This window comes from Pseudomonas sp. IPO3749, assembly GCF_013386605.1.
Taxonomy (GTDB): domain Bacteria; phylum Pseudomonadota; class Gammaproteobacteria; order Pseudomonadales; family Pseudomonadaceae; genus Aquipseudomonas; species Aquipseudomonas azotoformans_A.
This window is the reverse complement of record NZ_JACARN010000053.1, coordinates 1-55294: the sequence shown is the minus strand read 5'-3', so window position 1 is coordinate 55294 and position 55294 is coordinate 1. Positions and strand designations below refer to the sequence as shown.

Below are 55294 nucleotides of genomic sequence, written 5' to 3'. Positions count from 1 at the left end.
AATAGTCCCACTCCCGCACATTGCACGGGAGTGTTTCAGCCGTTTATCACTGCACCTTGAATCGACCCATCAACGCGATCACCCGGCCATTCGCCTCCAGCAGGCTTTGGGTATTGGTTTCAGTGGCATGGCCGCTCTGTACCAGCTCTTCGACCATTTGTCGGATCTGCACCATGCTGCGGTTGATCTCCTCGGTCACCGCGCTCTGCTGCTCGGCCGCTGTGGCGATCTGGGTGCTGAGGTTGTTGATATGGCTGACCGAACCGGCCATTTCATCCAGGCCGGTGTTTACCCGTGCCGTGGCATCCGCCGCCGACTGGCAACTGGCCTGGGTGTTTTCCATGGCGGCCACCGAGGAACTGACGCCAGCGGTCAAACGCGTGAGCATGTCGTTGATCTGCGAGGTGCTGGCCTGTGTGCGTGCCGCCAGCGCCCGCACTTCATCGGCCACCACCGCAAAGCCCCGGCCTTGCTCGCCGGCACGTGCGGCTTCAATTGCCGCGTTGAGCGCGAGCAGGTTGGTCTGGCCGGCAATCGCACCGATTACGCCAAGGGTTTCGGTGATGCGTGCGGCGTCCTGGCGCATGTTTTCCACACTGTGGGTGGCGCTGGACACTTCGCCGATCAAAGCGCTGACGCTGGTGGATGCCTCACCCACCACCACGCGGGAGCGGTCGGCATGCTCATTGGCGCGCTGGGTGAATGCGGCGGTTTCGGCGGCGTTTTGCGCCACGGTGTCGGCGGTGGAGCTCATTTCGGTGATGGCGGTGACCGTCTGATCGGTCTCGGAGGCATGCCGCACCAGGATCTGGTTGGTGTGCGCCGAGGTCCGCTGCAGTTGCTCCAGGCTCGACGACATGGCGCCAGTGGCCTGGGTCACTTCACCGATCATGTTCTGCAGGTAGACAATAAAACGGTTCACCGAATGACCAATCGCGCCCAGCTCGTCTTCGGCACGGATGGTGATGCGTCGCGTCAGGTCGGCATCGCCGGCAGACAGCGCGTCGGTATTGGTTTTCAGCGACTTCATGCGCTGCACCAGTTGGCGGATCGCATACACCGCGAGTAGCACCAGCAGCAACACCATGGGGATTTGCAGCAGGGCCAGGGTGCCGAGTACGTCATCGCGTTGCGCGGTGATCAGCGAGGTGGGCAGGGCGGTGGCGAGGAACCACGGTGTGCCTGCGATCGGACGCATATAGAAGGTGCTGGCCACGCCCTGGTTGTCGAATTCGCTGCGTTGCAGCGCTTGGTCTCGATTAACCAGGGCCTTGCTGACCTGGGCGGCAAACGCCGAGGTACCGGTGAGTTCGCTGATGTTTTTCAACACCACCGGGCCGCTGATCCGCGAACTGTTGCTGATGATCTTGCCATCGCCCTCGACGATCAGCATTTGGCCACCGATGTCTTTTTCTTTGCTGGCCACCAGGTCATTGAAGAAACCCAGGGTCACATCAATGGTGGCAACGCCATAGGGCACGCCATCGCGCTGGATCGCCATGGCGCAGTTGGTGCGCGGCTCCTGGCTGGCGTCGTCCTTGTAAGCGGCGGCCCAAGCGCATTGACCACGCGGGGAGGCCAGGCCGCCTTTGTACCAGCTCTGGTCGTAATAATTGGGGGCGGGGTCGCTGTTCCAGAAGGTATTGACTGCCAGTTTGCCCGAGGCATCGCGGTGCCAGAACGTACTGTGCTTGTTGCGCCCCGGTGTGCGCTGGTTGGGCAACGGCCAGATCCCGCCGCCGAAGACTTTCAGCTCGCCATACTGGTCGACCAGGCCAGGCAGGACCTTGTCGATGGCATCGCTGTCGAGCAACGGGACGGTCTGGGTGATGCTGCGTTGCTGGGACTGAACCTTGTTCAGCTCGCCCTGGATCTGTTCTGCCACCTCGGCGATGCGGTTGAGCACCACCTGTTCTTCGGTGTGACGCAACGTGGGCGCGACCAACTGGCCGATACCCACTACGGTCAACACAAATAACACCAGGACGAACAGCACCAGGAACAGGGTATAGCGGGCTTGGATGGAGCGCAGTGGGGGCATGGGGTCGTCCTTACGAAGCGTTTATGACCGACGTGGCTTTGTTAGAGCTTCGTCGGGATATCGGCTTGGCGAGGAGGAGCTTTAGGTACGATCGTACAAGAAAAGAAGCGCCCGTTGAAGGCGCTCCTTGGCTTAGATATCCAGCATGGCCATGACCGCTTCCGGGTAACGCAGGCCGGCGGTTGCTTCGACGGGGAAGATCGCTTCCAGCGCCGCTAATTCCGCCGGGTTGAGGTGGATCGCGAGGGCGGCCACATTCTCTTCCAAGTACTTGCGCTGCTTGGTGCCAGGAATCGGAATGATGAAGCTACCTTGCGCCAACACCCAGGCCAGTGCGAGTTGCCCGGCGCTCACGCCTTTGTCGGCGGCCAGTGCTTGCACTTGCTTCACCAGTTCCAGGTTTTTGCCGAAGTTCTCCCCCTGGAAACGCGGGCTGAAGCGGCGGTAGTCATCGGCACTGAAATCATCCGGGCTTTGCAGGGCGCCGGTCAGGAACCCTCGCCCCAGCGGGCTATAAGGCACAAAGGCAATGCCTAGGCGCTGGCAGGCGGCAAGGCAGCCGTTGTGTTCTTGATCACGGCTCCACAGCGAATATTCGCTTTGCAAGGCGCTGATCGGATGCACCTTGTGGGCACGCTCCAGGGTGGCGGCGGACGCTTCGCTCAGGCCCAGGTAACGCACCTTGCCCTGTTGCACCAACTCGGCCATGGCGCCGACGGTTTCTTCGATGGCAACCTGCGGGTCGATACGATGCTGGTAATACAGGTCCAGGGTGTCCACACCAAGGCGTTGCAGCGTGCCGTCAATCGCCTTGCGGATGTAGTCGGGGCGCCCGTTGACGCCACGCAGCGCCGGGTTGGCCGGGTCGCGCACGATGCCGAACTTGCTGGCCAGGAACACCTGGTCGCGTTTGCCGGCAATGGCTTTGCCGATCAGTGCTTCATTGCTGTGCGGGCCGTAGATGTCGGCGGTATCCAGGAAGTTGATACCGAGTTCCAGCGCGCGGTGCAGGGTCGCAGTGGCTTCCCGGGTGTCGCTGCCGGGCGTGTAGAAATCGCTCATACCCATGCAGCCGAGGCCGATGGCGGAGACGAGTGGGCCGTTGTTACCGAGTGGACGAGTGTGCATGGGGAGAGCTCCTGCTTGGGAAGGCCTGCATTGTCACGCTCGACAAAATCGGGATAAACCGGCTAAAAGCACTAACACTATTCGGCATTTCTAAATAATCAGCTCAAGGAGCCGGCGTTTGGACCGTTTCAATGCGATGCGCGTGTTCACCCGGATCGTCGAACTGCGGGGCTTTGCCAAGGCCGCCGACAGCCTGCAACTGCCCCGCGCCTCGGTGACCGTACTGATCAAGCAGTTGGAGGCGCACCTTGGCGTGCAACTGTTGCAACGCACCACGCGGCAGGTCAGCCCTACATTGGATGGCGCTGCGTATTACCAGCGCTGCGTGCAATTGCTGTCGGACCTTGAGGAAACTGAAGCGGTTTTTTCCGCCAGTCGGCAGAACCCACGCGGCACGTTGAGCATTGATATGCCGTCGGGCATCGGCCGTTTTCTGGTGATACCCGCACTGCCCACGTTCACCGCACTGTATCCACAGATTGAATTGGAAATCGGCTTGAATGACCGGCCGGTTGACCTGATCCGTGAAGGCGTCGATTGTGTGCTGCGCGGTGGCCTCGCGCTGGATGATTCGCTGGTGGCGCGGCCGCTGGCGATGATGGATCAAATCACCCTGGCCAGCCCCGCTTACCTTGAGCGTATGGGGGTACCCGAAACGCTCGACGACTTGGCCCACCATCAGATGGTCGAATACGTCTCGGCCGCCAGCGGCAAACGGTTTGGCTTGGAGTTTCTACTCGCCTCCCAGTTGCGTACGCTCAACCTGCCAAAGGTGGTCGCGGTCAACAGCGCCGACGGCTACTTCTGCGCTTGCGAAGCGGGCTATGGGTTGATCCAGGCGCCGTACTATCACGCCAGGCAGCGACTGGCCCAAGGCACGCTGGTGGAAGTGCTGCCCCGGTTTGGGGTGCCGTCCATGGCCTTGACGGCGCTGTATCCTCCGCACCGCCAACTGTCCCAGCGCGTACGCGTGTTTGTGGACTGGCTGGTCGAACTCTGCGCCGCTCCCGGCACCGGTTTGCGCCGCTAAGCCTGTGCCTTGCGATAGGCCCCAGGTTGTTGCCCCGTCACCTTGTGAAACGCCCGGGTAAACGCCGCCACCGACTGATAACCCACGGCCAGCGCAACATCCGCCACCGTCTGGTCCTGCTTGAACAACTGGCAGGCATGGCGCATGCGCATCATCAGCAGCACCTGGCCCGGTGACTGTCCACACAGTTCATTGAACCGTTTGAAAAACGCCGAACGCGACAACCCGGTGCAGGCGGCCATGCTTTCCAGGGTCCAGGCATCGGCCGGGTGCGCGATCAACTGTTCCAGCAAACCGGCAAACGCCGGCTGCCGACCCAGTGCCGCCAGGCCGCCGAGTTCGCTGTTGTCCAGCACCTGTTGGCGCAGTACATACAGAAACAGCAGGTGGCAAAGCCGTTCAAGCAAGGCCGAAGAGGGCGCTGGCAAGCGCTGGCATTCTTGCAGGATCAGTTCGAACAGGTTGCGCGCGGCCGTCAGCGAGGGATCGCCCGCCCGCAGGATGATCCACGCGGGCAGGGTGTCGACAATCATCGCCGACAGACCGGACTGGAAGTGAAAGAACCCACACACCAGGCCGACGCCATCGTGGGCGGCACTGTCCAGGGGCACCATGGGCACGCGCGAGCATTCCTGCGCACCCACCGCCGTGGGCTCTCCGGAGAGGCGATATTCCAGGTCGCGCAGCAGGAACACCGCATCGCCGTTGTCCAGCCGATAGGCCGTGGCGTCACCGTCGATATGCAGCCAGCACTGGCCCTGCACGATCAGGTGGAAACTCGCGCTCGCCAGGCCATGGGTGCTCGCATGCCAGTCGCCGCAATAACGACCCACATGGAACAGGCTGGTGTCGAGTTCGAGGCTGTCTAATAACCAATCGACAAGTGCACTGGACGAATTCATCTAATGGAAAGACTCAAGAGCAAGTAATCGCTACTTTAGACTATTGAGGCGATTTTTTATAACCAACAGACTGGATACACGAACTCATCAGGAGACTCCTCCATGTCCCGTCTACCCTTGCTCACCCCTGAAACCGCGCCGGACGCGGCCAAGCCTTTGCTGGAAAACGCGCTGAAAGGCTCGGGTTTCATTCCCAATCTGCTCGCGGTGCTGGCCAATGCGCCCGCCGCGTTGGAAACCTACATCACGGTTTCCGCTTGGAACGCCAAATCTGAACTGGGCCTGGCCGACCGCGAAGTGGTGCAACTGATTGCCGCCACCACTCACGGTTGCGATTTCTGCGTGGCCGGCCACACCGCCGTCGCGCGTAACAAAGCCAAGCTGCCGGAAAGCGTCATCGAAGCCCTGCGTCAGCGTGGCGAGCTGCCCGATGCCCGTTATGAAACCCTGGCGGCCTTCACCCGTGAAGTGATCGCCACCCGGGGTGATGTGAGCGATGCGGGCTATGACGCATTCCGCGCCGCCGGTTACACCGAAGGCCAGGCCCTGGAGGTGATTCTGGGCGTCAGCCTGGCAACCTTGTGCAACTTCGCTAACGTGTTTGCTCGTACTCCACTGAACCCGGAGCTGGCGCAATACCGTTGGGAAAAGCCCGCAAGTTGAAGTTGGCCCACCTGCTGTAAAGGAGAAACAGGAATGCTTGACCCCATCTTGAGCCGTTGGCTCGACATCCAGGCGCAAGCCTTGGACGTGGGCAGTTGCGATCCACAGGAAGTGCTGCCACGGCTGGCAGAGGCCAACGTATTACGCATCGGCGTGCCGACTCACCTGGGCGGCCTGGGCGGTGATGTGGCGGGCGCCGTAGAGGCCATCGCCAACGTTGCCAGCCATTCCCTGGCGGCGGCCTTCGTGTGCTGGGGCCAGCGCTCGTTTATCGAGTATCTGCTGCAGAGTCCCAATGCGCGGCTGCGTGAACAGCTGCTGCCCGATTTGCTTGGCGGCAAGCTGGCGGGGGCGACGGGGCTGTCCAACGCGATGAAGTTCTTGTCGGGCATCGAGGCGCTGCAGATCAGCGCCGAACCGTCCAACGACGGCTGGACCCTCAACGGCCGCCTGCACTGGGTGACCAACCTGCGCAGGAACGGTTTCGTGGCGGCGGCGGCCATTGAGCAGGCGGGCGGTGGTGCGCCGTTTATCCTGGCGATTCCGGACTCGGTGGCGGGTTTGCAGCGTTCTCGCGACCTGGAATTGCTCGGTTTGCAGTCAAGCAATACGGCGGCCCTGGATCTGGAACGCGTGGAGCTGAGTCGCGACTGGCTGCTGCACGAAGACGCGCGCACATTCCTGCCGGCGGTGCGCCCGGCGTTCCTGGGCTTGCAGTGCGGGATGTCCATCGGGTTGGCGCGTCGTTCCCTGGCGGAAGTCGCCAACCACCTGGGCGCGACCCGCACGGTGCTGCGCGAAGAGTTGGAAACCCTGCGCGTGACCCTGGATCATTTGGTCAACGACTTGAAAAGTGGCCTGTTGGCAGGGCGTTTTGCCGCCGAACCGGTGCCGTTGTTCAAGCTGCGCATCGCCCTGGCGGAGACCGCCGCCAGCGCCGTGCAGCTGGAGTTGCAGGCCAGCGGCGGCAAGGCTTATCTCACCGCCCACGGCAGTGGTTTTGCACGGCGTTGGCGTGAATCGGCGTTTGTGCCGATCGTGACACCAAGCCTGGTGCAATTGCGTACCGAACTGCAGCGTCAGGCCAACCTATGACAGCGGCCGTATTGAGTGCCCAGGGGATTTGCCTGGGCTATGCCAGCGGGCTGGTGTTGCAGCACTTCGACCTGCACTTGCAACCCGGTGAAGTGGTGTCGATCCTTGGCCCCAGCGGCGTGGGAAAGTCCAGCCTGTTGCGCGTCCTCGCCGGTTTGCAGGCACCGCAGGGCGGCAGTGTGCGCGTGCTGGGCGAGCCCTTGAACGGTCCTCATCCACGCGTGGCGGTAGCCTTCCAGGACCCGAGCCTGTTGCCCTGGCTGAGCCTGGAAAAGAACGTTGCCTTCGGCCTGGATTTCGCCCGGCAACCCCATCTGAGCGCTGACGAGCGCCGTCAGCGCGTCGATCATGCCATCGCCGCCGTCGGCCTGGAGCATGCGCGGCAGCACTTCCCGGCGCAGTTGTCCGGCGGCATGGCCCAGCGCACCGCGTTGGCCCGCTGCCTGGCGCGCCAGCCCCAGGTGCTGCTGCTGGATGAACCCTTCGGCGCCCTGGACGAAGTGACCCGCGCCGACATGCAGCACCTGTTGCTCAAGGTCAACCGCGAGCAAGGTTCGGCGGCGGTGCTGATCACCCATGACATTGACGAAGCGCTGCTGCTGTCCGACCGCATCCTGCTACTGGGGAATCGCCCGGCGCGGACGTTGGGCGAATGGCTGATCGACCTGCCGCAACCCCGCGAAGAACAGGTGGAAGCCATCGGCGCGCTGCGTATCGAGATCCTTAAAACCCTACGGCAGGCGAGCCGCCCTCAATCCAACCCCCTTGATCTGCTGGAGCCTGCCCATGTGCCTGGATGACCTGACCCATTCGCGCCGCGACTTTCTCAAACTTTCCGCCGTACTCAGCGCCGCCGGTGCCTTGCCGCTGCTCAGCAGTTTGCAAGCCCGCGCCGCCAGCGAGCCGGATGCGCCGGTACGCATCGGCTACCTGCCGATCACCGACGCCACGCCACTGCTGGTGGCGCACAACAATGGCCTGTTCGAAGCCGAAGGCATAAAGGCCGAACGCCCGGTGCTGCTGCGCAGTTGGGCGCAGGTGATCGAGGCGTTTATCTCGGGCCAGGTCAATGTGATTCACCTGTTGTCACCGATGACCGTATGGGCTCGTTATGGAAGCAAAGTGCCGGCCAAGGTGGTGGCGTGGAACCATGTGGGCGGTTCCGGCCTGACCGTGGCGCCGGGCATCACCGATGTGAAGCAACTGGGCGGCAAATCAGTGGCGATTCCGTTCTGGTACTCGATTCATAACGTGGTGGTGCAGCAACTGTTCCGCGACAACGGCCTCACGCCGGTGGCACGGGCGGCGGGCAGTGCGATTGCGGCCGATGAGGTCAACCTGATCGTGTTGCCGCCTTCGGACATGCCACCGGCCCTGGCCAGCCAGCGCATCGACGGTTATATCGTCGCCGAGCCGTTCAATGCCCTGGCGGAAAACCTCAAGGTCGGCCGCGTGCAGCGCTTTACCGGCGACGTGTGGCGCAACCACGCGTGCTGCGTGGTGTTCATGCACGAACACGACCTGGCCAACCGCCCGGAGTGGTCGCAGAAGGTGGTGAACGCCATCGTCAAGGCGCAAGTCTGGACCCGCGACAACCGTGAAGAGGCAGTGAAATTGCTGTCCAAGGACGGCCCGAATCGCTACACCCCGCATGCCGAGCCGGTATTGAGCAAAGTACTCGCACCCGCCGCCGCCGACCGAGCCGCCTACCTGGCAGACGGTGCGATCCAGCACGGGAATTGGGATGAGCACCGCATCGACTTCCAGCCGTATCCATTCCCCAGCTACACCGAGGAACTGGTGCGTCGCCTGAAAGACACCTTGATCGAGGGTGACAAGAAATTCCTCGCTGACCTCGACCCGGCGTTCGTCGCCAAAGACTTGGTGGATGACCGCTTCGTGCGCAACGCCATCGAGGCCGTGGGCGGCATGAAGACCTTTGGCTTGCCGGACGGCTATGCGCGGCATGAGGAGATCAGCGTTTGAACAACCGTGAAATCCCGGGCTGGTTGCTTGGGTTGAGTGGCTTGGCGGGGTTGCTGTTGCTCTGGTGGCTGGGGGTGAAGGTGTTTGGCGCGACGGATGGGTTGTCTGCGCGTTTTTCCCTGGCCGCCACCTTCAGTAGCTTGTGGGAGTTGCTGGGGCGTGGTGAGCTGTATCTGCATATTGCGGTGAGCCTGAAGCGCATCTTTGTCGGGTTGTTCCTGGCCTTGTTGGTCGGCGTTCCGTTGGGGTTGCTGGTGGGCCGTTCGCGCACGCTGGAAGCGGCGACCACGCCGGCCTTTCAGTTCCTGCGCATGATCTCGCCGCTGTCGTGGATGCCCATTGTGGTGATGCTGATGGGGGTAGGCGACCAGCCAATCTATTTCCTGCTGGCATTTGCCGCCGTGTGGCCGATCATGCTCAACACCGCTGCCGGCGTGCGCCAGTTGGACCCGCGCTGGTTGCAGTTGAGCAGCAGCCTGAGTGCGACGCGCTGGGAGACCTTGCGCCGGGTGATCATTCCCGGCGTAGTCGGGCATGTGCTGACCGGCGTGCGTTTGGCCATCGGCATTTTGTGGATCGTGCTGGTGCCGTGCGAAATGCTCGGGGTCAGTGCCGGGCTGGGCTATTACATCCTCGACACCCGTGATCGGCTGGCCTATTCGGAGCTGATGGCGATGGTGTTGCTGATCGGGTTGCTGGGCTTTGCGCTGGACGCGTTGGCGCGCTGGCTGCACCAGCGTTGGGTGCACGCCGGCTGATTGGTCGAGCCAAAGTTTTTCATCGCCTGTAACATGAGCGCCTGTCGGACCTGTTCGCCCTTGCGCGCAGGGCAGGTTCGACGCTTTATTTTTCAGGTTCGGGAACCCGTCATGACACAAAAGCAACGTTTGAAATATTCGATTCTGATTGCCCTGGCCGTACTGGCGACGATGTTTGGCCTGTCCTACTTGCAGAACACCGGGGTTATCAGTGAGAAGACGTTCCAGACCATCGCCATTGCCGTCGCAGTGGTCGTGGTGGTGATCAACGGCATCATGCGCCGCAAGGTCAAGCTCTAAGGCCGATCAGGCGCGACCTTCGAGCACCTTGGCAGCCTCTTCATGGAGGCTGTAGCTTTTATCTGCATTGAGGGTGATCACGCCCTCGCTGCACAGGCGCTTGAGCACCTCGCGCACGCTGAGAAACGACAACGGAATGCCCAGCTCCAGCAGATGGCTGTGCACACCGCGTACCCCGAGGGTGCGCTGGTTGTCGGCGGCAGTGAGCAGGGCGTCGATGACCTTCAGCCGGATCAGGCTGGTGCGCAAGCCAAAACACTTGAGCAGGTGGCGGATACGCTGGTTGCCTTGCTGTTCGGGCGTTTTGCCGAACGCTTGTGCGCCGTTGCCGAAACTGGCCTCGGCAGCCGGTGAATGTCCATCCGTGGGCACTTGCGGGTTGTACATGCAAAAACTCCTTATCAGAGCCTGATCAGGAAAAAAATGAGCGCTCTTGGTTAATAAGACGAACGAGCGAGCAAAATCATGAAGTGCCGGATGTAGAAATTTTGTCGGTATCGGTTTTGTCACATCCGCGCCGCCTTAAATAAACGTGACGTCGCGCTAAATTATTCCTGGTGGTTTGCGTTCTTACGGTGGGGTTATTACCCCTTGTGAGGCGGTTAAATCTGACGGTGGAGTGTGCGTGATTATTTCCAATGGGTTGTCCAGGGTAGGTGTGGCGGGCGTGTTGCTGGGGTTGAGCCTGGCCGCCTCGGCGCGGGAACCGGTGACGCAAGCGTCGGCGGATATCCGGCGCACCAGTTACGGCGTACCGCACATCCGCGCCAACGATGAACGTGGCCTGGGCTTTGGCATCGGCTACGCCTACGCCCAGGACAACCTGTGCCTGCTTGCCAATGAAGTGGTCACGGTGAATGGCGAGCGCGCCAAGTTCTTCGGCCCCGAGCAGGCGACCCTGGAAGAACGCAACAACCTGGCCAGTGATGTGTTTTTCACGTGGCTGAATACGCCGGAGTCGGTCGCCGCGTTCTGGAAGGCGCAAAGCCCGCAGATCCAGCAACGTATCCAAGGTTATGTGGCCGGCTACAACCGTTACCTGAAAGAGCAGGGCGCTCCGGCGCAGTGCCAGGCGGCGTGGGTGCGGCCATTGGTGGCTGAAGACTTGGTCAAGTTGACTCGTAGGTTATTGGTCGAAGGCGGTGTCGGCCAATTCGCTGAAGCCTTGGTGGGTGCGACGCCGCCCCAAGCCACGGCCAGTGTACCGACCGACTCGAAAGCTTTTGAACTGGCCGCCGCCAATCAGCAGCGCTTCGCCTTCGATCGCGGCAGTAACGCCGTGGCGGTCGGCCGTGACCGCTCCTTCAACGGACGCGGCATGTTGCTGGCCAACCCGCACTTCCCGTGGGTGGGCGGCATGCGTTTTTATGAGATGCACCTGACCATCCCCGGCCAGTTGGATGTGATGGGCGCGGCGCTGCCGGGCCTGCCGGTGATCAACATCGGTTTCAACCAGCATGTGGCGTGGACCCACACCGTGGACACGTCCAAGCACTTCACCCTGTACCGCCTGACCCTCGACCCGAAGGATTCCACGCGCTACCTGCTCGATGGCAAATCCGTCGCCCTGGATAAAACCACGGTGACGGTGCAAATCAAACAAGCCGATGGCAGCCTCAAGGGCCAGTCGCACACCGTCTATAGCTCGCAATTCGGCCCGGTGGTGCAATGGCCGGGCAAGCTCGACTGGGACAACCGCTACGCCTTCAGCCTGCGTGACGCCAACCTGGGCAACGACCGTGTGCTGCAACAGTGGTACGCGATGAACCGCGCGGGCAGCCTCGATCAACTGAAAACCTCGGTGCACACCCTGCAAGGTATCCCGTGGGTCAACACCCTGGCCGCCGATGACCAAGGCCAGAGCCTGTATATGAACCAGTCGGTGGTGCCCAACGTCAGCGCGGCCAAACTCGCGCAATGCAGCGACCCCCGTGCAGGCCTGCAGATGATCATGCTCGACGGCGCCCACAGCGCCTGCGCCTGGGACATTGACCCGCGCGCAGCCCAGTCCGGCATTTTTCCGGCCGAGCAACTGCCGCAACTGCAACGCACCGACTACGTGCAGCACTCCAACGACTCGGCCTGGCTGGCCAACCCCAAGGCGCCGCTCACCGGCTTCTCCCCAGTGATCAGCCAGGACCATATCGGCCTTGGCCCGCGCGCGCGTTTTGCCTTGCAACGCCTGCAATCCCTGGACAAATCGATCAGCGTCTCCGACCTGCAAAACATGGTGATGGACAACGAGGTGTACCTGGCGGGCCAAGTCATGCCCGACCTGCTCGCATTCTGCGCCAAACACCTCGGCGCCGACGCCACCGCGCTGCAGCCCCTGTGCACCGACTTGAAAAACTGGGACCAGCGCGCCAACCTCGACAGCGGCATCGGCCTGGTGCATTTCATCAACCTGGTGCAACACCTGCAGCAAATCCCTGACGCCTGGCGCGTCGCCTTCGACCCGGCCCAGCCGCTCACCACGCCACGCGGCCTGGCCATCGAACGCGCGGACGTCGCCAAAGCCCTGCGCGACGCCATGCTGGCGTCCACCGCCGACGTCGCCAAACTCGGCCTCATCGCCAACAGCACCTGGGGTGACCTCCAAGTCTCCGGCCAAACCCCGATCCACGGCGGCCCGCAAGAGCTGGGAATCTACAACGCCATGCAAACCGTGCCCCGCGCTGACGGCAAGCGCGAAGTCGTGAGCGGCACCAGCTACCTGCAAATCGTCACCTTCGACGACCAGGGGCCCCATGCCCAAGGCGTACTCGCGTTCTCCGAGTCCAGCAACCCAGCGTCCAGACACGCCAAGGACCAGACCCAAGCCTTCTCCCAGAAAAAACTGAGCCCGCTGCCCTTCACCGAAGCGCAAATCAAGGCCGACCCGCAGTACCAACAACTCCTCATCAAGGAGTAGGGCAGCCCCGCAACCCCTTGATGCCAATACGAAATATTTTTGAAATCAAGGGGTTGCACGCTTTGGCAAATACGTACATAATGGCGCCCATCGAACGCAACGAAGCATTAAAAACTTCAATGTATTCAATGAGTTAGAGTAGAGGCAGGGTTTTATAGCCCACTCAAGTTTTTACGCGGTGAGTGTCAGCAGCCAGGGCATTGATCGTTTGAGGCCGAGTAGCAAAATGGTTATGCAGCGGATTGCAAATCCGCCTACGCCGGTTCGATTCCGACCTCGGCCTCCACTCTTAGAAACCCCGTAGATTAACGTCTACGGGGTTTTTTATTGGCTTTGAAAAAGTTTTGGAAGTCTGGCGCGTTAGGAGTTGACTCTGAAACGCCTTGCCATTGCGTAAGGCTTGCTGCCGTTCGTCCAGTACATCGCACTCGCTGACCACTGCCTGATCCCATGTTTAAGCGCCGATATCCCGAGCGTAAGAACGGAGAGCCAGCATGGAAATCAATGAAAATGCCCCTGGGAATATTTCTCAGCAGGATGTAACCCGCGGCACCGACAATGAGACAGGGCACGATCCGAAGCGCGATGAGGAGAGTGTTCCGTTGCCGCCGGACGATGACGCGCCTCTTGAAGAGGACATGTCGGATGTAGACGCTGCTGATTCAGTGGCGAGCGAGCATCCCGACAACTGAACATTTGTAATTCCATGAGCCCGACCGCTGCGTCGGGCTTATAGGACCTGAGACCTGACGATCCTCTGGCCTTTGACCTCACCTGCATACGCCCGTAACTTCTCCTGCTGCGCCGCCAGCAACGCGCAAATCTTCATCAATGCCACCGCCTCATCCGGCGTCCTGCCGCTGGCCGCCAACGTAGTCAGCTCCACCACCGACCACCCAATCACCGCCGCCGCATCTTCCAGGTCGTAGAACAATTCCTGCTGCGCCGTCCTGGGCCCGTCGACGCCTTTTATCAACTCATCCATTTAGGCTCCTCGCCGCTTGAGTTCAAGCCCCATCACATCCATTCCAATTTCAGCCAGGTCCGTCTTGAACGGAGTTTCTCCAATCCACTTGAACCCAGACGCCTCATAAAACCGTCGTGCATCGTGATTGGACTTGAGCACCGTCAGCCACAGCGAGCGTTCACCACGCTCTACAGCCTGGTCGCAAATGAACTGCATAAATCGCTTCCCATACCCGCGCCCGGCGGCGGATTTTAGAAAGTAGATCTTGCGCAGTTCTGCGCCAACTTCACCCGTTACAGGCGCCGGCGCCGACCAGTTGACCTTTGCCAGGCCGACGACTTGCGCGTCGTCAGCTGACGCGAGTAGCCATAGAGGGCTGTCGGATGCTTCGAGCGATTGGCGCAGCGCTTCGTGGGAAAAGTCCCGATCCAGGAACGCCTGCAATCCGCCGGGCGACCAGATCTGCGCAAAGTGTTCTCGATAGGTGGTGCAGCCGACTTCGCGCAGGGCTTCAAGATCGGCTGGGGTCGCTGGATAGATACGGAGCATGGTGGTTCTCGTGTCAGTCGGTTGCCAGGCGGTGATCATGCGACATTTGCGCTTAAGGAATGAGGCTGTCGTCGAAATCTTCACGTTCGATGGTTGTATAAGCTTGCTCGCGAATCCCGCCTTCGGAATAGGTACAAAGCCGCCGTGTGGCTTTTTTTCCCTGCGGACGCACGACCACTCCCTCGCTCATCTCGGGGTCGTTGGGTTCTCCGGGGGTAAAGTTGGTGCGCACCATACGGTCGAAAACGGCGTAGGTTACCCCATGATTGGTAAAGCGCAGATGGGCTTCGCCTCCACCGGAGTAGGCCGTGGAACTGAGCCAGAAGTGACCCTTCGGTGGGCTCGGTTTTTCGGGGTAGCTCAACTCGATTTTGCCGGGCGTACCAAATCGGTATTGCACATAGCCGGTTGTCGCTGAGAAATCGCGCGATGCGCAAACCGAGATCATTTTCGGCCCGGAGTCGCAGCCGAACAACAGTGTTTCTTGCGTCTTGCACAGATAGTTCTGTTCCGACGTCCCCGCAAGCGCATCGAGCGCAATGGCACCCATCGTCAGGAAGCAAATGCCCTTTAGCATCGTGACGTTAATCCCCATGAGTTATCCCGTTTTTTCAATGGAGCCGTTATCAGTATTTATTCTGGTTAAAGGCTTGATGACGCAGTGTGTGTTCCCAGCCAAGCGTGTGCAAATGTCTCACTTGCCCCCAGTCACATCAAGAAAGGTCCCGGTAATAAACGACGCCTCTTTACCTGCCAGTCACAGTATGGCCCGCGCCACTTCTTCGGGCTCGCCACCCCGGCCCATCGGGATGCTGTCCTTGACGCGGTCCACGCGACCCGGTTCTCCGCCGCTGGCGTGCATTTCGGTGTAGATATGCCCTGGGCGAACGCAGTTGACGCGGATGCCTTCGCGCGCGACTTCCTTGGAGAGACCGATGGTGAAGGTTTCCAGTGCTCCCTTCGACGCTGCATAGTCGACATACTCGTTCGGGCTCCCCAATCGCGCGGCGCCCGATGAGACGTTGATCACGCTGCCGCCGTTGCCATTGTGTCGAAACGACATGCGCTTCACGGCTTGCTGCGCGCAGAGCATCGGGCCGAGCGCATTGATCGCGAAGATGCGTTGCATGCGGGAAAAGTCGAGGTCTTCAAAGCGCGATTGACGTGCAATGATCGCGGCGTTGTTGACCAGAACGTCGATGCGGCCAAACGTCTCGTCGAGGGTGTTGAACAGGTGCGCGACCTGTTCCGGGTCGGCACTGTCGGCGCGCAGGGCCAAGGCGCGTCGTCCCATTGCTTGTACCTCAGCCACCACGCCGAGTGCGGCGGCCTCGTTGTTGATGTAGCTGATGGCGACGTCATAGCCTTGCGCCGCCGCGAGCCGGGCCGTTGCCGCGCCCACGCCTCGGCTTCCACCGGTGATCAGAATCAGAGGGGGTGAAGTATCGTTAGCCATGTCTTGAACCTTTTTATGAAGGAGATGAATTCAGCCAATCAACATTGTGCCGGTGGCAATGACCGCGCACGTCAAGACCTTGCGCACGCTCAGCGATTCGCCCAGGAAGAAGTAACCGATCAAGGCCGCAAAGACCACGCTGGTTTCGCGCAAGGCCGAAACCACTCCCATGGGCGATTCAGACATGGCGTAAATGACGATGCCATAGGCCAGCAGGGAGACCAGCCCACCCAGTAAAGCTGTGATGAAACCCGGACGCGGCGCTAATAGACTTCGCGTGCCGCGCAGACTGATGTAAACCAATGGCATCAGTATGCCCCAGAGGGCGCACATCCAGGCGGTATAGGCCAGCGGTGCGCCGGAGAGACGCGCGCCTATGCCGTCGGTCACGCTGTAGGCCGCAATGAATACCCCCGTACCCAAGGCGTAAGGCAAGCTGGGCACCGCGAGCCTGCGCTGTCTGAAGGCCAGTGAAATAATGCCGCCCGACACCAGCGCAATGCCGAATAAGGCGCTGGTGCCCACGGTCTCGCCAGCAAACGCCAAGGCGAACAATGTGATCAGAATGGGCGAGGAGCCACGGGCAATCGGGTAGGTTTGCCCGAGGTCACCGACTTTGTAGCTGCGCACCAAAAACAGGTTGTAGCCAACGTGCAAGACGCCCGAGAGCACCGCGTAAGGCCAACTGGCGGAAGCCGGCGCCGGGAGGTATAGCGCAACGCCGCTGCTGACAATGGCCACCGCCAGGCACATCACGGTCATTGACCAAAGCCGGTCGCTGCCGACACGCAACAGCGCGTTCCAGCTGGCGTGCAAGAGGGCGGCGAAGAGGACGAGTAATACGATAGGAAAGGACATACGCCATGTTAAGCACCCCGGCGGCTGGACAACAGCGAAGTCCCTTCATCCTGGTATGAGCCATTGCTCATGGTACTAACGATACTGTTGTTGGGCCTGGGTCGACTGCGCCATCAACCAGTTACGAAAGCTGACGATATGGGGCTGTGTTTCTATTCCTTTGGGGCAGACAAAGTAATAGGCGACCGGTGAGGCGAACGGCACATCGAACAACCTGATCAGGCTGCCGTCGTTGATCTCGGCCTCAACGTGGCCGCTACGGGCCAAGGCAATACCCTGGCCCAGCAAGGCGGCTTCTATGGTTATGTTGGTGTCAGCAAACCTGACACTTTCCTTGAACGGCGAAACGCCCACGCCGACGTGCTCGAACCAGGCCTCCCATTTGGGCACCAGGTCTGCGCCGTCGCGTGTCAGGAGTGGGTAACGCAACAATTCGGCGGGCTCGTGCGGGGTGCCAAAGCGCTTGAGCAGGTCAGGGCTGGCGACAGGGAAAATCTGTTCCCTGAGCATGAACTCCGAATGTAAGGCGGGGTAATGACCGTTGCCCAGGCGAATCGCGACATCTGAATCCGTGCTGGAAAACGTGATCGCCTTGTCGCTGGTCTCCAGGGTAATCAGAATCTGCGGATGCTGTTGCGACAAGCCTGGCAACCTGGGCAGCAGCCATTTCAATGCAAAAGAGTAGGTGGTGCTGACTTTGAGGCGGACCCTGCCTTTTTGCTCCCTGAGGTCGGTCAACGTGGCGTCCAGGTTCATGAAAAACTCGCGCACGATGGGCGCCAGTGCCGCCCCGGCCGGGGTCAATTGCAGCGACTTGCCGCGCTGGAAGAGCTGTAAACCCCACAGGTCTTCAAGGTGCTTGAGTTGATGGCTGACGGCGCTTTGGGTCACATGCAGCTCTTGCGACGCGGAAGTGAAGGTCGTGTGTCGGGTCGCGACTTCGAACGCGCGAAGCGTGGCAGTAGGGGGTAGATCTCTCATTGGTGGGTCCCGGCGAGCCTTCCGGCAATCAGTTTCCATGAGTGGAGGCTCATGCTAGTCCAATGGCGTGCTCTCATCAAAGCCTGGAAGCCTGGCGTTGTGAATTGTTGTGAAGCACGGATTACTGGCCCATTGCCCATGCTAACGTCCGCTTCGGGCTGTCGTCAGCACGACGATTGCATTCGTTCCACCAGGGGAGCAGCGCCGATGTCTACTACCGTAACGCCCGCCGGCAGCGGGGCAAATACACCTAAAGCATCACCTTCGGTGTTCGACGACAAGTTGAACATTGCCAAGTCCAGCAAGGTCATTGCCGACTACATGCGCCAGACCGGCAAGTCGGCCATCACCAAGCAGGAACTGACCCAACTGGCCAACAACGCCTCTGGCAAAGTGCCGGCCGAGGTCTCTGATGCGGCCAAGTACATGGAGCGTCACCCCGATGTGTTCACCGCCATTGAAACCCACGACGTACCCGGCGCCGATAACCTCTCGGGCGTGTGGAACTTCGACTGGGCGGCCAATGGCGGGCTGAAAGGCACCGCCACCGATGCCATTGCCAAGATGCAGGATACGTTTGATTTTGCGATTGCCAAATCGGCGCAAATCACTGAAATCAGCACCGGCAAAAAAGCCGAACTGGATTCGACCAAGCAGCGCCCGCAAAACTGACGACGCCTTGTACCGCGGGGCTTACAAACCCTACCATCAGGTTACACGATAGCCGTGACGCACTTGAGTTGGCGCTGTCTTACCCTGCGAGAAGTCAATCTCGTCAAGTAAGAGAGTGTGGTCATGAAGTTAAGTTATCTAACCAAGGCAGCGGTGGTTATCGCGCTGTTGTCGACCCTGTCAGGCTGCTGGATGTTCATGCCACCGGGAGGTGGTGGTGGCGGTGGTCACGGTGGCGGGCATGGTCAGGGCGGTGGGCCAGGCGGCGGCCCGCGCTAACGGGCAGATGTGAGAGGCAAGCCATGCGCAATGGCTTGCCTCTTTTTTTGCCCGTGACAAATGCCAGGCAAAGAAAAGCCCGCGTGGGGAGCGCGGGCTAAAAAGGATGTTCATTAGGAGCTGTAGTCACCCTAGGCGCTCGTCTGTGAAAGCTTTGTGAAAATCGTGGCAAAAAAGTGTATGCCTCAATCGCACCTTGGCTGTACGGGGCAGGGCGGCGCATTACCCTCTACTGTCGCTGGCATACCTCTGCGTTTGGATGCCGCATCATGTTCATGTCTACCAGCCTGTTATCAGCCTTCGTGCTGTTCGCCTTCGTGTCCTCGATCACGCCAGGACCCAATAACACCATGTTGCTCGCTTCGGGCGTGAACTTCGGGTTCCGCCGGTCGATGCCCCATGCGCTGGGGATCAGCATCGGCTTCATGCTGCTGGTGATTTCAGTGGGACTGGGGCTGGGCGAGGTGTTCAAGGTGTTTCCGTGGGCCTATACGGTGCTGCGCTACGTGGGCGCAGCCTATTTGTTGTACCTGGCGTGGAAGATTGCGACGGCGGGCGGCATGTCCGACAGCCCTGATGAGCAGGGCAAGCCCATGACCTTCCTCGGCGCGGCGGCGTTCCAGTGGGTGAACCCCAAGGCCTGGATCATGGCGCTGGGTGCAATCACCACCTACACGCCGGCCGAAGGTTACGTCACCAATGTGCTGGTGATTGCGCTGGTGTTCGCGGTGGTCAACCTGCCCAGCGTCTGTGTGTGGGTCGGATGCGGCAGCGGCTTGCGCAATGTGTTGCGTGAGCCGCGCTGGTTGCGGCTGTTCAACGGGTCGATGGCGGCGTTGCTGGTGCTGTCGTTGTACCCGATGCTGTTCGCCGGCTGACTGTCAGACTGGCGAGATGGTCGCCAGCAGGCCGATGCCGATGGTCAACACCAAAAAGCCGAACAGGAAAAGTGCCATCTTGGTCATAAGGCCTCCAGAGGGAAGGGAGTAGGGGTGGCGCTATTGTCCGCCCAGGCGGCGTTTCGATACAGACGCAGATAGCAAAGAAAAAACCGTATCAGATGCGACTGACCCTGTTTAGCCGGGGGCTTTGCTCGCTTGTGGTTATTTCAAGATCAGGGCCTGAGACAGCCGACGCATTTGCCCCTAAGATGGCGCCCATTGCATCAACAATAAGAGTGGGCCAACCCTCGATGGAAAGACGTCAATTCAGCGGCGGCATGAAAGGCAAGAACCTGCGCTACCTCAACGAAACCTCGCAGCCGGCGGCGGTCACCCGCGTCGGCTTCCTGTTGCTCGAACACTTTTCCCTGCCCGCATTCACCCAGACTCTCGACACGTTCGTTACCGCCAATCTGCTGCGTCCCGATCTGTTTGCCGCGCGCACGTTCGGCTGTGACGATGGCGAAGTCATCAGCGACCTTGGCCTGGTGATCCGCCCGGATGCACGCCTGGACGTGGCAGCGCTGCAAGACCTGGAACTGCTGGTGATCTGCGGCGGCTTTCGCACGGAACTCAAGGCCAGCGAAGACTTCATCCACCTGCTGCGCACCGCCGCCGAACAGGGTATCAGCCTCGCCGGCCTGTGGAACGGCGCCTGGTTCCTGGGCCGTGCGGGGCTGTTGCAAGGCTATAGGTGCGCAATCCACCCGGAACATCGCCCGGCGCTGGCAGAAGTGTCCAAGGCTACCCACGTCACCAGCGAACCCTACGTGATCGACCGCGACCGCCTGACGGCCTCAAGTCCGTCCGGTGCCTTCCACATGGCGCTGGACTGGATCAAGGGCCTGCATGACAAGGCACTGGTCGAAGGGATCGAAGACATCCTGGCCTTTGAAGAGTCGCGCTATCGGCGCATCAAACCCACCGAAAACGTCAGCGTCAGCGCGCCCCTGCGTGAAGTGGTGAAGCTGATGGACGCCAACCTGGAGGAGCCCCTGGAGCTGGACCAACTCGCCGTCTACGCCGGCCGTTCCCGTCGCCAGTTGGAGCGTTTGTTCAAGGAACAACTGGGCACCACGCCGCAGCGCTACTACATGGAACTGCGCGTGACTGAAGCGCGACGGCTGTTGCAGCACACCGAGCTTTCACAGGTGGAGGTGCTGGTGGCGTGTGGGTTTGTGTCGCCGAGCCATTTCAGCAAGTGCTATAGCTCGTATTTCGGCTATCGCCCCTCGAAGGAGAAGCGCTTGGTCAAGTAAAACCCGCCGCTTGTTGTGGTGAGCAGGGCAAGCCTGCTCACTACAAGGGATCTCAGAATCGGTCCAGGCGATAAGGCGTCAGTAACTGCGCTTGATCCTTCGCCAACGCCCCAACCCACTCCGCCGTCACCGCCGCCTGCGTCAACCCCAAATGCTGATGCCCAAACGCGAGCATCACCTTCCCATCACACACCCGGTCAATCACGGGCAGTGAATCCGGCAACGACGGCCGGAACCCCATCCACGGCGTTGCACCTTCTGCACTCAGGTCCTCGCGAAACAACCCCTTGCTCAACCGATGCAACTGCCAGGCGCGCTCCATATTCGCCGGGCGATCGAGGCCGGCGAATTCCACCGTGCCGGCCAGGCGCAGGCCATCGGTCATGGGGGTCATGATGAATTTTCGTTCCAGGGAAGTGACGGCAAACGGCAGGCGATGGTGCTCATGGGGCAGCATCAGGTGGTAGCCGCGCTCCGTGTCCAGCGGGACTTTCTCGCCGGTCAGGGCTGCGGTCAGTTTGGCCGAGTGGGCGCCGCAGGCGATCAGCACCTGGCGCGCGGACAGCGGTCCCTGGTCAGTGGTGAGTGACACGCCCTGTGCGTCGACGCGGCCATCCAGCACGTGGCGTTTAAGAAACTGCACGCCGCTGGCCTTGGCCGCACATACCAGTTCGCAGACCACGTGGTAGGGATCCAGGAAGTGCCCGGTGCCGGGAAAAAACAGCCCGCCCTGAATGTTGTCGCTCAACTGCGGTGCAGCCTGGCGTATGGCATCGTCGGACCAGAACGCCACCGGCACCTGCTGCTGTTGCATGCGCTGCTGCAAGGCATTGAGCGCTTCCCGTGATTCCGTACGCTCAAATACCAGCAGCGAACCATCCTCACGCAACAACTCCGGCTGCCCGATGCTGTGCAGCAGGCGCTGCCACGCACCCAGGCTACCTTCATTGAGCGTACGGATACCCGCGACCGTGCGCTGATAACTCGCCGGGCGCAGGTTCAGCAGCAAACGCGCGAACCAGGGTAGGGCGTGCGGCAGGTATTTCCAATCCAGGCGCAGCGGGCCCATGGGGTCCAGCAGCATGCCGGGCAAGCGCTTGAGGATCGACAGGTCGGCAATGGGGAACACCTGTTCGGTCGCCAAGTGCCCGGCGTTGCCATAGGACGCGCCCATGCCGGGTTCCTGCGGGTCGACTACCCGCACTTGCTGGCCCTGACGCGCCAGTTGCAGCGCGCAGGCGACGCCGATAATGCCGGCGCCGACCACGACGATATCCGCATCGGACATGGCCTACGCCTCCCTCTGGCCATCGAGCAGGCGCCGCAGCAGCAACGGGTTGCCGTGCTGGAGTGCAGCAGGCAACAGCGCATCGGGGAAGTCCTGATAACACACCGGTCGCAAAAACCGTTGGATCGCCGCCGTGCCCACCGAGGTGCTGCGCGAGTCTGACGTGGCGGGGAAGGGGCCGCCATGCACCATGGCATCACAGACTTCCACACCCGTCGGCCAGCCGTTGACCAGCAAGCGACCGGCCTTGCGCTCAAGCACCGGCAGCAGGGCCTTGGCGCTTGGCAGATCGTCGTCATCCATCTGCAGGGTCGCGGTCAGTTGGCCTTCCAGGTGTTCGGACACCTGGTGCACCTCTTCGTTATTGGCGCATACGACGATCAATGAAGCGGCGCCGAAGACTTCGGCTTGCAGGTGTTCATTGGCTAAAAAATCCTTGGCCTGAGTCACGAACAGGTGGGCTTGGCCTCTGTTGGGGCCTTCTGCTGGCAACCCTTTTGCCGCCACCTTGGCGTGTTCTGTCAGTGCGGCCACGCCTGCATCGAAGGCACTGAAAATGCCGGGGGTCAGCATGGTCTGCGCTGCACAGTTGGGCAGCATTTCACTGGCCGTGCCGATAAAGCGATCCAACGCAGGCCCTTGTACCGCGATCACCAAGCCAGGGTTGGTGCAAAACTGCCCGGCACCCTGAGTCAGCGACGCCACAAAGCCTTTCGCCAACGCTTCACCGCGTGTGGTGAGTGCGGCTGGGAACAGATACACCGGATTGATCGAACTCATCTCCGCATACACCGGAATCGGCTCGGGCCGGGCCTGCGCCGCTTGGGTCAACGCCACGCCACCGCTGCGCGAGCCGGTGAAACCAACCGCCTTGATGCGCGGATCGGTGACCAACGCAATCCCCACCTCGCGTCCCGAACCGTACAACAGCGAAAACACGCCTTCGGGCAAGCCACACGCCTTGACCGCCAGCGCCACCGCCCGGCCCACCAGTTCGCTGGTGCCCGGATGCGCGGCATGGGCCTTCACCACTACCGGGCAACCGGCGGCCAGCGCGGAGGCGGTATCGCCGCCGGCTACGGAAAACGCCAGGGGAAAGTTGCTCGCACCAAACACGGCCACCGGGCCCAGCGCGATATGGCGCTGGCGCAGGTCTGGACGAGGCAGTGGCTGGCGTTGCGGCTGTGCAGGGTCCACCCGCACATCCAGCCATTCCCCGGCGCGTACGGTGCGAGTAAAGGTGCGCAGTTGGCCGCAGGTGCGCCCGCGTTCGCCTTGGATGCGCGCGTGGGGCAGGCCGGTTTCGGCAACGGCACGTTCGATCAGCTCATCACCCAGGGCTTCGATCTGCGTGGCGATGGCTTCAAGAAAGCTGGCACGCGCCTCCAGCGACGTTTCGCGGTACTTATCAAACGCCGCCCACGCCAAGGCACACGCCTGGGCCACCTGTTCGCCGTCGCCGCCTGGATAGGCCGGTTCCATGGGGGTATCGGTGGCGGGATTGATCGCCCGGATCGCCTCGCGGTTTCCGGAAATGAGTTGCTGACCGATCAGCATTTTGCCCGTCAGAGTCATGGGGTCGTCCTGCTAGAAAAGGGGTTGGCCGCTGCGAGAACCGCAGCGGCGCGCAAGGGGGTCAGGCGACGTTCTGTTCCGCCGACCAGTTGGCGTACCACTGGCGGAACAGTGCGTACTGGTTCTCGGCATAACGGCGCTGGGCGTCGCTGAGCACATCCGTTTCATTGAAGTGCAGGGCGTAGCCTTTGTCACCGTTAAGTACCATCAAGTGCTTGTAATACAGCACCAGGTCGCAGCCTTCGTCGAAGGACGACAGCACTGCCAGCGCGGTTTCCAGCTCACGGGCCTGGCGACGGGCCTTGGCATCGCCCTTGGCTGCTTTTTTGCTCAAGGCCACCAGTTGCAGCACTTCGCGAGGCAGGGCGTTGCCGATGCCGGTGATGGCGCCGGTGGCGTTGCAATTGACGAAACCGTGCACCACCTGGGTGTCCACGCCGACCATTAAGGTCACGTTCTCGTCCTGGGAGGTGATGTGTTCGGCGGCGTAGCGCAGGTCGGCACCGCCGCCGAATTCCTTGAAGCCAATCAGGTTCGGGTGTTCGCGGCGCAGTTCGAAGAACAGGTCGGCGCGGGTGGCGAAGCCGTAGTAGGGGCTGTTGTAGATCACCGCTGGCAGGTTTGGCGCAGCCTTGAGGATGGCCGAGAAGTGCGCCTTCTGTGCGGTAGCGGAGGCACCACGGGACAGTACGCGCGGAATCACCATCAGGCCATGGGCGCCGACTTTGGCGGCGTGGGCGGCATGGGCCACGGCTTCACGGCTGTTGACCGCACCGGTGCCGACGATGGTCGGTACACCGGCCGCCACCAGGCGTGCCACGCCTTCCTGGCGTTCGGCCTCGGTGAGCAACGGCCAGTCGCCCATGGAGCCGCAGTACACCACGGCGCTCATGCCGATATCGATCAATTCCCGGCCCTTGGTGACCAGGGCGTCGAAGTCCGGTTTGCGCTCGGCGGTGCACGGGGTCATCAGGGCGGGGATGCAGCCGGTGAAGATGTTGTCGCTCATTGTTCTAACTCCTTGGAACGTTCAGTACAAACAGGGAAGGGCTTAGATGCCCCAGGCAAACGGGTCGCGTTCGTCGATCAGTAAGGTGCTGTCGGCGGTCATGTAGGCGCTGCCGGTGATGAAGGGCCGCACGCGCTCGCCGTCCCATTCATAGCGGCCTTCGAATTGGCTGCCGGTGATGCTGGCTTGGGTCCAGATTTCACCGGGCTTGAGTTTTTCATCGGCGGCCAGGCAGGCCAGCTTGGCGCTGGTGCCGGTGCCGCAGGGTGAGCGGTCGTAGGCCTTGCCGGGGCACATCACGAAGTTGCGGCTGTCGGCAAGGTCGTCATCGGCGAACAGTTCGATGTGGTCGATCAGCGCGCCATCCGCACCGTGAATGCCTTGATCCTCCAGGGCCTTGAGCATCGCCCAGGTGTAGTCGGTAAGCGCATCCACGTTGTCCATCTGCAAGCGTTGGCCATGGTCCGACACCAGGAAAAACCAGTTGCCGCCCCAGGCGATATCGCCGTAGACCACGCCATGCCCTGGCACCTCCACTGGCACCTGTTTGCGCAGGCGGTAGGCGGGCACATTGCACAGCGTCACGCTGCCGTCTGTGTGCAGCGTGGCCTCCACTGGACCGACAGGCGTGTCGATGGCGTGCACGCCGGGCTGGATACGCCCCAAGTGGTGCAGCGACGCGACCAGGCCGATGGTGCCGTGGCCGCACATGCCGAGGTAACCGGCGTTGTTGAAGAAGATCACGCCGCAGATCGCGCCTGGCGTCACGGGTTCGCAATACAGTGCGCCGACCAATACATCGTTGCCGCGCGGCTCCAGCAGGCAGGCGCGGCGCCATTGATCATGCTCGGTGCGCAGGTTGTGCAGTTGATCGGCAATCGTGGCGCCGCTCAGCGCCGGGAAACCGCTCATGACCAGGCGCGTCGGTTCGCCGCCGGTGTGGGAGTCGATCACATGCAGTCGCTTCATAAAAGGCTCCTGAATCAGTAAGTCGCGGGTGTCAGCGGGGCGTGAGGTTCATCGACGGCTTCGCTTTCATCGGCTTCGTGTTCCAGCCGTACCAGGTGAGCCGGTACGCCAGTGGCGGCGCCCCAGTAGTAAATGCCAAGTGCGCAAACGGCGACGACAATGGTGTCTAGCGGGTGGCTGATCACGCCGATGCCGCCAAAACTGCCAAGCTTGGACAGCAGGATGGTCACCGCGTAGAAGCCGATCAGCCAGGCAGACGAGCGCACTTGTTGTTTGATATTGAGGTGCGCAGTCGGCACCCAGCGTGCGCATAGCAGGTACACCACAAACATCAGGATCTGCAGGCCGAGCAGCCAGGACACCGTGCTCCAGCCGGACCAGTACACGATCAGCGCGGCGATGATGAACGACAACGGACCCAGCACCGCCATGCCCTTGACCCTGAACGGCCGCGCCATCTGCGGGGCATTGCGACGTAGCGCGGCAACAGTCACTGGGGCAACGGCGTAGCTGAGGATCAGCGCCGCAGACACCACATTGATCAGTGCTTCCCAGGACGGAAACGGCAGGGTCCAGAACACCGACAAACCAAAGGTCAGCCACAGCGCCGGGCGTGGAATGCCGGACTTTTCATCGATACGCGTGAAAATCTTGAAGAACGTGCCGGTCTGCGCCCAGCCATACACCACGCGAGGGGTGGCGTTCATGTAGATATTGCCGCAGCCACTGGGCGAGATCACCGCGTCGGCGACCACCAGGTAGGCCAACCAACCCACGCCCAGCGCCAGGGCGATATCCCGATAAGGCAGCGCCAGTTCCTTGCTGATCCCGGCCCAGCCATTGGCGAGCATTTCCGTGGGCACGCCACCGAGGAAGGCGGTTTGCAGCAGCACGTAGATGGCGGTCGACAACAACACCGAAAGGATCAAGGCAATCGGGATCGTGCGCTGCGGGTTCTTCACTTCACTGGCCACCGAGATGATCGGCGTCAGCCCCAGGTAAGCAAAAATCACCCCACCGGCCGACACCGCCATCTCGATGCCCGACAGCCCGAACGGCGCAAAACCCTGCACCTCAAAGTTCGCCGGTTTGAAGAAGGTGAACAGCACACCAATCACCAGCAACGGCACGATGAACTTGAAGACGCTGACCAGGTTATTGGCGATGGCGAAGGTCTTCACGCTGCGGTAATTGAGCACGAAGAACAGGCACAGCAGGGCGAATTGCACCAGCCAGCCGAGGGTGGTCGGGTCGCTGGAACCGGCCTTGGTCAGCTCCGGAAACCACGCCGCGGCGTACTGCCGCGAAGCGACCACTTCAATGGCCACCAGGCTGGAAAACGCGATCAGCGTGATGAAACCCATCAGGTAGCCCAACAGCGGGCCGTGGGAATAAACCGGGTAGCGCACCACGCCGCCGGCACGCGGTAATGCCGCGCCCAATTCGCAGTACACAATGCCCAACAGCAGCACCGCGAAACCGCCGATGAGCCAGGAAATAATGCCCGCTGGGCCTGCTATTGCGGATACGTGACTGGCTGCGAACAACCAGCCCGAACCAAAGATGGCACCCAACCCGATAAAGGTCAGGTCCATCAGGGAAAGCTGTTTCTTGAACTTGCCTTGAGCTGACATAGCGTCGCCTTCTTGTGAGTTATTGGATAGGCATGCAGTGGCCATACAGTGAACTCATGAAGGGCGGCGCGATTGATGTTTTTTGCCGGCATCGATGACGAAATCAGCACAGTTTTAGTGGCTCGACAGGGCGCTGGGCATCGGGCAATCTGCTACCCGTCCAGGCAACCAGCGGGGATCAACCGTCATGCTGCAGAACGCGTTTGCGACCCTTTGCCAAGGGAGCAACCCCCAAGACATCGAGCAGTTAGTGGGCAGTGTCGCGCAGCTATTGCCGATGCTGGACGTGATCCCCAATGCCGCGATTTTCATCAAGGACACCCAGGCCCGCTATGTGCTCGCCAACCGCACCCTGGTGCAGCGCTGCGGCCTCAAGCAGCTGCAACCGCTGTTGGGCAAGACCAGCGCCGAAGTCTTCCCCGCGCAATTGGGGCCGGGCTACACCGAACAGGATCGGCGCGTGCTGGAACAGGGCTTTGTGCTGGAAGACCAGCTGGAACTGCACCTGTACGGCACCCGCGAACCCGGCTGGTGCCTGACCCACAAGTGGCCGCTGTACAGCCACACGGGGGCGATCATCGGCCTGGCGGGTATCTCGGTCGACCTGCAAACCGCCAGCGAAAGCCACCCGGCGTACCAGCGCCTGGCCGCCGTGGACGCGCACATCCGCGCACACTTCAACCGCCGCGTGACCCTGGGTGAATTGACCCGGATCGCCGGCATTTCGGTGGCGCAGCTGGAGCGCTACTGCAAGCGCGTGTTCCACCTGACGCCACGGCAGATGATCCAGAAAGTGCGTCTGGAGCAGGCGCACCGGCTGTTGCACACTGACCTGCCGATCACCGAAGTGGCGCTGCAATGCGGGTACACCGACCACAGTGCGTTTACCCGCCAGTTCAAGGCGTCGACCGGGTTTACGCCGAGGCAGTATCGGCAGTTGGCGTAGTCGCCCACATTGCAATGCAACGAATCGCCCCGGTTGTGGCTCCTATGCTTACGAGCAACCTTTGGACGACAACAGGGATCAGGCATATGACGGCGGCTGAAAACAACCATGTGAACTGGCTGGTGGAACAATCGATGCTGCACGCTGCACGCCAGCGCGCCAAGCTCTATTCGGGCCAGGGCCGGTTGTGGCAGCAGCCGTACGCGCAGACGCGGCCCCGTGATGCTTCGGCCCTCTCGTCCGTGTGGTTTACCGCGTATCCGGCGTCGATCGTGACCCGCGAGGGCGGCACGGTGTTGGAGGCGCTGGGGGATGAGGCGCTGTGGCAGGCGTTGTCGAAGATCGGCATCCAGGGCATCCACAATGGCCCGTTGAAGAAGTCCGGCGGCCTGAAGGGCACGCAGCACACACCGACCATCGACGGTAATTTCGACCGCATCAGCTTCGAGATCGACCCACAGTTGGGCACCGAGGCGCAGTTGCAGGCGTTGACGCGCATGGCGGCGGCGCACAATGCGGTGATCATCGACGATGTGATCCCGTCCCACACCGGCAAGGGCGCGGACTTTCGCTTGGCCGAGATGGCCTACGAAGACTATCCCGGCCTGTATCACATGGTGGAGATTCGCGAGGAGGACTGGGCGCTGCTGCCCGACGTCGCTGAGGGCCGTGACGCGCAAAACCTCAGCCCCGTCCAGGTCGATGCGTTGCGTGACAAACACTACATCGTCGGCCAGTTGCAGCGGGTGATCTTCTTCGAACCCGGCGTCAAGGAAACCGACTGGAGCGCGACAGACGTGGTGCTCGGTGTGGATGGCAAACCGCGTCGCTGGGTGTACCTGCATTACTTCAAGGAAGGCCAGCCATCGCTGAATTGGCTGGACCCGACCTTTGCCGCGCAGCAGATGATCATCGGTGACGCACTGCACGCCATCGATGTGATGGGCGCGAAGATCCTGCGCCTGGACGCCAACGGTTTTCTCGGTGTGGAGCGCAAGCTGGACGGCACGGCCTGGTCCGAGAGCCATCCGCTGTCGATCACCGGCAACCAGTTGCTCGGCGGCGCGATTCGCAAGGCCGGCGGTTTCAGCTTCCAGGAGTTGAACCTCACCGTGGATGACATCGCTTCCATGTCCCATGGCGGCGCTGACCTGTCCTATGACTTCATCACCCGCCCGGCGTACCAGCATGCACTGCTGTTGGGCGACGCCGAGTTCCTGCGCCTGATGTTGCGTGAAATGCACCGCCAAGGCATCGACCCCGGTTCGCTGATCCATGCGTTGCAGAACCACGATGAGCTGACGCTGGAGTTGGTGCACTTCTGGACGTTGCACGCCCATGACACCTTCCTGTACCAGGGGCAGACCTTTCCCGGCAACATCCTGCGCGAGCACATTCGCGAGCAGATGTACGAGCGCCTGGCCGGTGAGCATGCACCGTATAACCTCAAGTTCGTGACCAATGGCGTGTCGTGCACCACGGCCAGCATCATCACGGCGGCGCTGGGCATTCGTGATCTGGAGGCGATCACCGAAGCTGACACCCGGCAGATCCGCCAGATCCATTTGCTGCTGGTGATGTACAACGCCATGCAGCCTGGGGTGTTTGCCCTGTCGGGCTGGGACCTGGTGGGCGCGCTGCCGCTGGCGGCCGAAGAGGTCGAGCACTTGATGCAGGATGGCGATACGCGCTGGATTCATCGCGGCGCGTATGACCTGGTGGATTTGAACCCGGACGCTGAGCTTTCGGCTGGCCAGATGCCACGCTCGAAAAGCCTTTACGGCAGCTTGAACAGCCAGTTGCAGGACCCTGAGTCCTTCGCTTCCCAACTGCAGAAAATCCTCGCGGTGCGCCGCGCCTATGACATCGCCGCCAGCCGCCAGATTCTGGTGCCGGAGGTTGAAAACTCGGCGCTGCTGGTAATGGTCCATGAATTGCCGGCCGGCAAAGGCACGCAAATCACTGCGCTGAATTTTGGTGCCACGCCGATCACTGAAACCCTGCATTTATCCGATATTGCTGCCGGGATGGTGGTGGACATCATCAATGAGCGTGTGGAGGGCGACCTGACGGCGGAGGGGGAATTCACCATTACCCTGGATGCGTATGAGGGGTTGGCGTTGCGGGTGGTGAGTAGTTCACCACAGTAACTTTACCCACCACAAAAGATCGCAACTTGTTTCGGAGTTTCCTTACGTTGCCCGCATAAAGTCGCATGTTAGTGTCCTGCTCACTACTTGCCTCTTACTTGTGTGGCGACTCAAAGGAACAGGAATGCGATCTCCGTCGGTATCCAGTGAAGAACATTCAGCTGCACAACTTCCGCGTGCAGGGTTAGTGGTCAGCCTCGCCACTCGGCAAGAAGAAATACGTGAGGTGCAACGCCTGCGTTATCGTGTATTTACCGAAACGTTCAAATTGTCTGGACTTGCGAATTCTGAGGCGTTGAATGCTGACGAGTTTGATGACTACTGCGACCACTTGCTGGTCCGCGACGCCAAGACTGCAGCTGTGGTGGGCACCTACCGCCTGATGGGCCCGGCCGCTGCACAACGCATGGGGCACTACTACTCGGAGAGGGAGTTTGATCTGAGTGGGCTGGCGTCATTGCGCGCCAGGACCGTTGAAGCCGGGCATGCCTGTGTCCACCCCGAATACCGCAGCGGCAGCGTGATCATGCTGTTGTGGTCAGGCCTTGCGAGGTACATGGAGAGCCAGGGCTGCGACCATTTGATGGGCTGCGCGAGCGTGAGCCTGTCCGATGGTGGTCATGATGCGGCGGCGTTGTATCGCGGTTTTACCGCAGAAAATCGAGCGCCTGCCGACTATCGCGTAACGCCCCATATCCCTTTTCCCTTGGATGAGTTCGCGCCCGGACATGTGCCGCGCGTCCCCCCCTTGCTCAAAGGTTATTTACGCAGTGGTGGCTGGGTCTGTGGTGCACCGGCGTGGGATAAGGAATTCAATGTGGCGGACTTCTTTATGTTATTGCCGCTGTCGAAGTTGGACAGCCGTTATGCGCGACATTACTTAAAGCCTAAACAATAACAAGGGTTCGTTTATTATGTTTCTAAGTGATGAAAGAGATGCCGCTTTAGCCTATATTCCTGAGCTGGTGCCTGTTCTTGAAGCGGCCTCGCTGATTGAACTTGAACGTGGCGAGTCTAAACAACTGGCCAGGTTATTAAAAACAGTGGGCGCTCCAGGGCTTTCCATCGCCAAGGAACTTGGTGGCGGCGGGATCAGCGCAGTCAACCTGGCTCAGGTACACACTTGGGTCGGCGCCCATTGCCCCTCATTGGCGGTGATGATGACCATGCACCATCACACGGTGGCCGGCATGATGGCGGCAAGTCGTTTCTTTCCCGATATCCAGGGAATGCTCGGCGTGGTCGCTCGCGACAACCTGTTGGTCGCCTCGGGTTTTGCCGAGGGGCGGGCGCACGCCAATATCCTGGAGTCCACGCTGTCCGTAGAAAAAACAGACGCAGGTTATTGGGTGAGTGGCAGCAAGAAGCCGTGCACGATGACCCATCACTTTGACGCGATCACCTTTGGCGTCAACTACGTCGACCCGCAAGGCCAGACCCATATAGGCATCGGCCTGGGGTTGGCGGGTGATCCGAATATCCAGCGGAAAAAGTTCTGGTCGGTGCCGCATCTACAGGCCGCCGACAGCCATGAAGTGATCTTCGACAAGCTGTTGGTGCCAGAGGCGATGATGTATTTCAGCAAGGCCGTGGATAACCAGTTGGACGATGTGCACCAGGGCACGGGTGAGCACTTGTTTGCGATCTGGTTCCAACTGCTTGCGTCGGCGTCCTACCTGGGCATGGCGTCTGCGTTGGCGTCGAGGGCATTGGCGTGCAACAAAGGCTCGCAGGATGATCGCGCCATGCTGCTGATTGATCTGCAGGGCGCCACGATGGCGATACGCGGCCTGGCGGTTGCCATCGACCAGAACCGGTTCCTGCGCGCGGATCTGGCGCGCGCGCAAGCCACGCGGTTTGCGGTGCAAGAGGCGATCAACCGCATCAGTACCCGCGCCTTCGAAATCCTCGGCGGCATGGCGTTCATGTCCTCCGAGGAAGTCGCTTACCTGTTGGTGGCCACGCGGGTACTGGCGTTTCACCCCACTTCACGGCTCGCCAGTGTGCCGTTCCTGTGTGATCAGCTCAGTTAGTAGAGCTGCGGCACGATGAGTTCCGGTGGTGTCGGGCTGCGGGAGTAGTCTTCCTGGCGCACGCGCTGCGGCAGTTCGATCACCGGCAGCTCGACTTCTTCATACGGCATCTGCCCGAGCAGGTGGTGGATACAGTTGAGCCGGGCTTTCTTCTTGTCATCCGCCTGCACCACCCACCACGGCGCTTCGGCGATGTGGGTGCGCTCGAGCATGATTTCCTTGGCCTTGGTATAGGCCTCCCAGCGCCGACGCGACTCCAGGTCCATGGGGCTGAGCTTCCATTGCTTGAGCGGGTCGTGAATACGGCTAAGAAAGCGCAGGTGTTGTTCCTGGTCGGAAATGGAAAACCAGTACTTGATCAACTGAATGCCGGAGCGGGCGAGCATGCGCTCGAACTCCGGCACGGTGCGGAAGAACTCTTCGTACTGGTCCGCGTTGCAGAACCCCATGACCTGCTCGACGCCGGCGCGGTTGTACCAGCTGCGATCAAACAGCACGATTTCGCCGGCGGCCGGCAGGTGCGAGACGTAGCGCTGGAAATACCACTGAGTCTGTTCACGGTCATTCGGCGCGGGCAGGGCGGCCACTCGGCAGACCCTCGGGTTCAGGCGCTGGGTGATGCGCTTGATCACACCGCCTTTGCCGGCGGCATCGCGCCCTTCGAACAGGATCACCACTTTGTGACCGGTCTTGACCACCCAGCTCTGCAATTTCACCAGCTCGCCCTGCAGGCGGAACAGTTCACTGAAGTAGATCCTGCGCGCGGCTTTTTCGGCGCTTTCACCGACGTGCTCGTCGAACAGCGCGTTGAGGTCGTGCCCGTCTTCGGATAATTCCAGTTCCAGCTCTTCGTCACTGTGATCCAGCAATTCACGATGGATGCGCTGCATCAAGGCATCTTCTATTGAGGACATGGGCGGAACTCGCGTGGTGGGGGATGGCAAAGTCTTAGTCGCATTTTGTTACTAACCAATGACATCAATTGTCGTGATTGCGGTGGGAGAGGGGGACAACCAGGCGTTTTGCCACCCCACGTTCATAAAACCGTAACAAGAATGTTGCAGAGTTCCCGGGCCCGAAATCACAAGGATTTTCCTGAATGAAACGTCTGATGAAGTCTGCTGCACTCGCCGTTGCGGTTTCTCTCAGTGCCACCTCGGTGTTTGCTGCCGAGAGCATCCGCCTCACCGGTTCCGGTGCGAGTTTCCCAGCGCCGATCTACCTCACCTGGTTCAAGGATTTCAGCAAGAAAACCGAGGGTGTCACCGTTGACTACCAATCCAAAGGTAGCGGTGCGGGTGTACAGGACTTCCTGAACAAAACCGTCGACTTCGCCGCCAGCGACTCGGCCATGAAAGACGAAGACATCGCCAAGGTGGCCGAAGGCGCGCAACTGCTGCCGATGACCGCTGGTGAAATCGTGTTGGCGTTCAACCTGCCGGGCAATCCTAAAGAACTCAAATTGCCACGCGATGTGTACTCCAACATCTTCCTGGGCAAGATCACCAAGTGGAACGATCCCAAGATCGCTGCCGCCAACCCAGGCCTGAAACTGCCTGACATGCCGATCACCGTGGTTGTGCGCGCAGACTCCAGCGGTACCACCGCTGTGTTCACCAAGCACTTGGCCGCAATCAACCCTGAGTTCCAGAAAGACCTGGGCGAAGGCAACACCGTTAACTGGCCAGCCAGCGACAAGTTCATCAAGTCGCCGAAAAACGACGGTGTAACCGCCACTGTTCGCCAGACTCCAGGCGCGATTGGCTACATCGAATACGGCTTCGCCAAACTGGCCAAGGTTGACTTTGCCCAGCTGCAGAACAAGGCCGGCAAATACGTTGTACCTAACGCCGAAAGCGGCGCCGAAGCCCTGGCTGCGGTGAAAATGCCGGAAAGCCTGGTGGCCTGGCTGCCGGATCCGGATGGCGCCAAGTCCTACCCGATCACGTCCTACACCTGGATGATCTTCCGCAAGGACAACGGCAACCCAGCCAAAGCCAAAGCCATGCGTGAAATGGTTGAGTACAGCCTGACCGAAGGTCAGAAAATCGCCGACTCGATGGGCTACATCCCATTGCCTCCATCGGTTGTCGATCAAGTTCGCAAAGCTTCCGCCAACATCCAGTAAGGCCGCCAGGCCGCTCTCGGTATGGGTTGTCAGCCATGCCGGGAGCGTTTCCCCCTTGTTCCGGAAATAGCCAATGAACACACCTTTTGTCGTACCGGTTAACCCGGATTCTGCGTGCCAGCCACCTTCTACAAAGGATTTCCTGGTTGACCGCACCTTCCGTGCACTTGCACGCATAGGCGTAGTGCTGGTGCTGGCGCTGGTTTTCGCGCTGGTCTTCGAAGTAGGACGCAAGGCACTTCCCGGCATGGAAAAGCACGGTTTTGACGTGCTATTCGGCAGTGTCTGGGACGTTAACCAAGGCAAGTACGGCATTCTGCCAGCTATTTGGGGCACGCTTTACAGCGCCCTCATCGCGTTGCTGATCGCAGGCTTTTTCGGCGTCAGCATGGCGATTTTTCTCACCCAGGATTTCCTGCCAGCAAAACTCGCGGCGGTGTTTCGCACCATCGTTGAATTGCTCGCCGCCATCCCCAGCGTGGTCTACGGCCTCTGGGGCATTTATGTGGTGATCCCGGCCATCCGCCCGCTGACTGCGTGGCTGAACACTGAACTGGGCTGGATCCCGTTTTTCGGCACGTCCCTCAGCGGGCCGGGCCTGCTGCCAGCGGCGCTGGTGCTGGCAATCATGATTTTGCCAACCATTGCCGCCGTGTCCCAGGACGCCCTCACCGGTGTGCCGATGAAAACCAAGCAAGCCGCCTACGGTATGGGCACCACTCACTGGGAAGCGATTCTCAAGGTGATGGTGCCCTCTGCCGCGACCGGCATCTTCGGTTCGCTGGTACTCGGCCTAGGTCGCGCCTTGGGTGAAACCATGGCCTTGGCCATGTTGGTGGGTAACGCGAACAACATCTCGCTTTCGTTGTTTGCGCCGGCCAACACCCTGGCCGCCTTGTTGGCGCTGAACTTCCCCGAAGCCGGCCCGAACGAGATCGAAGTGTTGATGTACGCCGCACTGGTCCTGATGTTTATCACGCTGCTGGTGAACATCATCGGTTCGATGATCATGGTCTACGCCCAGCGGGGTACCAAGTAATGACTGATCTCTCTACGCCCATCACCGCCATGCCGAGCCTGCAGCGCCGGTTCGAAGGCCGTGCCTTGCGCAGCCTGGTGCTGACCACCCTGGTGTGGTTCGGCGCGTTGTTGGCCAGCGTGCCGCTGATTTCCGTGCTCTACATGCTGATCACCCGCGGTGGCGCACGCCTGAGCCTGGAAGTGTTCACTGAACTGCCCCCCACCGGTTTCGAGACCGGCGGTGGCTTCGGTAACGCCATGGCCGGTACGTTCGTGATGGTCGGTATCGCGGCCGCCATCGCCGTGCCGGTCGGCATCCTGGCTGCGGTCTTCCTCGCTGAACTGGGTCCGGACAGCAAGTTGGCGAATGCTTCGCGCTTCGCCGCCAAGATGCTCACCGGTTTGCCGTCGATCCTGGCGGGTGTGTTTGCCTACGCCTTGGTGGTGATGACCACCGGAACCTACTCGGCCCCGGCCGGTGGTGTGGCGCTGGCGGTGCTGATGCTGCCAATCGTGGTGCTGACGGCTGAAGAGTCGATGAAGATGGTGCCCAAAATCATGAAGGACGCGGCGTACGGCATGGGCTGCACCCGCTCGCAGGTGATCTGGAAAATCGTCTTGCCCACCGGCATGCCCGCGATCCTGACCGGCGTGATGCTCGCAGTAGCACGTGCTGCCGGCGAAACCGCGCCGCTGTTGTTCACCGCGCTGTTCAGTAACTACTGGATCTACCACGACGGCAGCCTGGCGGTCATGAATCCGACGGCGTCCCTGGCCGTGTTGATTTACAACTTCTCCGGCATGCCTTTCGACAACCAGCTTGAGCTCGCCTGGGCGGCCTCGTTGGTGCTGGTAATGATCGTGCTGGTCGTGAATATCGTGAGCCGTATTTTCGGCAAGCCCAAGTACTAAGAACGGGAGCACCTGAATTTTGAACGTCTCAACTGCGCAAAAAGCCGCTCCGTTTGTCACCCAGGCGCCTGTGGTCATGGACTGCAAGCTGGACAAGATTTTCTACGGCAACTTCATGGCGGTGCGTGATAGCCATGTGCCAATCGAGAAAAACAAGATCACCGGCTTCATCGGCCCGTCCGGCTGCGGCAAATCGACTGTGCTGCGTAGCCTCAACCGCATGAACGACCTGGTGAAAGGCTTCCGTTTCGAAGGCCACGTGCATTTCCTCGGCCAGGACGTGTACGGCAAGGGCGTTGATCCCGTCGTCGTACGCCGTTACATCGGCATGGTGTTCCAGCAGCCGAACCCGTTTTCGATGAGCATCTTTGACAACGTGGCCTTTGGCCTGCGCCTGAACCGCTACAAAGGCGACTTGGGTGATCGCGTCAAGCACGCGCTGCAAGGCGCCGCGTTGTGGGATGAAGTCAAGGACAAGCTCAAGGTCAGCGGCCTGTCGCTCTCCGGCGGCCAGCAGCAACGTCTGTGTATTGCTCGCGCAATTGCCACCGAGCCGGAAGTGCTGTTGTTGGACGAACCTTGCTCGGCGCTCGACCCCATCGCCACCCGTCGTGTCGAAGAGCTGATGGTCGAGTTGAAGAAGGACTACACCATCGCACTGGTCACCCACAACATGCAGCAGGCGATCCGTGTGGCCGATACCACCGCGTTTTTCTCGGTGGACATCTCCCAGGGCACCCGCACCGGTTATCTGGTGGAAATGGGCGCCACCGCGCAGATCTTCGAAAACCCGCGTGAGCAAATGACCGGGGACTACATCAGCGGCAAATTCAGCTGACCCATGCATCGTTTTTCAGGATTGCCAATGACTGCAACACGTCGTCTTGATCTGGTCGCGATTGAACGCGCGCTGCGCAAGGTACAGGGCCGTTTTGCCCAGCTTAGCCAGGACTTTACCGAGCCACGCGACCCGCTGACAGACGAAGTGCTGCAGAATGTGCTTGAAGGTTATGCCCTGATTGACGACTATGTTGCGCGCGGTGTCGACCTGTTCGACCTCCAGCAACTGAACCTGATGCTGGAGATCAATGCCACGGTGCTCTGTGGCAAAGACCCGGTGCGCCGGCAGGAATACGGGCAGCACCTGGCGGCGACCGAAGTGCACTTTTTCAACAATGTGGAAGGTGGCATCAAGGATTTGTATAACTGGTATTGCAAGCACCATAACGAATCCGTATGGAAGCGAGCAGCCGGTGTCTACGTGCGAGTCCTGAGCAAGCCGCAGTTGTTCATTGAAGGCAATCACCGCAGTGGGTCGCTGATCGTCAGCTACCTGCTCATGCGTGAGGGGTTGCCACCGTTTGTGCTGACGCTGGACAACGCCGAGGGCTATTTCAACCCGTCCTCGGTGATACGCAACTCCGCGAAGCATGGCGTAATGGCGTTGTACGAATTGCCCAAGATCAAGAAAAAATACGCAGCGTTCCTGGAAGATAACGCTCCAGATCCAACCGAGTTTTTCCTGAGCGACACACCAGCGCCCGCCCACCAGGGGGGCCAATGATGGGAAGGTACCCAGTGCTCGACACGATCAAGCGTGTGTTCATCAAGCGTCAGCGAATCCGTATTTCGTTCGACATCGACGACACACTGGCCTGTCAGCTGCACCACAGTGCAACCGAGCACAGCCGCTTGCCGGCGTGTGTGCACCGTTGGTTGGGCGAGCCCTTGCGCTGCGGCACCCGTTCTCTGACCCGTGAGCTGCGTCGCCAGGGTTGCAGCGTTTGGGTCTACACCTCCTCAGGCCGCACACCATCCTACATCCGCCGTTGGTTGTTGCTGTATGGCATCCATGTCGACGGCGTGGTCAACAGTGTGCGACATAGCCAGGCCCTGACCGAACGTGGGCTGACGAGCACCCCGTCAAAATTCCCACCGGCTTTCGATATCGACTTGCATGTCGATGATTCCGAAGGCGTGCAGCTTGAAGGCTTCGACCACGGGTTTCGCGTGGTGGTGGTTGACCCGGAAGATGAGCAATGGGCACAACGTGTGCTGGAGGCTGTGGCACAGGTTCAGGTGCAACTGGCGCGGCAACAACCGCAGCGGCACAAGATGCCGGTGCGGGCATACCCAGGACTGACATTGAACGGATGAAACAAAAGGGGCGACTGATTGATCAGTCGCCCCTTTTGTTTACTGGGTGTTTAACGCCCCAAGAAACTCGGTATGTCGCAACACCTTCGAAAACATCGACAGCGTGAAGTTTTCGGCCGCTTTTTGCTGTTCATCGGTGAACGTTGCCGTGCAGTCGGCCAGCGTCACTACGTTGTAACCCTTCTCATAACCTGATCGAACGGTGCCTTCGACGCAGCAGTTGGTCAGGAATCCCGCCACTACCAGGTTCTGAATGCCGTTGTTGCGCAGTACCAGGTCCAGGCCGGTGGTGGCAAAGCCATCCAGCCCGCGCTTGCCTTCCACGAGGATATCGCCGGTTTCACGGCTGATTGCCTCGGTGATCTCGGCGCCCCAACTGCCGGAAAGAAAAGCAGCGCCATCGGCAACGCCCTTCAAGATTCCATAATCACGCGTCGTCAGTTCCGGGTAACCCTCAGTGAACTGGATCGGCAGGTGAATGATCTTCACGCCCAGCGCGCGTGCCTGTTGCACGGTCGTTGCGGTGTTGGCCAGCATGTCGGATTGGTGCATGACGTCTTTGACGGCGTCATGAAACACGCCACCTGCGGTGGTGAAATCGTTTTGGAACTCGATCAGGACAAGAGCGGTGGCGTTTGGGTTCATGATGAGGCTCCGAGAGGTGTCACTGGATTGATCCTTCAGAGTATATTCACTGAATCAACCCCCACAAGGACAGTGCAATGACCCGCTATTTCAAACATCCAGAGAGTGACCAGGTCGAAGAAGTCGATGCGTTCCAGGTGTTGGCCGTATTGTTTCTCGGCCCGCTCTACCTGCTCTTCTCAGGCCTTTGGCGTCATTTGCTGATCTGGGCTGTCGCAATCGGGCTGGGCTTTCTCGCAGGCCCGCCCTGGGCGGCGATTCCCATTGCCGGGCTGCCCATCATCTACTGCTTCCTGATCCGTAAGATCGTCGCCGCTGAGTATATGAAGAAGGGCTGGGTTGAAGTGCCCGACCCGGCGCTGGCGCTCAAGAAACCAGCGCCAGCGGCAGAAACTGTCGCTGAGTAGTTACCGGGAGGCAGGCTTCATCGGCCAACATCGCCTAAATCGCTATTCAAAGTGGCAATGGCCTGAGCCAATTGCATGTCAGACATCAGCGGCGCGGTATAACTTGACCGGTAGAAGCGCGACGCCTGCTCAAACTGCGCGCCACGGATCTCACCCTCTGAGCCGATAAACACAAGTGCATCACTTTTGGATGACTTGAACTGGTCGGGAATGGCAGAGGTCAAGGCCGTGGCGCCGGAGACAAGTATAAAGGGCGCTACCGAAGTGATCATGAGCGCGGCTTGAAATGGGTTGTTGTTTTCAGCCGCCGCGACTGGATTGCCGAGCAATGCCAAGGTGGCGATTACCACTCTCTTCCATGAGTCCATTCTGCGGTGCATCCATTGCGTTGGGAGGACGCCACGATAACAGAGTAGGGGGCTCATCGCGTTGGATGAGTTTGCCGGCTTTCCTCCAGATGCTTGCCTAGCTCACTGATCTAGCAAGCTTTTTTGCTGGCTCCCTGAGGTAAGAAAGCCGCCCTTCGACCTTGCATCAAAGCGACTGGATCTATATATTCCCAACCCTGCAACACGCGCTGCCGCCCGAATGGCGAAACTGGTAGACGCATGGGACTTAAAATCCCCCGCTCGTAAGGGCGTCCCGGTTCGATTCCGGGTTCGGGCACCATCATTTGGTTTCACGACATCCCAGGAAGTCGCTGAAACCCACAGAGAACCTGCCTTGTGCAGGTTTTTTTGTTTTCACGGGGCGTCTTTCCTCAGGCACTCCCGATCATCTCGCCTGCCAGGTCGGCGAGTGCACGCAGTCGGTCCATCTGTCGCATATCGTGGTGATAGCCCATCCAGATATCCCGGCCCGGTGGCGCCTCGCCGGTGTCTACTCGTTTTAGCGCGGGCAATTGATCACCCAGCGCGCGGGGCAGTACGGCAACGCCCAGTCCGAGCCCACACATCTGCGCCTGAACCGTCCGGCTGCTGCTGGTAAACACGGTTCTGGCTCGCGGATACGAGGCCTGTAACCAGAGGACGTCGGGATAATGCGCCTGTGCAGTGTTCATGGTGATCAGTCCGAGGCCTTCACCATCCGTTTGCAGCGGGAATGACGCCTGGGCACTCATGTACAGCCCGTAGCTCAGCGTAACGAGCCGTCGTTGGACGATGTCGGGCTCGGTGAACGGGACGATCCGAAATGCGATATCCGCTTCTCTGCGCGTCAGATCGAACAAGCGATGCCCTGCAATCACCTCGGGCACGATCAAGGGATGGCGCCGGGCGAGTTCACCCAGGACGGGGCCTAGCACATAACTGGCGAACCAGTCCGCCGATGAGATCCGCAACTGGCCTTCAAGCTGGGCGCTTTCGCCCGCGATGCGTCGCTCGATTGCCAGTGCGCTACGTTCCATTTCCTCAGCCAGTTCAAAAATGCGTTCACCGCTGTCGGTCAATACCAACCCAGACGCCGTGCGGCGGAAAAACACCTCGCCACCGGCCTGCTCCAACACGTGCAGGCGTCGCCCCACGGTGGGATGGCTGACGCCCAACAGCTTGGCGGCGGCACCCAGCGAACCGCCGCGTGCGATGGACAGGAAGACGCGCAAGTCATTCCATTCCATGGTTTACCCCGTACAAAAGTGAACAGTGAAGATGCAGTAATGGCAGTCCCGCGGCAACCCCTGGGCTCGCACAATGGCGGGCAAGCCGTTTCAGGCCTGACTCCTGCACCCACAGAAGGACACCCGCATGAACCTTGAAACCCTGGCCGCTCGACTGGAGGCCCTGGAAAGCCGTGCGGCCATCGAATCACTCATCTCTGCCTACGCCAATGCGTTCGATCGCTTGGACCCCGACTTGTTACGCACGATCTGGCATGCCGACGCTGTTCTGGACCTGCCAGGCTTCGGCGAAGGCGCTGGCCCGGAGGGTATTGTCGCGATGGCACACAACAGCTGGCGAAAGATGCCCCACATGCACCACTGGATGTCCAACCCGCTGATTCATATCGAGGGCGACGCAGCCACGGCAACCGTCGCAGCTGACTGCTTGTTTCATGACCTCGAAAAAGGTCCAGTGCAAGTCAGTGGCCTTTATCACGATTGCTTCGAACGACGCGAAGGCCAATGGCTGTTTACCAAGCGACGTTTCGAGCTGCACTTCCTGACGCCACTGGAAAACTGGAAGCCCATCGCGGGCTCGGAAGCGTTCGGCGCTATCTGAACCAGAAGCCGTTTGGGATGCGCGCCCCTTTGAGTTGGCGGATGACGCAGAGCCCAACCCTGACTGATTGTGTATGGAGTACGTCCATGTTGCGCACTGCTGTTTCCCAGCCTGACCCACGCCGCTGGGCAATGTTCGCGGTTTTGCTGGTCGGCGCGTTCCTCCCGCCGCTGGATTTCTTTATCGTCAATGTCGCACTGCCGTCGATCCGCGACGCGTTGGGCGGCTCGGCCTCCGCCGAGCAGCTAGTCATTTCCTCGTATGCCGCGCTGTATGCCGTGACACTGATCACTGGCGGACGACTTGGGGACCTGTACGGCAGAGGCCGTGTGTTTCTGTTCGGGCTGGTTGGTTTTGCGGCCGCCTCGGTGCTGTGCGGTTTTGCCGGGTCGCCCTGGGTGTTGGTCGCCGGACGCGCTTTACAGGGCGTCACGGCCGCCGTGATGGCCCCGCAGGCGCTGGCGTCGGTGCAGGCGATTTTTCCCGAGTCAGAAAAGCCGCTCGCGCTCAGCTTATATGGTGCTGTCTTCGGCCTGGCCTCCGTGATCGGCCAGGCCTTGGGAGGCATCTTGATTTCCGTTGATCCCATGGGTTTGGGGTGGCGAGCGATTTTCCTGGTCAACTTGCCGGTGGCGGCGCTGGTCTTGCTGTTTGGCATTCCCCTGCTGAAGGACGTGAAATTGCGTCATACCACGCAATTGGACCTGGGCGGCATGGCGTTGTCGGTTGCCTGCCTCGGCGCGCTCATTGTGCCGTTGACCGTGGGCAGGGAAGCAGGCTGGCCGTGGTGGTCGTGGTTGTCTCTTCTTGCCGTCCCTCTATTGGCGCGGTGGTTCTGGCGCTATGAGACTCACCTGGGCCGCGCGGGTGGCGTGCCGCTGATCGCCCCCATTGCGTTGACCGCCCCCAGGTTGGGCCGTGCACTGGTGGTTGCATTGCTGTTTTACTCAATTGGCGTGTTCTTTCTGTTGTTTTCGGTATACCTGCAGCAGGCGTTGCACACCTCTGCGCTGAGCGCCGGCTTGGTGTTCCTGCCATTTGGCGCAGGGTTCCTGGTCGGCCCCCTGTTGACCCCGTTGGGGCGGCGCATACTCGGCGGCTATGTCAATCCGCTCGGCATGGCGCTGGAGTCCATCGGGTTGCTTGCGCTGGTCTGGCTCATCGCTGCGACACCCGTCGGTGCGCCACTGGCGCCGGTGGGGCTGGGAGCGACTCTGTTTATGATTGGGCTGGGGCAAGGGCTGGCCCTGCCGACGTTGATGCGCATGGTCACCGGCAGTGTGGCGCCGGCCTATTCGGGCATGATTGCCGGCATCGTCAGTTCGACCCTGCAAGTCAGCACTGCCCTCAGCGTCGCTGTGATTGGCGGGGTGTTTTATAGCGTACTCGGTTCGCGCACTGATCCAGCCGCGATCACCCAGGCCTTCATCGTCGCGAACCTGTGCATTGCCGTTTGCCTGGCCGCTGGTGCCGGCTTGGGCGTTACGCTCGCTTGGCGATCCGCCGCCTACACACCCCGCCATGTCAGGTAAATTCAACAAGTAGTTAGCTGTGACTTCAAGAATTCGTCGAGGCGTGTACGAAAAAGCACTCAAGAAATCAGGACGCTTCAGACGCTGACTTTGCTTCCAAATGACCTCTGCCAAGTTGTTAAATCTTGGGCTCCAGATAGGTAAATGAGGGTACTGCTCATGAGTGAAGATCTGCTCAAATCATTCTCTAAAGAGGTCATGCGAAACGGGCCGGAGTCGACCCTGCCTTGTAACTTGAGCGACCATTGGCTGGAGGTGTTATCCGCGCAGATGGAGGATTTTTTCGAAAATGATTCAGATGAGTGCCTGTCACTCCCCTTGATGGCCGTTCTTCACATCCTGTTCGCGAAAAATGAAGGGGCGGCGATTTCGGAAACTCACGACAGGCTTTTTGATCATCTTTGCAACTATCGGATAGAGCTGGGGTTGGAAGAGATCAGGCGCAAAACCCATGTGAGTGTAGAGCCCGCGAATTTGGAAAGCATATTAACCAATCGCAGCGTGGCCTTTAAACAATCGGCAAACTGATTACACCGAAGTACAAATGAAGTGCGTGCCCCCTTATTTATCCATCCGGCACAACCTCCTAGAGTTCTTCCCAATCGCCGCTCTGTCATCCCGGCAGGGCGCGAATTGGAGAATTACTGATGGCCTTGTTCAATACCATCGAATGGCGCAATAACCTGTTGGAGAGCCTATCGTGACTCGTCCTGTCAGCATCGACTTCGTGTCGGATGTGATGTGCCCATGGTGTGCACTCGGCGCGGTAGCGCTGCAACAGGCCATCGCGAACCTGGCGGGCGAAGTTACCGTGGAGCTGACGTTCAAACCCTTCGAGCTGAACCCGGACATGCCGCCTGAGGGCGAAAACGCTGTCGAACACATGATGCGCAAATATGGCCGCACCTTGGCCGAAGTCACCGCGCGTAATGTCATGGTGATCGACCGTGGCAACGCCTTGGGCTTCAGGTTCGACTTGGCGAAGCGTACTCACTTCTATAACACCTTCGACGCGCACCGGCTGTTGTTCTGGGCGGCAGTTGAAGGTCGCCAAGTCTCGCTCAAGCACATTCTGTTCAAGGCGCATTTCAGTGATGGGGAAAATATCAGCAGCCACGACACCTTGGTGCGTCTCGCCGGTGAAGCGGGGCTCTCCACTGCACGCGCTCAAGGGGTGCTGGACAGTGGGGAGTTCGCCGTTGAAGTCCGTGAGCTTGAAGATTTTTACCGCAGGCGCGGCATCAACTCTGTCCCGGCCATGGTAATGAATGGGCGTCACCTGGTGGCTGGTTCACAGTCCGTCGAGGAATACGAACAAGCCATCAGGCAAATAGCGGTTGCGCCGTGATTACACGAATGGCTGCCCACTGAACCCGCGTGGCAAACGCTGCAAACCAGGCAAGTCGGTAAGGCGCTGCGTCCACGCGCTGCGCCAGTCAACGTGGGTCTGAGTCTTGGCTTTTCGATTGGCGCGGCGGGCGGCGTTGCGCTGGGTGCGGCGCGCTTCTTTGTAGGCATCGGTATTGCGACAGGTACGGCATTTTACCCGGTTCAGCTCGGTGCTGGAGGGGAGGTTGGTGCCGTGGTGGCCACAGGCCAAGTGACCTGCAACCTTGAAGTGAATGACCATGTCAGCGTCTCCTTCTTGGGGGTACGCACATCGATAGACTCACAATGCGCGCGGGGAGGGCGGGGCTGTAAAACCTCGGCACCTAGGGTTACGACCCCAACGCTGAGACAGCGTTCGGTTTTCGCCCTGGGCCTGTTCAAGCCTGGCACCTGAAGCTAACCTGCCAGGCCACCCATCAAGAATAAGGAAGCAATGATGAGCGTCGAGACCCTGCCATATGAGGGCAGTTGCCGTTGTGAGCGTGTGCGCTTCAGCGTGAGTGCCGCCCCGGTGATCACCATGGCCTGCCACTGCACCGGCTGCCAGAAGATGTCTTCCAGCGCGTTCTCACTGAGCGCGCTGATTCCCGCCAGCGGCTTCACGGTGACCCAGGGTTGCCCGGTGATCGGCGGTATGCAGGGCGTGGATCGCCATTATTTCTGCCCCCACTGCATGAGCTGGCTGTTCACGCGGCCCCATGGCATCGATGAGTTCGTCAATGTGCGCGCTGCCTTGCTGGATAATGCCAGCGGTTACGTGCCATTCATGGAGACCTGGACTCGCGAGAAGCTGCCGTGGGCCTCCACCCCAGCGGTGGAAAGCTTTGCGCAGTTGCCCGAGCCACATGAGTTCCCGCGCTTGATGCAGGCTTACGCCGAGTTCAGTCGATCAGCGCCAGCAAGTCCGTAGTGCCCACATCCAGCCCCGCCTGGGTCAGCAAGGTCGTGGCCTGGCCCCGGTGGTGCGTCTGGTGATTAAAAAAGTGCACGAGCAGGCTGAAGAAGTCCTTATCGGCCGTCACGCCGCGCATGTTGCTGTAATGCAGGCGATGGTCCAGATCGGTCTCCTGCACGGTGTGGCACCAGTCGACGATCAGCTGATCCAGCCAGGTGCGATGGGCTGCCAGCTTGCGTATATCCGCGAAGGCCAACTGTTTGAGATCGGCAGGTGTCGCAACTGCCTGTAGCGGAGTCAGCGCTGCATAGCCGGCCGGATGCTGCGCAAAACGCTTGAGCCAGACGGTATCGCCCAGCGCCAGGTGGTTCAGGGTGCCGAGGATCGAGCCGAAAAACGCCTGTCGGTCCATTGCCAGCTCCGCGTCCGTCAATGTCAGGGCCGCGTCATAGAGCTTGCGGTTCATCCACTGGTTGTAATTCGCCATCAGTGCGATGTGCTCAGTCCGGTTCACTTGGGTTTTCTCTCGAAGTCGCGATAGCGTCATGATAGGCCGGGACCGCCCGGCGGTCATGGTGTTCCGGCAAGGCCGGGCTATGGTTGATAGACGCCAACACTGCGCCCTCGGAGGGTGACACCATGAACACCAGCGATTTACTCGAACAACTCCTGCGCGCCGGGCAAGGCGGCAGTGCGTCATCCGGCGGCCTGGGTGGACTGCTGGGTGGGTTACTGAAGGGCACCAGCACCGGCAATGCATCAGCCGGTGGCGGTCTGGGTGGTTTATTGGGAGGGCTGGGTGGCATGTTGGGTGGCGCCACGGGCACTCGTCCCGCTCAAGGGCGTTCCGGCGGGATGAACTACGCTGCGCTGGCCTCCCTCGGCATGGCGGCATTCCAGGCCTACCAAGCCTGGCAACGCCAGCAGGCCACTGCGCCGCAGCAAGCCTTCCAGACAGTGGACCAGCTCGACGGCCCCGCAGCCGAAGCCCACAGCCATGCGGTACTGCGTGCCTTGATTGCCGCCGCGAAAGCCGATGGCCGCATTGATGACAAAGAAAAGGAGCTGATTTCCAGTGAGCTGGGCCGCCATACCGACGACCCGCAACTGCAACAGTGGCTCGACGCCGAAGTCGCCAAGCCCCTGGATGCCGCGGATTTCGCCGAATTCGCCAGCGACCCGGCCATGGCGGCCGAGGTGTACTTGGCCAGTGTGATGTTGGTGGACGACCAGCAGGATGCCGAACGTAATTACCTGGATGACCTGGCGGGGCAGTTGCACATCGACCCGCAATTGCAACTGCACCTGGAACAACAAGCCAAGGCCTAGAATCGCAGCGTGGCACCGGTGGTGAGCCATTGCGCGCGCTCTCCGATCAGGCTGCGCCCGACCACCAGGTCCACGTCGACAAACTCGCCGACGTGAAACCTGGGCCCGGCCTGCCAGGCCTGGTCACCGCCGTCCTGGCCGTAACGCTCGGCGACCAGCGTCAGTGAGTGTGCGACTTGGTACTCAAGGCCGGTGCCCCAGGTCAGACGGTGTTTTTGGTCGCCATCGTTGTAGGCGTGGGACCAACCGGCATTCAGGTTCAACCGCAAGGGTTCCAGCGGTTGCCACGTCAACGGGATATTGAAGTCGGCGCCATCAAAGCCGTGCTGACGGTCGTGTGCAACGTGCGCACCGGCCGACACGGCCATTTCCAGGCCCAGATCTTCCCGCGACCATACTTGCGCCTTGACCTGCGGGTTCACCTGGGTTTCGCCCTTATCTGCGCTGGTGGCACGGGACAGGGCTGCGCCCCATTGCACCGAAGGCAACGCAGCAAAGGTGCAGGCGGGCGACAGCGTTTCAGTGTGGGTACTACCCTCGTGGCGATCGGCGGTGTGCCAGGCGTCGACATTGCATTCGCCCGGCGCATTGATCGCGCCGTCATCGACCACGTAAGAACCACCGGCCGCGTTGGCCTTGGACAGCAAGGCAATCGTCAACAGGATGCCCAGGGTCAACCCGATAAAGATCAGGTTGCGCTGCAACGCGCGACGTTTGGCCGGTGGCAGCAGCAACAGGGTGTGGCGTGCACCGCGGTAGTGACGCGCACGGTATTTGGCGAACCCGTCCTGGCGTGGTGGGGTGTGTTTTTTGTGCATGATGCACCTCGCATGAATTCAGCTTTCTACGGTCAGCACCGAAATGCCGCTGGCTTTGGCCTGGCAGACCAGCTCAGAGGTGTCGTCCCCGCCGGGCAGGGCGATGACTACATCTGGGCGGCTGTCGGTCAGCATGAAATGGTTGCGCTGGCGTTCGGCCAGTTTGCCGTGGCGTTGCCAGTTGGGCGGGTAGCGCACCACGTCGATGCCCAGTTCCCGTGCCCATTCCTCGACGTCGCTGCCGAGGAATTGGTTGCCGCCGTGGATCAATACCTGCACCGGGCGCAGGCGGTGGTAAGCGTCCAGCACTTGGCGGGACATTTTGGTGTCGGCGTAATGACGACCTGCACAGATCAAGACGCGCATAAGGTGATTCCTTGTGTTGCACGGTGGCGGCCGGGCGACCGCCACCGTTTAAACGGCGGGGGAGATCAGTACCACTGCTTGAAGCGGCGGATGTAGATCGTCTTCATCAGTTGGGCCACGCAGCAGTAGCTGAGCAGGGTGCCCACCAGCCATGGGAAGTACGCCAGCGGCAGCGGTTGCAGGCCGACCAGGGTGCCCAGTGGCGAGAACGGCACGTAGATCCCCAGCACGATCACCACACAGGTCATCATCAACACCGGCCACGCGGCGGTGCTCTGGAAGAACGGGATCTTACGGGTCCGCAGCATGTGCACGACCAGGGTTTGCGAGAGCAGCCCCTCGATGAACCAGCCGGACTGGAACAGGGTCTGCACTTCCACACTGTTGGCCGCGAACACGAACCACATCAGCGCAAAGGTGGTGATGTCGAAGATCGACGAGGTCGGCCCGATCCAGATCATGAACCGGCCGATGTTCTTCGCATCCCACTTACGCGGCTTGGCCAGGTACTCCTTGTCCATCTTGTCCCACGGCAAGGCGAGCTGGGAGATGTCGTACATCAGGTTCTGCAACAGCAGGTGGATCGACAGCATCGGCAGGAACGGAATGAACGCACTGGCCACCAGCACCGAGAACACGTTGCCGAAGTTGGAGCTGGCGGTCATGTTCAGGTACTTCATGATATTGCCGAAGGTTTCGCGGCCCTTGAGCACGCCTTCTTCCAGCACCATCAAGCTCTTTTCCAGCAGGATGATGTCGGCCGATTCCTTGGCGATATCGGTGGCCGTGTCGACCGAGATACCCACGTCGGCGTCGCGCAGTGCCGGTGCATCGTTGATCCCATCACCCAGGAAACCCACGGTGTGGCCGTTGGCTTGCAGCGCCTTGAGCACGCGGGACTTCTGCAGCGGTGTCAGCTTGGCGAACACGGTGCGTTCGTCCACACGGCGCAGCAGCGTGGCGTCGTCCATGGCTTCAATTTCAGCCCCCAGCAGCGGCTGGCCTGGATCGAGACCGACCTGGCGGCAGATCTTGCTGGTGACCACGGCGTTGTCGCCGGTCAGCACCTTGATGGCCACGCCGATCTGTTGCAGTGCAGCAATGGCAGGGCCGGCAGTTTCCTTCGGTGGATCAAGGAAGGTCAGGAAGCCCTGGATCACCAGGTTGCGCTCATCGGCAGTGGTGTATTGCTGACGTGCCATGGATTTCGGAATGTGACGGGTGGCGACCACCAGCACACGGAAACCGTCTTCGTTGTAGTCGTTGGCAATCGCCAGCAGTTCTTCACGGCGACGATCATCCAGCGGCACGGCGGCGCCGGCCTCCATGACGTGAGTGGAAATGCTCAGCATCTCTTCCACAGCGCCTTTGCACACCAGCAGTTGGTCGTCGGCGGCATCCTTGACCACGATCGACAGGCGACGGCGCACGAAGTCGAACGGCAATTCGTCAACCTTGCTGTAGGCGAACGGCACCTTGAACTTCGGGTTCTGCTCCGAGAATTCCACCACCGCCTGGTCCATCAGGTTCTTCATGCCGCTCTGGTGATGACTGTTGAGCCAGGCCAGGGACAGCACCGCATCATCGCGCTGGCCAAAGGCGTTGACGTGATGTTCGAGGATGATCTTGTCCTGGGTCAGGGTGCCGGTCTTGTCGGTGCACAGCACGTCCATCGAACCAAAGTTCTGGATTGCGTTGAGGCGCTTGACCACCACTTTGCGCTTGGCCATGGCGGTGGCGCCCTTGGCCAGGTTGGCGCTGACGATCATCGGCAGCATTTCCGGGGTGAGGCCGACGGCCACCGCCAGGGCAAACAGGAAGGCATCGCCCCAGTCGCCCTTGGAGAAGCCGTTGAGCAGGAACACGATCGGCACCATTACCAACATGAAACGGATCAGCAACCAGCTGACGCTGTTCACCCCACGGTCGAACGCGGTTTGCACACGGGAGCCGACAATCGCCTTGGCCAGGGAGCCAAAGTAGGTGCGCGGCCCGGTGGCAACGACCACGGCTTTGGCGCGACCACTGACCACGTTGGTCCCCATGAAGCAGATGTTCGGCAGGTCCAGCAGGTTGCCCTGGTCGGCCACCACCGGCCCGGCGGATTTCTGCGTGACGTTACCCAGGGTGTCGTACTTTTCCACCGGCAAGGCTTCGCCGGTGAGCACTGCCTGGCTGATGAACAGGTCGCGGGATTCGATCAGGCGGATGTCCGCCGGGATCATGTCGCCCGCCGACAGCTGCACGATATCGCCGGCCACCAGTTCGCGCATCGGCACTTCGCGCAGGGTCGGTTGCGAACCCACTTGCTCACGGCGCAACACGGTGGCCGTGGTGCGTACCATGGCTTTCAGGGCTTCGGCGGATTTGGCCGAACGGTGTTCCTGCCAGAAGCGCAGCAGGCTGCTGAGTAGCACCATGGTCATGATGATGATGACTTTGGTTGGGTCAGCGTCTTCGCCTTCCTGCATCGGCAGCCAGCAGTCGGTGAAGAAACTGATACCGGCCAGGGTCAGCAGCACGTAGATAAAGGGGTTATTCAGTGCCTGCAGGAACTGGACGATGGCGTGAGGCGGCTTGTCGTGGGCGACTTCGTTGTAGCCTTCGCGTTGCAGGCGAGCGGAGGCGTCCAGTTCGGTCAAGCCGTCCTGGGTGGCACGTACGTTCGCCAGGGTGGCCGACAGGCCGTTGTGGGCTTCGCGGGCGGCACGCATCGACAGTTTGGTGTCGGCGTCGGTGCCATTCTTTTTGTGCAGAGGCGGGTTTTTTACGGCGCTCATTGTCTGTACTCCTGTCGCCAATTTTCGACAAAACATACCCGGTACTTACCTGAAGACAGGCGAGCGAAAGCATGCCGAGTCGCTAACTTCGCGATCGGTTTAAATAAGGTGTTCACATAACTTCTACAGTGCCCGCTAACAGCGCGTTAGTTAACTAGCGCGCAGCGGGCTACTACTGGACGTGTTCATAAAGAACTCCAGAACAGGGATCAGGAAGTTGCTGTTTCCAGCCGGGTCAGGCGGCGCGAGTGCTCACATAAAGACCGAGCATCAAGCTGGCCTGTGCCAGGCGGGAAACCTTGGGTCTCTGCGGGTCTTGAGGGTCGGCGTGATCCCAGTGCTGCACCAGTTGGCCGCTTTCCGGGCAGATACGCCAATGCGCCAGCGGGTAGGCCGGGCGCACTTGAGGGGAGGGTGCAGCAAACGCTGAGCGGGTAGGGGAAAAGCCTACGGGCTCACGGCACAGCTTGGCGCGCAGGGCGGCCGCTAATGTGCGTACATCAGGCAAAACAAGGGGTTGGAAGGTCATAACACACCTCGGGACCGGACAGGCTACCGGCGAGGCAGTTACGGTGGAGCATCGAGCTCTAGCGCAGCTTACCGGACCGGGGAGGCGAGTCCTGTCATATTCTGGGTTTGGCGCCCGATGCCCGCGTAAGCGGTGCTCGGACAGCGACTAGATACTGTGTCCATTGGCTTCTTTTGTGAGGTTTAAAAAAGGCCCCAGTTGCGGGCACGGGCAATCTACTCAGAAGGCTAAAAAATGTCAACGCATGATTAATTAAATTGTCCGGCGTTCAGAGTTCATTCAGACAAGAGGCACTCGGAAGTTAGCGGATATATAACTTCATATACCTTGTGCGGCCAAAACTGCCAGATAGATCAATACCACGCCACAGGTGCCATAACTGATACGTTGCCACAACGGTGACGCATTCTGGCGCAACAAATTGACCAGCCCCGCGATCAGAAAGCACGACAGCACCGACGCCAGCATGAAGCCGGCAAAGAACATCAGCGTCTGCCCGTGGCTGGGCGTGGTGCCGACGATGCCCGACAACGCGCTGCCCAACGCGCCCCAGTAAACAATGTTTTTCGGGTTGGCCAGGGAGATCGCCGCCCCGGTGGCCAGTGCGTTTTGCCGAGTGCTGGCGGGTGCATCGTCTGACTCAGGTAGCTTCCAGGCGTCGATCAGGCTGCGAATGCCGAGCCAGGCCAGGTACACCGCACAGACCACCGTCAGCGGCACGCGCACGGCATCATGTTGGATCAGCAAAGCGATCCCGGTCAGGCCGATCACTGCCCACACCGCATCGCCCACCAGTGAGCCAAACTGCACCAGCAGGGCCGGTGTGAAGCCGTGCAGCAAGCCACGGCGCAAAGTCTCTGCCAACACCGCGCCGGGTGAGAGGCAGAACACAAAACCGAGTACCAATGCGTAAAAGAAGATGGTCAGCATGCCCGCGTCCTTTCAGGAAAGTGCGTGAGCATACGCTGGCAGACGGGCTCAAATCGACCGTTGATTGACACGCTGCGAGAGTTCGTCGGCGCTTTCCTTGCGCTCCGAATAGCGGTCCACCAGGTCGGGGCGCTCGCGCAGCAGCAGGGTAAACTTCACCAGTTCCTCCATCACATCGACCACACGGTCGTACAGGGCAGAAGGCTTCATGCGGTCCTGATCGTCGAACTCCATGAAGGCCTTGGGCACCGAGGATTGATTGGGGATGGTGAACATGCGCATCCAGCGCCCCAGCACGCGCAACTGATTAACCGTATTGAAGGACTGGGAGCCGCCGGACACCTGCATCACCGCCAGGGTTTTACCTTGGGTCGGGCGCACCGCGCCAAGGGCCAGCGGCACCCAGTCGAGCTGTGCCTTGAACACCGCTGACATCGAGCCGTGGCGCTCGGGCGAGCACCACACCTGGCCTTCGGACCACTGCATCAGTTCCAGCAGCTCTTGTACCTTGGGGTGATCGCTGGGGGCGTCATCCGGCAGTGGTAAACCGCTGGGGTTGAAGATGCGCGTTTGCGCGCCGAAGTGCTGCAACAGGCGCGCGGCTTCTTCCACCAGCAGGCGGCTGAACGAGCGCTCTCGGGTCGATCCGTAGAGCAGCAGGATACGCGGTGGTTGGGCCGAGCCGTGCGCATTTGATGGGAACAGCGACAGGTCCAGGTTGGGCAGGGTGGTCATGGAGCCTCCGGTTACAGCTCGGCAACTCGGGCGAGTTCTGCCTTGAGTTCAGTTGGGCTGAGCTCGGCAAACGGCAGGATAAAAAACGCCCGGCAGCGAGTGGCAATGGTCTTCAGCGTGGCGTCGAATGCCGCCTGCACACTCGCGTCGTCACCCTGCACATCCGAAGGGTCTTCCAACCCCCAGTGCGCCTTCACCGCCGGCCCGAAATACACCGGGCACGCTTCGCCGGCCGCCTTGTCGCACACGGTAATCACCACGTCCGGCGGGCTGCCTTCGAACGCGTCGTTGCCCTTGCTGTACAAGCCGTCGGTGCTGATACCGGCGGCCTGCAAGGTGCTCAGGCTGCGTGGCAGGACCTGGCCCTTGGGAAAGCTGCCGGAGCTGATCGCCTCGAAACCTTCCGGCGCCAGGTGGTTGAACATCGCTTCGGACAAGATGCTGCGGCAGCTGTTGGCGGTACACATGAACAGGACTTTCATCGTTAGATACTCAGTCGCAAGGCAAGGGCGGCGAGGGTGATCAACAGCACCGGCAAGGTCAGCACAATGCCGACCTTGAAGTAGTAGCCCCAGGTGATGGTGATGCCTTTGCGCGCCAGGATGTGCAGCCACAGCAAGGTAGCGAGGCTGCCGATAGGGGTGATTTTCGGGCCCAGGTCGCTGCCGATCACGTTGGCGTAGATCATCGCGTCCTTGACCACACCCACGGCATGGCTGGACTCGATGGACAGCGCGCCGATCAACACCGTCGGCAGGTTGTTCATCGCCGATGACAGCAGTGCCGTCAGCACGCCGGTGCCCATGGCCGCGCCCCACACGCCGTAAGTGGCGAAGGTGTCGAGCCAGGTGGCCAGGTAGGTGGTGAGGCCGGCGTTACGCAAGCCGTAGACCACCAGGTACATGCCGAGGGAAAAGATCACGATCTGCCACGGTGCTTCTTTGAGCACTTTACGCGTGGAGATCTTATGGCCCTTGGCGGCGATCACCAACAGGAGCACGGCGCACACGGCGGAAATCGCGCTGATCGGAATGCCCAGTGGTTCCAGGGCAAAGCAGCCTACCAGCAGGATGCCGAGCACCCACCAGCCGGCGCGGAAAGTCGCGCGGTCGTGGATGGCACTGGCAGGGTCTGCGAGGTCGGCGGGGTCGTAGGTCTGCGGGATGTCGCGGCGGAAGAACCACAGCAGCACCGCCAGCGTGGCCGCAACGCTGACAAAGTTCACCGGCACCATCACGGCGGCGTATTCGTTAAAGCCGATCTTGAAGTAATCCGCCGAGACGATATTCACCAGGTTCGACACCACCAGCGGCAGGCTCGCCGTGTCGGCGATAAAGCCCGCGCCCATGACGAACGCCAGGGTGGCCGCCGGGGAAAAGCGCAGCGCCAGCAGCATCGACATTACGATCGGCGTTAGGATCAGCGCCGCGCCATCGTTGGCGAACAACGCCGAGACCAAGGCGCCGAGCAATACCATATAGGCAAACAAGCGTCGGCCACGCCCGCGTCCCCAGCGTGCGACATGCAGCGCAGTCCAGGCGAAGAAGCCGGCTTCGTCCAGCAACAGGCTGATGATGATCAGCGCGACAAAGGTCCCCGTGGCATTCCAGATGATGTGCCACACCACCGGAATGTCAGCCAGGCTGATCACGCTGCAGGCCAGGGCCAGGACCGCGCCCATCGTGGCGCTCCAGCCAACGCCCAAACCCTTGGGTTGCCAGATGACCAGGACGATGGTGAAGATAAAAATGGCAATTGCGACAAGCATGAATAAAGGCTCCGATGGCTCAGCAGCAGGTGCTGGCCCGTTGTGGTCTGTCGCCCATTGCATCCAGACGCTGTGCGTCGCTGTGCAACCATGGCTGGTTGGCTTGCAAGGTGGTGTGCAGCACCTGCGTCACCCACTCAGGCAACGCTGGGTTGATGCGGTAGTAGATCCATTGACCCTGACGACGGTCCTGCAGCAACCCGCAACTGCGCAGTTGCGCCAGGTGCCGGGAGATTTTCGGTTGGCTGTCATCCAAGGCATGGATCAGTTCGCACACGCAAAGTTCGCCTTCACGCAGGATCAGTAATGTCAGGCGTGCGCGGGTGGCATCGGCCAGGCATTTGAAGAGGGTGGGCGG

At 60.6% G+C, this 55294-nt stretch carries 59 protein-coding genes, 2 tRNA genes and 1 pseudogene; 32 read left to right on the top strand and 30 right to left on the bottom strand.

Annotated elements, in window-relative coordinates; genetic code table 11:
* Nucleotides 1-46 precede the first annotated feature (46 nt).
* Together HX812_RS20960 and HX812_RS20955 are read right to left on the bottom strand one after the other, a co-directional pair.
* On the bottom strand, nt 47-2041 hold the full coding sequence (locus HX812_RS20960) for a methyl-accepting chemotaxis protein (protein ID WP_038844604.1): 1995 nt from the start codon (nt 2039-2041) through the stop codon (nt 47-49).
* 132 nt (nt 2042-2173) lie between these two features.
* Nucleotides 2174-3169, bottom strand: a complete 996-nt coding sequence (locus HX812_RS20955; RefSeq protein WP_038844601.1) for an aldo/keto reductase — start codon at nt 3167-3169, stop codon at nt 2174-2176.
* 118 nt (nt 3170-3287) lie between these two features.
* Here HX812_RS20955 and HX812_RS20950 point away from each other — a divergent pair, with 118 nt between their 5' ends.
* The gene (locus HX812_RS20950) at nt 3288-4199 is read left to right on the top strand and encodes a LysR family transcriptional regulator (protein WP_033903029.1); all 912 of its coding nucleotides are present in this window, start codon (nt 3288-3290) and stop codon (nt 4197-4199) included.
* On the opposite strand, the gene HX812_RS20945 is transcribed toward HX812_RS20950, so the two are convergent.
* Nucleotides 4196-5101 carry an AraC family transcriptional regulator gene (locus HX812_RS20945; RefSeq protein WP_038844599.1) on the bottom strand — a complete coding sequence of 302 codons (906 nt, stop codon included), beginning with the start codon at nt 5099-5101 and terminating at the stop codon, nt 4196-4198. The genes HX812_RS20950 and HX812_RS20945 overlap by 4 nt on opposite strands.
* A 102-nt stretch (nt 5102-5203) precedes the next feature.
* Between HX812_RS20945 and HX812_RS20940 the strand changes: the two genes are divergently transcribed.
* From HX812_RS20940 to HX812_RS20915, 6 genes are all read left to right on the top strand, one after another.
* Complete coding sequence (locus HX812_RS20940; RefSeq protein ID WP_038844597.1) at nt 5204-5764, top strand: carboxymuconolactone decarboxylase family protein; 561 nt, start codon at nt 5204-5206, stop codon at nt 5762-5764.
* A gap of 33 nt (nt 5765-5797) precedes the next feature.
* Nucleotides 5798-6859, top strand: a complete 1062-nt coding sequence (locus HX812_RS20935; RefSeq protein ID WP_038844595.1) for an acyl-CoA dehydrogenase family protein — start codon at nt 5798-5800, stop codon at nt 6857-6859.
* Nucleotides 6856-7659, top strand: coding sequence for an ABC transporter ATP-binding protein (locus HX812_RS20930; protein ID WP_038844594.1), 804 nt, complete (start codon nt 6856-6858; stop codon nt 7657-7659). Before HX812_RS20935 ends, HX812_RS20930 begins: the two co-directional genes overlap by 4 nt.
* The gene (locus HX812_RS20925; protein WP_038844591.1) at nt 7646-8845 is read left to right on the top strand and encodes an ABC transporter substrate-binding protein; all 1200 of its coding nucleotides are present in this window, start codon (nt 7646-7648) and stop codon (nt 8843-8845) included. The genes HX812_RS20930 and HX812_RS20925 overlap by 14 nt, the downstream gene beginning before the upstream one ends.
* 11 nt (nt 8846-8856) lie before the next feature.
* The gene (locus HX812_RS20920) at nt 8857-9603 is read left to right on the top strand and encodes an ABC transporter permease (RefSeq protein WP_371317959.1); all 747 of its coding nucleotides are present in this window, start codon (nt 8857-8859) and stop codon (nt 9601-9603) included.
* Between the two features lie 111 nt (nt 9604-9714).
* A complete protein-coding gene (locus HX812_RS20915) occupies nt 9715-9903 on the top strand; it encodes a hypothetical protein (protein WP_010210250.1) in 189 nt (62 codons plus the stop codon).
* A gap of 6 nt (nt 9904-9909) precedes the next feature.
* Here the strand turns inward: HX812_RS20915 and HX812_RS20910 are convergent, their stop codons facing one another.
* Nucleotides 9910-10290, bottom strand: a complete 381-nt coding sequence (locus HX812_RS20910; RefSeq protein WP_033903021.1) for a fe2+ zn2+ uptake regulation protein — start codon at nt 10288-10290, stop codon at nt 9910-9912.
* A 238-nt stretch (nt 10291-10528) separates the two neighbouring features.
* Here HX812_RS20910 and HX812_RS20905 point away from each other — a divergent pair, with 238 nt between their 5' ends.
* From HX812_RS20905 to HX812_RS20895, 3 genes are all read left to right on the top strand, one after another.
* Nucleotides 10529-12814, top strand: coding sequence for an acylase (locus HX812_RS20905; protein ID WP_038844589.1), 2286 nt, complete (start codon nt 10529-10531; stop codon nt 12812-12814).
* Nucleotides 12815-13026: 212 nt separating this feature from the next.
* A tRNA-Cys gene (locus HX812_RS20900) sits at nt 13027-13100 on the top strand.
* A 208-nt stretch (nt 13101-13308) separates the two neighbouring features.
* On the top strand, nt 13309-13506 hold the full coding sequence (locus tag HX812_RS20895) for a hypothetical protein (RefSeq protein ID WP_038844587.1): 198 nt from the start codon (nt 13309-13311) through the stop codon (nt 13504-13506).
* A 38-nt stretch (nt 13507-13544) separates the two neighbouring features.
* Here HX812_RS20895 and HX812_RS20890 read toward each other — a convergent pair whose 3' ends face one another.
* The 6 genes and pseudogenes from HX812_RS20890 to gcvA form a co-directional block, all read right to left on the bottom strand.
* Nucleotides 13545-13799, bottom strand: a complete 255-nt coding sequence (locus HX812_RS20890; protein ID WP_038844584.1) for a hypothetical protein — start codon at nt 13797-13799, stop codon at nt 13545-13547.
* Nucleotides 13800-14330, bottom strand: a complete 531-nt coding sequence (locus HX812_RS20885; protein ID WP_038844582.1) for a GNAT family N-acetyltransferase — start codon at nt 14328-14330, stop codon at nt 13800-13802.
* Nucleotides 14331-14382: 52 nt separating this feature from the next.
* Entirely contained in the window at nt 14383-14925 is a 543-nt protein-coding gene (locus tag HX812_RS20880; protein WP_050572406.1) for a hypothetical protein, read from the bottom strand.
* Nucleotides 14926-15024: 99 nt separating this feature from the next.
* Nucleotides 15025-15786 (bottom strand): annotated as a pseudogene (locus tag HX812_RS20875) (SDR family oxidoreductase).
* Nucleotides 15787-15816: 30 nt separating this feature from the next.
* Complete coding sequence (locus tag HX812_RS20870) at nt 15817-16644, bottom strand: DMT family transporter (protein ID WP_038844579.1); 828 nt, start codon at nt 16642-16644, stop codon at nt 15817-15819.
* A gap of 75 nt (nt 16645-16719) precedes the next feature.
* Complete coding sequence (gene gcvA / locus HX812_RS20865) at nt 16720-17625, bottom strand: transcriptional regulator GcvA (protein WP_038844577.1); 906 nt, start codon at nt 17623-17625, stop codon at nt 16720-16722.
* 207 nt (nt 17626-17832) lie between these two features.
* Between gcvA and HX812_RS20860 the strand changes: the two genes are divergently transcribed.
* From HX812_RS20860 to HX812_RS20845, 4 genes are all read left to right on the top strand, one after another.
* A complete protein-coding gene (locus tag HX812_RS20860; protein ID WP_033903010.1) occupies nt 17833-18297 on the top strand; it encodes a hypothetical protein in 465 nt (154 codons plus the stop codon).
* 123 nt (nt 18298-18420) lie between these two features.
* On the top strand, nt 18421-18576 hold the full coding sequence (locus HX812_RS20855; RefSeq protein WP_177074976.1) for a hypothetical protein: 156 nt from the start codon (nt 18421-18423) through the stop codon (nt 18574-18576).
* A gap of 269 nt (nt 18577-18845) precedes the next feature.
* Nucleotides 18846-19454, top strand: a complete 609-nt coding sequence (locus HX812_RS20850; protein ID WP_038844575.1) for a LysE family translocator — start codon at nt 18846-18848, stop codon at nt 19452-19454.
* 314 nt (nt 19455-19768) lie between these two features.
* Nucleotides 19769-20776, top strand: coding sequence for a GlxA family transcriptional regulator (locus tag HX812_RS20845; protein ID WP_038844572.1), 1008 nt, complete (start codon nt 19769-19771; stop codon nt 20774-20776).
* 52 nt (nt 20777-20828) lie between these two features.
* Here HX812_RS20845 and HX812_RS20840 read toward each other — a convergent pair whose 3' ends face one another.
* The 5 genes from HX812_RS20840 to HX812_RS20820 all read right to left on the bottom strand — a co-directional run bounded on the left by HX812_RS20840 (nt 20829) and on the right by HX812_RS20820 (nt 27251).
* Nucleotides 20829-22064 carry an FAD-binding oxidoreductase gene (locus tag HX812_RS20840; RefSeq protein ID WP_038844570.1) on the bottom strand — a complete coding sequence of 412 codons (1236 nt, stop codon included), beginning with the start codon at nt 22062-22064 and terminating at the stop codon, nt 20829-20831.
* 3 nt (nt 22065-22067) lie between these two features.
* Nucleotides 22068-23639 (bottom strand): aldehyde dehydrogenase (NADP(+)), encoded by a 1572-nt coding sequence (locus tag HX812_RS20835; RefSeq protein ID WP_038844569.1) that lies wholly within the window; start codon nt 23637-23639, stop codon nt 22068-22070.
* 61 nt (nt 23640-23700) lie between these two features.
* Complete coding sequence (locus HX812_RS20830) at nt 23701-24648, bottom strand: dihydrodipicolinate synthase family protein (RefSeq protein WP_038844567.1); 948 nt, start codon at nt 24646-24648, stop codon at nt 23701-23703.
* Between the two features lie 42 nt (nt 24649-24690).
* A complete protein-coding gene (locus HX812_RS20825) occupies nt 24691-25617 on the bottom strand; it encodes a 4-hydroxyproline epimerase (protein ID WP_038844565.1) in 927 nt (308 codons plus the stop codon).
* A gap of 14 nt (nt 25618-25631) precedes the next feature.
* A complete protein-coding gene (locus HX812_RS20820) occupies nt 25632-27251 on the bottom strand; it encodes an APC family permease (RefSeq protein WP_038844564.1) in 1620 nt (539 codons plus the stop codon).
* Between the two features lie 187 nt (nt 27252-27438).
* On the opposite strand from HX812_RS20820, the gene HX812_RS20815 reads away from it, so the two are divergent.
* From HX812_RS20815 to HX812_RS20800, 4 genes are all read left to right on the top strand, one after another.
* Nucleotides 27439-28197, top strand: coding sequence for an AraC family transcriptional regulator (locus HX812_RS20815; protein WP_038844563.1), 759 nt, complete (start codon nt 27439-27441; stop codon nt 28195-28197).
* An 86-nt stretch (nt 28198-28283) separates the two neighbouring features.
* Nucleotides 28284-30347: a maltose alpha-D-glucosyltransferase gene (gene treS / locus HX812_RS20810; protein WP_038844562.1), complete on the top strand. Its 2064-nt coding sequence runs from the start codon at nt 28284-28286 to the stop codon at nt 30345-30347.
* Between the two features lie 124 nt (nt 30348-30471).
* Nucleotides 30472-31245 (top strand): GNAT family N-acetyltransferase, encoded by a 774-nt coding sequence (locus HX812_RS20805; protein WP_038844561.1) that lies wholly within the window; start codon nt 30472-30474, stop codon nt 31243-31245.
* Between the two features lie 16 nt (nt 31246-31261).
* On the top strand, nt 31262-32380 hold the full coding sequence (locus tag HX812_RS20800; protein WP_152514705.1) for an acyl-CoA dehydrogenase family protein: 1119 nt from the start codon (nt 31262-31264) through the stop codon (nt 32378-32380).
* On the opposite strand, the gene ppk2 is transcribed toward HX812_RS20800, so the two are convergent.
* Nucleotides 32377-33294, bottom strand: a complete 918-nt coding sequence (ppk2, locus tag HX812_RS20795; RefSeq protein WP_025999860.1) for a polyphosphate kinase 2 — start codon at nt 33292-33294, stop codon at nt 32377-32379. The two genes, HX812_RS20800 and ppk2, sit on opposite strands and share 4 nt — an antisense overlap.
* 185 nt (nt 33295-33479) lie before the next feature.
* Between ppk2 and pstS the strand changes: the two genes are divergently transcribed.
* From pstS to HX812_RS20765, 6 genes are all read left to right on the top strand, one after another.
* Complete coding sequence (gene pstS / locus HX812_RS20790) at nt 33480-34508, top strand: phosphate ABC transporter substrate-binding protein PstS (RefSeq protein ID WP_016978033.1); 1029 nt, start codon at nt 33480-33482, stop codon at nt 34506-34508.
* A gap of 73 nt (nt 34509-34581) precedes the next feature.
* Entirely contained in the window at nt 34582-35547 is a 966-nt protein-coding gene (gene pstC, locus HX812_RS20785; RefSeq protein ID WP_016978032.1) for a phosphate ABC transporter permease subunit PstC, read from the top strand.
* Nucleotides 35547-36440 carry a phosphate ABC transporter permease PstA gene (gene pstA / locus HX812_RS20780; RefSeq protein ID WP_033902991.1) on the top strand — a complete coding sequence of 298 codons (894 nt, stop codon included), beginning with the start codon at nt 35547-35549 and terminating at the stop codon, nt 36438-36440. The genes pstC and pstA overlap by 1 nt, the downstream gene beginning before the upstream one ends.
* Nucleotides 36441-36516: 76 nt before the next feature.
* Nucleotides 36517-37278, top strand: coding sequence for a phosphate ABC transporter ATP-binding protein PstB (pstB, locus tag HX812_RS20775; protein ID WP_033902990.1), 762 nt, complete (start codon nt 36517-36519; stop codon nt 37276-37278).
* Nucleotides 37279-37305: 27 nt separating this feature from the next.
* Entirely contained in the window at nt 37306-38004 is a 699-nt protein-coding gene (locus HX812_RS20770; protein WP_038844560.1) for a hypothetical protein, read from the top strand.
* On the top strand, nt 38004-38597 hold the full coding sequence (locus tag HX812_RS20765; RefSeq protein WP_038844558.1) for a hypothetical protein: 594 nt from the start codon (nt 38004-38006) through the stop codon (nt 38595-38597). Before HX812_RS20770 ends, HX812_RS20765 begins: the two co-directional genes overlap by 1 nt.
* Before the next feature lie 39 nt (nt 38598-38636).
* On the opposite strand, the gene HX812_RS20760 is transcribed toward HX812_RS20765, so the two are convergent.
* On the bottom strand, nt 38637-39242 hold the full coding sequence (locus HX812_RS20760; RefSeq protein WP_038844556.1) for a cysteine hydrolase: 606 nt from the start codon (nt 39240-39242) through the stop codon (nt 38637-38639).
* 77 nt (nt 39243-39319) lie between these two features.
* Here HX812_RS20760 and HX812_RS20755 point away from each other — a divergent pair, with 77 nt between their 5' ends.
* Nucleotides 39320-39649 (top strand): membrane protein, encoded by a 330-nt coding sequence (locus HX812_RS20755; protein ID WP_038844554.1) that lies wholly within the window; start codon nt 39320-39322, stop codon nt 39647-39649.
* 17 nt (nt 39650-39666) lie between these two features.
* On the opposite strand, the gene HX812_RS20750 is transcribed toward HX812_RS20755, so the two are convergent.
* The gene (locus tag HX812_RS20750; protein WP_038844552.1) at nt 39667-40017 is read right to left on the bottom strand and encodes a DUF2388 domain-containing protein; all 351 of its coding nucleotides are present in this window, start codon (nt 40015-40017) and stop codon (nt 39667-39669) included.
* 214 nt (nt 40018-40231) lie between these two features.
* On the opposite strand from HX812_RS20750, the gene HX812_RS20745 reads away from it, so the two are divergent.
* Nucleotides 40232-40318, top strand: a tRNA-Leu gene (locus tag HX812_RS20745).
* Between the two features lie 91 nt (nt 40319-40409).
* Here HX812_RS20745 and HX812_RS20740 read toward each other — a convergent pair.
* Nucleotides 40410-41264 (bottom strand): LysR family transcriptional regulator, encoded by an 855-nt coding sequence (locus tag HX812_RS20740; protein ID WP_038844550.1) that lies wholly within the window; start codon nt 41262-41264, stop codon nt 40410-40412.
* A 127-nt stretch (nt 41265-41391) separates the two neighbouring features.
* On the opposite strand from HX812_RS20740, the gene HX812_RS20735 reads away from it, so the two are divergent.
* The 4 genes from HX812_RS20735 (at nt 41392) to HX812_RS20720 (ending at nt 44745) form a co-directional block, all read left to right on the top strand.
* Complete coding sequence (locus HX812_RS20735; protein WP_038844547.1) at nt 41392-41865, top strand: nuclear transport factor 2 family protein; 474 nt, start codon at nt 41392-41394, stop codon at nt 41863-41865.
* A gap of 86 nt (nt 41866-41951) precedes the next feature.
* Nucleotides 41952-43397 (top strand): MFS transporter, encoded by a 1446-nt coding sequence (locus HX812_RS20730; RefSeq protein ID WP_038844545.1) that lies wholly within the window; start codon nt 41952-41954, stop codon nt 43395-43397.
* A 159-nt stretch (nt 43398-43556) separates the two neighbouring features.
* Nucleotides 43557-43925 (top strand): hypothetical protein, encoded by a 369-nt coding sequence (locus HX812_RS20725; protein WP_177074991.1) that lies wholly within the window; start codon nt 43557-43559, stop codon nt 43923-43925.
* Nucleotides 43926-44097: 172 nt separating this feature from the next.
* Entirely contained in the window at nt 44098-44745 is a 648-nt protein-coding gene (locus HX812_RS20720) for a DsbA family oxidoreductase (protein WP_038851002.1), read from the top strand.
* On the opposite strand, the gene HX812_RS20715 is transcribed toward HX812_RS20720, so the two are convergent.
* Nucleotides 44746-45027, bottom strand: a complete 282-nt coding sequence (locus HX812_RS20715; RefSeq protein WP_028616250.1) for a hypothetical protein — start codon at nt 45025-45027, stop codon at nt 44746-44748. It abuts the gene before it with no gap.
* A gap of 195 nt (nt 45028-45222) precedes the next feature.
* On the opposite strand from HX812_RS20715, the gene HX812_RS20710 reads away from it, so the two are divergent.
* The gene (locus HX812_RS20710) at nt 45223-45696 is read left to right on the top strand and encodes a GFA family protein (RefSeq protein ID WP_038851000.1); all 474 of its coding nucleotides are present in this window, start codon (nt 45223-45225) and stop codon (nt 45694-45696) included.
* On the opposite strand, the gene HX812_RS20705 is transcribed toward HX812_RS20710, so the two are convergent.
* The gene (locus HX812_RS20705; protein ID WP_038850998.1) at nt 45668-46195 is read right to left on the bottom strand and encodes a DinB family protein; all 528 of its coding nucleotides are present in this window, start codon (nt 46193-46195) and stop codon (nt 45668-45670) included. The genes HX812_RS20710 and HX812_RS20705 overlap by 29 nt on opposite strands.
* A 125-nt stretch (nt 46196-46320) precedes the next feature.
* Between HX812_RS20705 and HX812_RS20700 the strand changes: the two genes are divergently transcribed.
* Complete coding sequence (locus HX812_RS20700) at nt 46321-47010, top strand: tellurite resistance TerB family protein (RefSeq protein ID WP_038850996.1); 690 nt, start codon at nt 46321-46323, stop codon at nt 47008-47010.
* Here HX812_RS20700 and HX812_RS20695 read toward each other — a convergent pair.
* The 9 genes from HX812_RS20695 to HX812_RS20655 all read right to left on the bottom strand — a co-directional run.
* Complete coding sequence (locus tag HX812_RS20695) at nt 47007-47828, bottom strand: hypothetical protein (RefSeq protein ID WP_038850994.1); 822 nt, start codon at nt 47826-47828, stop codon at nt 47007-47009. The genes HX812_RS20700 and HX812_RS20695 overlap by 4 nt on opposite strands.
* 18 nt (nt 47829-47846) lie before the next feature.
* Nucleotides 47847-48194 (bottom strand): DUF2493 domain-containing protein, encoded by a 348-nt coding sequence (locus HX812_RS20690; RefSeq protein WP_038850993.1) that lies wholly within the window; start codon nt 48192-48194, stop codon nt 47847-47849.
* A 65-nt stretch (nt 48195-48259) separates the two neighbouring features.
* Nucleotides 48260-50974, bottom strand: coding sequence for a magnesium-translocating P-type ATPase (mgtA, locus tag HX812_RS20685; protein WP_038850990.1), 2715 nt, complete (start codon nt 50972-50974; stop codon nt 48260-48262).
* Nucleotides 50975-51209: 235 nt separating this feature from the next.
* The gene (locus tag HX812_RS20680; protein ID WP_080642462.1) at nt 51210-51503 is read right to left on the bottom strand and encodes a hypothetical protein; all 294 of its coding nucleotides are present in this window, start codon (nt 51501-51503) and stop codon (nt 51210-51212) included.
* 318 nt (nt 51504-51821) lie between these two features.
* Entirely contained in the window at nt 51822-52433 is a 612-nt protein-coding gene (locus tag HX812_RS20675) for a LysE family transporter (protein WP_038850988.1), read from the bottom strand.
* Nucleotides 52434-52481: 48 nt separating this feature from the next.
* Nucleotides 52482-53168: an arsenical resistance protein ArsH gene (arsH, locus tag HX812_RS20670; RefSeq protein ID WP_038850985.1), complete on the bottom strand. Its 687-nt coding sequence runs from the start codon at nt 53166-53168 to the stop codon at nt 52482-52484.
* A gap of 11 nt (nt 53169-53179) precedes the next feature.
* Nucleotides 53180-53650, bottom strand: a complete 471-nt coding sequence (locus HX812_RS20665) for an arsenate reductase ArsC (protein WP_038850984.1) — start codon at nt 53648-53650, stop codon at nt 53180-53182.
* Nucleotides 53651-53652: 2 nt separating this feature from the next.
* The gene (locus tag HX812_RS20660) at nt 53653-54936 is read right to left on the bottom strand and encodes an arsenic transporter (RefSeq protein WP_038850983.1); all 1284 of its coding nucleotides are present in this window, start codon (nt 54934-54936) and stop codon (nt 53653-53655) included.
* 19 nt (nt 54937-54955) lie between these two features.
* Nucleotides 54956-55294 (bottom strand): metalloregulator ArsR/SmtB family transcription factor (locus tag HX812_RS20655; RefSeq protein ID WP_178949125.1); only part of this gene is annotated, 339 nt, incomplete at its 5' end.

Coding starts and splice junctions, on each gene's coding strand:
- HX812_RS20960 (WP_038844604.1), bottom strand. CDS start 2,041: ATGCCCCCACTGCGCTCCATCCAAGCCCGCTATACCCTGTTCCTGGTG.
- HX812_RS20955 (WP_038844601.1), bottom strand. CDS start 3,169: ATGCACACTCGTCCACTCGGTAACAACGGCCCACTCGTCTCCGCCATC.
- HX812_RS20945 (WP_038844599.1), bottom strand. CDS start 5,101: ATGAATTCGTCCAGTGCACTTGTCGATTGGTTATTAGACAGCCTCGAA.
- HX812_RS20940 (WP_038844597.1), top strand. CDS start 5,204: ATGTCCCGTCTACCCTTGCTCACCCCTGAAACCGCGCCGGACGCGGCC.
- HX812_RS20935 (WP_038844595.1), top strand. CDS start 5,798: ATGCTTGACCCCATCTTGAGCCGTTGGCTCGACATCCAGGCGCAAGCC.
- HX812_RS20930 (WP_038844594.1), top strand. CDS start 6,856: ATGACAGCGGCCGTATTGAGTGCCCAGGGGATTTGCCTGGGCTATGCC.
- HX812_RS20925 (WP_038844591.1), top strand. CDS start 7,646: ATGTGCCTGGATGACCTGACCCATTCGCGCCGCGACTTTCTCAAACTT.
- HX812_RS20915 (WP_010210250.1), top strand. CDS start 9,715: ATGACACAAAAGCAACGTTTGAAATATTCGATTCTGATTGCCCTGGCC.
- HX812_RS20910 (WP_033903021.1), bottom strand. CDS start 10,290: ATGTACAACCCGCAAGTGCCCACGGATGGACATTCACCGGCTGCCGAG.
- HX812_RS20895 (WP_038844587.1), top strand. CDS start 13,309: ATGGAAATCAATGAAAATGCCCCTGGGAATATTTCTCAGCAGGATGTA.
- HX812_RS20890 (WP_038844584.1), bottom strand. CDS start 13,799: ATGGATGAGTTGATAAAAGGCGTCGACGGGCCCAGGACGGCGCAGCAG.
- HX812_RS20885 (WP_038844582.1), bottom strand. CDS start 14,330: ATGCTCCGTATCTATCCAGCGACCCCAGCCGATCTTGAAGCCCTGCGC.
- HX812_RS20880 (WP_050572406.1), bottom strand. CDS start 14,925: ATGGGGATTAACGTCACGATGCTAAAGGGCATTTGCTTCCTGACGATG.
- HX812_RS20870 (WP_038844579.1), bottom strand. CDS start 16,644: ATGTCCTTTCCTATCGTATTACTCGTCCTCTTCGCCGCCCTCTTGCAC.
- gcvA (WP_038844577.1), bottom strand. CDS start 17,625: ATGAGAGATCTACCCCCTACTGCCACGCTTCGCGCGTTCGAAGTCGCG.
- HX812_RS20860 (WP_033903010.1), top strand. CDS start 17,833: ATGTCTACTACCGTAACGCCCGCCGGCAGCGGGGCAAATACACCTAAA.
- HX812_RS20855 (WP_177074976.1), top strand. CDS start 18,421: ATGAAGTTAAGTTATCTAACCAAGGCAGCGGTGGTTATCGCGCTGTTG.
- HX812_RS20850 (WP_038844575.1), top strand. CDS start 18,846: ATGTTCATGTCTACCAGCCTGTTATCAGCCTTCGTGCTGTTCGCCTTC.
- HX812_RS20845 (WP_038844572.1), top strand. CDS start 19,769: ATGGAAAGACGTCAATTCAGCGGCGGCATGAAAGGCAAGAACCTGCGC.
- HX812_RS20840 (WP_038844570.1), bottom strand. CDS start 22,064: ATGTCCGATGCGGATATCGTCGTGGTCGGCGCCGGCATTATCGGCGTC.
- HX812_RS20835 (WP_038844569.1), bottom strand. CDS start 23,639: ATGACTCTGACGGGCAAAATGCTGATCGGTCAGCAACTCATTTCCGGA.
- HX812_RS20830 (WP_038844567.1), bottom strand. CDS start 24,648: ATGAGCGACAACATCTTCACCGGCTGCATCCCCGCCCTGATGACCCCG.
- HX812_RS20825 (WP_038844565.1), bottom strand. CDS start 25,617: ATGAAGCGACTGCATGTGATCGACTCCCACACCGGCGGCGAACCGACG.
- HX812_RS20820 (WP_038844564.1), bottom strand. CDS start 27,251: ATGTCAGCTCAAGGCAAGTTCAAGAAACAGCTTTCCCTGATGGACCTG.
- HX812_RS20815 (WP_038844563.1), top strand. CDS start 27,439: ATGCTGCAGAACGCGTTTGCGACCCTTTGCCAAGGGAGCAACCCCCAA.
- treS (WP_038844562.1), top strand. CDS start 28,284: ATGACGGCGGCTGAAAACAACCATGTGAACTGGCTGGTGGAACAATCG.
- HX812_RS20805 (WP_038844561.1), top strand. CDS start 30,472: ATGCGATCTCCGTCGGTATCCAGTGAAGAACATTCAGCTGCACAACTT.
- HX812_RS20800 (WP_152514705.1), top strand. CDS start 31,262: ATGTTTCTAAGTGATGAAAGAGATGCCGCTTTAGCCTATATTCCTGAG.
- ppk2 (WP_025999860.1), bottom strand. CDS start 33,294: ATGTCCTCAATAGAAGATGCCTTGATGCAGCGCATCCATCGTGAATTG.
- pstS (WP_016978033.1), top strand. CDS start 33,480: ATGAAACGTCTGATGAAGTCTGCTGCACTCGCCGTTGCGGTTTCTCTC.
- pstC (WP_016978032.1), top strand. CDS start 34,582: ATGAACACACCTTTTGTCGTACCGGTTAACCCGGATTCTGCGTGCCAG.
- pstA (WP_033902991.1), top strand. CDS start 35,547: ATGACTGATCTCTCTACGCCCATCACCGCCATGCCGAGCCTGCAGCGC.
- pstB (WP_033902990.1), top strand. CDS start 36,517: ATGGACTGCAAGCTGGACAAGATTTTCTACGGCAACTTCATGGCGGTG.
- HX812_RS20770 (WP_038844560.1), top strand. CDS start 37,306: ATGACTGCAACACGTCGTCTTGATCTGGTCGCGATTGAACGCGCGCTG.
- HX812_RS20765 (WP_038844558.1), top strand. CDS start 38,004: ATGGGAAGGTACCCAGTGCTCGACACGATCAAGCGTGTGTTCATCAAG.
- HX812_RS20760 (WP_038844556.1), bottom strand. CDS start 39,242: ATGAACCCAAACGCCACCGCTCTTGTCCTGATCGAGTTCCAAAACGAT.
- HX812_RS20755 (WP_038844554.1), top strand. CDS start 39,320: ATGACCCGCTATTTCAAACATCCAGAGAGTGACCAGGTCGAAGAAGTC.
- HX812_RS20750 (WP_038844552.1), bottom strand. CDS start 40,017: ATGGACTCATGGAAGAGAGTGGTAATCGCCACCTTGGCATTGCTCGGC.
- HX812_RS20740 (WP_038844550.1), bottom strand. CDS start 41,264: ATGGAATGGAATGACTTGCGCGTCTTCCTGTCCATCGCACGCGGCGGT.
- HX812_RS20735 (WP_038844547.1), top strand. CDS start 41,392: ATGAACCTTGAAACCCTGGCCGCTCGACTGGAGGCCCTGGAAAGCCGT.
- HX812_RS20730 (WP_038844545.1), top strand. CDS start 41,952: ATGTTGCGCACTGCTGTTTCCCAGCCTGACCCACGCCGCTGGGCAATG.
- HX812_RS20725 (WP_177074991.1), top strand. CDS start 43,557: ATGAGTGAAGATCTGCTCAAATCATTCTCTAAAGAGGTCATGCGAAAC.
- HX812_RS20715 (WP_028616250.1), bottom strand. CDS start 45,027: ATGGTCATTCACTTCAAGGTTGCAGGTCACTTGGCCTGTGGCCACCAC.
- HX812_RS20710 (WP_038851000.1), top strand. CDS start 45,223: ATGAGCGTCGAGACCCTGCCATATGAGGGCAGTTGCCGTTGTGAGCGT.
- HX812_RS20700 (WP_038850996.1), top strand. CDS start 46,321: ATGAACACCAGCGATTTACTCGAACAACTCCTGCGCGCCGGGCAAGGC.
- HX812_RS20695 (WP_038850994.1), bottom strand. CDS start 47,828: ATGCACAAAAAACACACCCCACCACGCCAGGACGGGTTCGCCAAATAC.
- HX812_RS20690 (WP_038850993.1), bottom strand. CDS start 48,194: ATGCGCGTCTTGATCTGTGCAGGTCGTCATTACGCCGACACCAAAATG.
- mgtA (WP_038850990.1), bottom strand. CDS start 50,974: ATGAGCGCCGTAAAAAACCCGCCTCTGCACAAAAAGAATGGCACCGAC.
- HX812_RS20680 (WP_080642462.1), bottom strand. CDS start 51,503: ATGACCTTCCAACCCCTTGTTTTGCCTGATGTACGCACATTAGCGGCC.
- HX812_RS20675 (WP_038850988.1), bottom strand. CDS start 52,433: ATGCTGACCATCTTCTTTTACGCATTGGTACTCGGTTTTGTGTTCTGC.
- arsH (WP_038850985.1), bottom strand. CDS start 53,168: ATGACCACCCTGCCCAACCTGGACCTGTCGCTGTTCCCATCAAATGCG.
- HX812_RS20665 (WP_038850984.1), bottom strand. CDS start 53,650: ATGAAAGTCCTGTTCATGTGTACCGCCAACAGCTGCCGCAGCATCTTG.
- HX812_RS20660 (WP_038850983.1), bottom strand. CDS start 54,936: ATGCTTGTCGCAATTGCCATTTTTATCTTCACCATCGTCCTGGTCATC.